The following is a 57,671-nucleotide window of genomic DNA, read 5'->3' as shown; positions in this document are numbered from 1 at the left end:
TGGGTTAATTTGGCAAAAAGGAAAGATAGTGATTAACTTTAGAATCACGGAAGGACGATTTGTTAATTTGACCGAAAGACAAGAAAGGCATGAAGGTATTGTTTATAGGGGGCACGGGAAACATAAGTGCGGCCTCCAGCCGTTTGGCGGTGAAGCGGGGAATGGAGCTGTACCTGTTGAACCGGGGAAAGAGCCCTGCAAAGGTTCCCGGGGCCAAATCCATTGTGGGAGACATTACCCAAGCCCATACCCTTGCCGAGCTCAAACGGCACCATTGGGACGCCGTGGTAAATTGGATCGCTTTTGAACCGAAGGACATTGAGCGCGATATTGCCCTTTTTGGGGGAAAGACCAAGCAGTACCTCTTCATCAGTTCGGCCTCTTGCTACCAAACGCCCTTGCGCCATCCAGTGATCACGGAATCTACCCCGGTGCACAATACCTTATGGGACTATTCGCACAACAAAATATTGTGCGAGCAGCGTTTGCAGCGGGCCTACGCGGAAACGGCCTTCCCCATGACCATTGTGCGGCCTTCCCTGACCTACGAAACGGTGATCCCGGTGGCCATTGGGGGTTTTGACAAGTACAATGTGGTACATCGTATAAAGAACGATAAGCCCATTATTGTGCACGGCGATGGCACCTCGCTCTGGACGGTGACCCATTCCGAGGATTTTGCCAAGGGGCTGGTGGGGCTCTTGGGACTGGAAACGGCCATTGGCCACCCTTTTCACATCACTTCGGATGAGGTGCTCTCCTGGAACATGCTCTATACCATTTTGGGCGAGGCCCTGGGAAAAAGGCCCCATATGGTGCACATAGCGTCCGATTTTATCTGTGCCCTGGAACCTTCCTTTACCGGCACCCTACTGGCGGACAAGGCGGAAAGTGTCCTCTTTGACAATACCAAGATCAAGACCTTCGTGCCCGGTTTCCAGGCCACCATCCCTTTTTCCACCGGCATACGGCGCACCTTGAAGTGGTTGGAGGACCACCCGGAAAGACAAGTTGTGGATGCGGAAACGGAGGCCAAAATTGAACGTATCCTCAAAACTTACCGTAGCCTGGGCCATTAGCGCCTTTTCATTGGCACCGCCAAAGGGTTTGATGCTCCAAGGCTCGCCTCGAAATTAAAATTCAGCTTCTTATTAATGCATCGTGGGCCTGCACCGAGGTAGTATGCTTCCTGACCTTTTGTGTACTTCCCGGAATGACCATGGGACAAGGAGCTTGTGCTTTGTTTTTTTGGGGCGTTGTTGTACAAACCGGGCCTCAACGCAGGGCCTCCAGCTTCAACCCATAATCGTACTGAAGGTCTTCGTGCAACAGCCCCATTTTCTTTTCTATGAAGTCCAACTGCCTTTGGTACAGGTTCTGTAGGGTGGTGTTGCGGGCAATGCTGGGCCGCAGTGCCCTCAGCTCTTGGCAAAAGTGGAGCAGGAGCTCCACCTCGGTCTCCTTCTTACTGGAATAGCGAATGTGCTTTTTGGCGTTCCGGAGTATTTTGCGCACACTTTTCTTCATGTAGAAGTAGCTGTCCGTGTTCATCGTGGCAAAGGCTTCCGAGATATCGTCCTTCACCGCGGTAACATAGCCCTCTTCATCATCTGCCTGGAACAGCAGGTAGGTGAGCAGTTCCTTGTTCTCTTTTTTAAACTTGGAAAGCCGCAGGCACAGTTGCATCAGGGTATTGGCATCTCGGTGCTGCAGTTCTTTTTTTATCTCAAAAACGGTGGCGGTCTTCATGCCCCCAAATGTAACAAAATGATGCGCGTGCTGGGCAAGGAACCGGCTTTTTAGGGGGAGTGCAGGGCCGGTCCAGGGCCGTGAAGGGCCGCCCGCACAAAAAAAACACTCCGCAAACCATTTGCGGAGTGTTTCGCCAAAAGCAATGGGGAGGGGGCCAGGCCATGCTCCTTTTGGGGAGCACGGCGCAAGGCCCTCTACAGGGTTACTCTTTGGGTTGAATGAGCAATGGGGTCTTGCCGTCCGTGATGATGACTTTGTTGTTGGGCGATTTAGAAAGCTCGCGAAAGGCTTCGATGCTCTTTATCTGGATGATTTCATCGGTAAGGCCATCGGCAAGAATCAATTGCGCATCACGTTCGGCCTCGGCCTCAATGATTTTTCTCTCGGCTTCCAGTTTGGCCTGCTCAAGGACAAAAACCAGGCGCATGGCATCCTGCTCTGCCTGTAATTTCTGCTCTATGGAATTGGCCAGGCCGCTCGGGAGGCGTATGCGCTTCATCAGTACGGCAATGAGCTCGATCCCATCGGCCTGCTTGGAAAGCAGATCGTCCATTTTCACTTTTATCTCATCCTCAATGACCGCCCGCATACCAGAGTGCATGTCCTTGGCAAAAAACTTGGCACAGACGTCCGAGGAGGCGGAACGGAACACACTGGTGATGACCGATTCATATTCCTGGCCCAAATTCTCCAGTACGGAGGGGAGCTTGTTTCGGTCCAAGCGGTACAAAATTGAAATCTCCGAATCCACGCTCAGGCCCTCCTTGCTGGGCAAGCTGAGGACCAGTTTTATGTTGTTGGTCTGGGTGGATTCCTTGATCACTTTGCTCACCAAGGGGTTGTACACCACCGTACCTTGGGTGATGACCTTGTCCGAGAATTTTCCCAGGGTCTGCTTTACGCCGGCTTCTCCCGGACGGATCACTGCGCAGCTGCCCAAAAGGGCGGCAGAAAAAACAAATGCCAATATCTTTTTCATGGTATGGAATTTTTTAGTGTGAATGGTTTGCCGGGCATGCCTTGGGTATGTCTTTGGTACGCCCAGGTTTTGTTGTGTTCTTGTAGTGGCGAGGAAATCAAGCCACTTTTCCCTCCTGCTTGCCCCACAAGGGTTCAATGCCTGCTAAAAACGGCAAAATGATACTGTTTTTGTGTTGTCTTTTCCATAGATCGGAAAATGAAACGGGCCAAAAGGGGAGGGAAGGATTTTAGCGGATGAAGGGGTCGTTGAATTCGTGGCACCTCAATTCATCGAGCAGCCTTTGCTGGGTGTTGATCTGAAATCGGAAAAACACGGGAAATGCACCGATGCAAAGCGGGGCCACACCGCGTCCCAAGGGGGAAAGCGCTTTCTTTACACAAAGGCCAAACTTACGTGTTAGCTGGGATTCTTTTGGCATAGCATACCTTTTTTACCCATAAAGATACGCCCCGAACCCCGATGTTGCCATTTGGCTTTTGCCAATTTTTTGTTATAAATATTGAGGTAAGGCCCACATAACGGTCGTTTCCGCGCTTTTCCTTTAGGGATACAAGGGGTGTGCGATAGGGATGGGGGCGCAACCGGTGCATCCATTGTTTTGGAAAAAGTCTTGAATGGCAGCCATCGATGCACTGCCTAGCTGCGCAAATAACTGGCCCCGTTCACATCTATGATGGTTCCGGAACTGTAGGCCGCCTTGTCCGAAGCCAGGAACAAAATGGCGTGGGCCACTTCTTCGGGTGCCGCCATGCGCCCAAACGGCGTTTCCCGGATAACCTCCTGGCGCTCTTTGCGGTCCAGTACGGCCCTGGCCATCTCCGTATCCGTAAAGCCCGGGGCCACGGTGCCCACATAGATCTTGTGGGGCGCCAATTTCTTGGCCAGCGATTGTCCCAGGGCGTTCAGGGCGGCCTTGCTGGCCCCATAGGCAGGATGGTCCGGTTCGCCCCTAAAGGCACCCCTGGAGGAGACATTCACCATACGGCCGCCGCCGGACGCCATCATGGCCCTTGCGGCCAGATACGAGAGGTTTGCCGCGGCAAAGAGGTTGGTGGCCATAGTGGCCTCCCAGGCCGCTTGCCAGTCTTTAAAATCCACTTGCTCCACATCATGGGCAATGGAAATACCGGCATTGTTCACCAAGATGTCCAACCGGCCGTAATGGGCAAGAAATTCCGCCATAAGTGCCTGGCACTGTTCCTTTAGGCCAATGTCCCTGCAAAACAGCCGGTGTCCTTGGCCCTCCATTTGTCGCAGTACCGCTTCGGCCGCCTTGGTGTCGCTCTTGTAATTGAGGCCCACTTGGGCCCCTTGCTTAGCAAAGGCCAGGGCCGTGGCCTTGCCAATGCCCCGGGAAGCTCCGGTGATGAGCACTTTTTTGTCTCTGAATTCCATTTGGCTCGTTATTGGGTAAGGGTCAATCTTGGTCTTTTTTCTGTACCCGAACGGGGTAGGCGGGACGTTTCATTTCTTTGGGCGGATGGTCCCTGAGCTGCCGCTGTACGATCTCAATGGCCTTTTCCAGTTGCGGATCGCGACCGGACACCACCAGCTCTGGCCATTGTTCCACCTCCACATCGGGGGCCACCCCCTCATTTTCCACCCTAAAGCCATCTTCGGTGTAAAAGGCCACGTTGGGCGCGGTGACCACGCCGCCGTCAATGAACTCCGGATAACCCAGAACGCCCACCAGGCCGCCCCAGGTGGTTTTGCCCACTAGGGTGCCCATCTTGAACTTGCGAAACATCCAGGGCAGGTAGTCGCCACCGGAACCGGCCGTTTCGTCTATGATCATGACCCGTGGCCCCTGTATGGAGGCGCTGGGCGATTTTAAATCCTTGCCGTACCTAAAGTTCCAGTACGCCTGTTCCGGACGCTTTAAAATATCTATGTAATAATCTGCCAAGGAGCCCCCGCCGTTATAGCGCTCGTCCACGATGATGGCCTTTTTGTTGGCCTGCGGATAAAAATAGCGCTTAAAATACTCAAACCCGTCCACCGTGGTGTTGGGCACATAGACATAGGCCACTTGGCCATTGGTGGCCTCGTGCACTTTTTTCATGTTGCCCTCTACCCAATCGCGGTTCCTCAGGGCCCACTCGGTCTCCAAAGGGGTCACTTCATAGGTGCGCGCATTGCTGCCATCGGCATTGGCGCTCACGGTCAGGGCCACCAAGGTGTTCGCCGTGTTTTCAAAGAATTGGTACAGGTTGTCCTTGGCAAACACGGGTTTGCCGTTCACGGCAATGATAAAGTCGTTTTCCACTACGTCCACGCCAGGTTCCGTAAGGGGAGACCTCAGGTCCGGGGTCCAGTTGAGCCCGCCGTAGATTTTGCTTATTTTATATCGGTCCTTGTCCGTCTCATAATCGGCACCCAGCAGTCCCCCGGGAATGTCTTCGGGGCTGTGCAAACGGTCTCCCGTGCTTCCAAAGCGGTGATGGCCCACGGCCAGTTCGCTGAACATCCATTGCATGACGCGGTACAGATCGTCCTTGGTGGGGGCATGGGCAATGAGGGGGGCGTACTTGGTTTTCATCGCTTCCCAATCCACGCCGTGCATTCCCGGGTCATAGAAATAATCCCGGTTTACGCGCCAAGCTTCGTGGAAGATGTTCTGCCACTCTTCCCTGGGGTTTGTTTTTACGGAGATGGCCCCCAGGTCCAGGGGCGCCTCTTCGGATTCTTTTCCAAGATCGGAAATGAACCAATCGCCCCCGCTGTTGTAGAGCATTTTTTCACCGCCGGAAGCCAGTTCGTAGGCCTCCACGGGCATCAGTTCTTCGGCCGTTCTGTCTTCAAAGGTGAACAGGTTCAGGTGGGATTCCGGACCGTGGTGGGAGGTGGACAGGTAGTACAGTTCCCCTTCTTTTACGGAGGCCAGTTCGCTGTAAAGGCCGGGCAGCACCGGCAGGGCCACCATTCTGTTCTGTATGCCGCGCCAATCGATGCCCAGTGTGCCCTTGCGCTGTGCGGAGTAGCCTTTTGGGTGGGCCGCGCCCGTGGGGCCATCGTCTTCCAAGGGCCCCGTTTCCCTGTCATTTTCTTTTTTTAGGGGCGAAACCACGTTTTTCTGAAGGGTGATGGCGTAAATGGAATAACTGAGCTCCTTGTCCAGGTTGGATTGATCGAACCAGTTCACCAAGGGGCCGGCATCCGTGGAAGCGAGCAAGTAAAGGTATTTGCCACTGGGGTCAAAAACCGGTTCGGTAACATGGGCGAGCCCGTCCGTGAGCGGGTAGGAGGCATTCTCGGTCAGGGAGTACAAAAATGCCTTCTCAAAATTGGTGTCCGTGACCTTGGTGTAGGCGATCCAGTTGGAGTCGTGGCTCCAGTCGCTGAACAGGTCGCGCATATCACCGGGAACAAAGCGATCGTCCTGATTGATCTTTGTGGTGTTGCCCGATGCAATGTCCGTTACGTAAAGGTTTCGGCCATTGTCCACGTAGGCCACTTTTTCGCTATCTGGAGACCAATGAAGGTGACCGTAAAAACCCGTGCCAGAAAGTGGTATCGCCTTGAGGTCATCATCTTCCGTGCTCCTTATGTGCAGGGCGTATTCACCGGAAGCATCGGAGAAAAAGGCAATGGCCCTACCGTCCGGGGACCACGCGGGAAATTTCTCGTGCACGCCCGGACTTTGGGTCAAGTTCTCGGGGTCGCCCTTTTCGGCGGGCAGGGTGACCACCTCGCCCCTAAAATCGACCACCACCCGTTTTCCGGACGGCGAAATGCGGGCGGAGCGCACGTGCTCCCCGCCAGACACGTAGCGCTCCCGCAATTCCAGTAGATCCGTATGGATCAGAAGCCTCAGTCTTCCATCGGTGCCCGTGCCAAGGTCATGGACGTGCAAGCTGCCCGCCCGCTCATAGATGACCTGGTTGTTGCGCACCTTGGGGTTGATGACTGGAAAGTCGTCATGATCGGTGTGCTTGGTGATCTCTTTGGATTCCGTGTCGTAGCTGAACAGGTTGAACTCACCATCCCGGTCGCTTCTGAAGACCACGCGCTTTCCCTGCCATTGGGGCTGGGTGTCGTTGCTGCCACCTGCGGGCTTTGGGATCTCGGTAACCTTGTGGGTGTTCACATCATAGATCCAGATGCGGGACGCCCTCCCGCCACGGTAGTGTTTCCATTGGGTGAAGGCATCAAAAATTGGGGTGTAGGCAATGTGGTTGCCGTCTTCGGAATAACTGGCCCAAAAGGCATTGGGTACATTGAGCTGTTGCACAGTGCCACCGGACACGGGAACAGTGAACAACTGAAAATAACGATTGGTATGGGAATTGCGCCGGGAAGCGAACAACACGCTGCCCCCATCTGGGGAAAAATCGCGCACCAGATCGTCATAGGGGTGCCAGGTTAGCCGTTTTGGAATACCGCCCCTGGCCGGTACAATGAAGACATCCACATTGCCATCGTACGCTGCATTGAAGGCGATCATGGATCCGTCCGGGGAAAAGATGGGGTTGGATTCCACGCCGGCATCCACGGTGAGCCGCTTGGGGTTGTTGCCGTTGCGATCGGCCACCCAAAGGTCGTTCGCATAGACAAAGGCCACCTGCGTATCGCTTAAGGCCGGTTGGTGCATCAGTTTTGTTTCCGTGGGGTTACCCAGGCCAATTTGGGCGCTGGCCTTAAACCCTATGAAACACAAACAAGCTACGGTTAGCAAGGGTACCTGGAACTTTTTGATAAAGATTCTCATCTTGGGTTTTTAAAGTTTTATTTTAACGACCAAAAGATACGGCTTTGGTGGGTTTTTCCAAGAATGTTTTAAGGGTGTCGATTTTAAACATTGTAAATGGAAAGGCTCTGGTTAAAAACAACGTAGATTTAGTTGATCTGCACAGGGACCGTTTAAAAGAGGTTTCACTATTGTCCAAGTCCCAAGGGCTGTGGGCCGCCCACTTATTTTTTTGAACAGCTGCTGGCTTTGTTTGCCCAAACTGTTACCATCATGGGTCTCCTCCTAACACGCATAGGGAAAGGAACATCGGCCGAAAATGGGAGTGCCTAGCAAGAATTTCAAAAGATTTGATGGTTTGGTCAGCGCGGCATGTAGAGGTCAATTAAAACTAATGAACCCTCTATCTAAACTCCACTCCGCTACAATCAATAAATGATATTGTCCAAAATACGGTCCAAATTCCGTTCTAGCATAACATAATTGTCATCGGCAAAGTAAATGGTATCCATCTCCTTTCGGAGATCAATAAGTTCCATATGACTGTAGTTGAACCGCTGTACGGTCCTATTGATTTTTTCCAAGCGTTCCTCCTCGCTATCTGCACTAAACTCAGCATAGATTTTGCTAAAGGTAATGGCATCTGCCTTGCTTTTTATTAGGTTGAGTTCCTCTTCGCCTTCCACATCATCTGCATTTGCGCAGAGCAGCAAGATATAGGTGTGCAGTTCTTTTTTCTTCCAAGTAGTTTTTTTAGTTGCCATAGGTGTTTTTTTAAGATCGATTTAAATAACTACCAGCGCCGTATAATAGATGACAATTATTAACAGCGTTAAAAGTCCCAAGGCCAAAAAGCGTAAGGATAGGTTCACATATTTGAATTTCTTGGCGGCAATTTTAGAGATGATAAATATCTGCTGTCCCAATTGATCAAACAATTCTTCCTCTTTCAGACTGATGTTATAAAAGGTTTTGGAAAACTCTTTGATGTTGCCGAATTTTGAAATCACGTCACCGAAAAAGAAAATATTCTTATCGTACTTTCCTTCTATACGCGGCATAAAACAGCGAACACTAAAATAGATGGAGGTAACGATGCATATAAACCAAATGCCCAAAAGGACGTAGAGCAATAAATGGCCTGATCCGATCAGGAGCAAGGATTCAATTTGAGGCAAAATGAAATTTAATAGAATACCAAAAAAGGAAAGGATAAGTCCGGCTTTTACCTCGGAAGCCCGTATAAGACCCAATACATAGTTGATGCTGCCCCAATAATGGTCCACCAGTTCTTCTGCATGCCCTTTGGATTCCAATTGTGCAATAAGCTTTTCCTGTAAGCTTACAATGGTTTCATTTTCTGGTTTTTCCATAATGTGTGGATATTGTGATTCCTATTGTACGTGGGGTTTTATTAGATAATGGAGCTGTTAAGGCTATTGGGCTTGTCTCAAGGCATTTGATGTACCTAGGACATCTTAGCTACAATGATCTTATTCAACTACATTATAAATGGTAACCTCATGTTCTTTATTTTTCATTGCTACACTGCCCAAGCCCTTGCATTTGAAAGCTTCTTTTACTTTTTCATAACATCCTTCACAGATTATGATCTGGTTTTCTTTGGCAACATCCTGTAATCTAGCGGCTGTATTTACGGTATCGCCAATAACGGTATAGTCCAGTCTTCGCAAGGTGGCCGAGCCAATGTTACCCGAAATCATTTCTCCACTTTTTATACCTATGGATACTTTTGGTTTAAAACCTTCTTCACCCCTTACTTCTGGAAAGTGGTTCACTTGATAACGGATGGCCAAAGCGGCATCTATGGCACGATCTAGGTGGTATTCTCCCCTAAAAACGGCCATAACGGCATCACCGATGAATTTATCTATGATACCATCCTGCTCCATAATTTCTTTTACCATGGCATCGAAATAAGTATTTAGCATGCCCACAACCATATCCGGTGCCGTGGTTTCGCTTATTCTGGTAAAGCCACAGACATCTACGAACATGACCGTACCTTCTATGATTTCATTGGCCATGATCTTGGATTCGTATTCCTGCCCGCCCATAAAATTGAGAACGTTCTCATCCACGTACATTTTTAGGATATTGTTCTCTTTAATAGCTTTGAGCGTTCTTCTGATCTCGGAGGCATATTTCAAGGTTTTCTCCATGGTAATGGTCAGGTCCTCAAAATTTATCGGTTTGGTTATAAAATCGAAGGCACCACGGTTCATGGCTACGCGAATATTGTCCATATCACCGTAAGCGGAAACAATGACCGATTTAATCAGGGGTTTGGACTCATGAAGCCTGGAGAGCAGGGTAAGTCCGTCCATCTCCGGCATGTTGATGTCGCTAAGTACGATATCTACTTCAGGGTTGGCATCTAGCTTGTCCAGGGCATCTTGCCCGTTAATGGCGAACAAGAACTCATATTCGTTTTGCCGAATCTGTTTTCTGAATTTTTGTTTGATGAGCATTTCCAAATCCGTCTCATCATCCACTACCATTATTTTTGCCATTAGGTTAAGTCTTTAAGTTTGTTCTTAAGTTCGTTAAAATCCAAGGGTTTCGTCAAAAAATCATCGGCGCCCAATTGCTTGGAGGTATTCCTGTTTTCTTCGTCCCCATAAGCGGTAACCATCATCACAACGGGTGGAGGTGCCACATAGTTCTCTTTAATGTTCTTTAAAAGTTCCAGTCCGCTCATACCGGGCATGTTGATATCCGAGAGGATAAGCACGGCCTCTTGTTCCATATTTGCCATTTTCTGTAAGGCTTCCTCGCCGGAAAAGGCAAAGACAAAATCCAGTTCCTTTTTTCTGATTTCCCTTCTAAAGCGTTGCTGAAATAACACCTTTACATCTTGCTCGTCATCTACTACTAGTATTTTCATCTGTTGGTATTTTTCTATTTTTATATCACTTTTTTCTTTGGACTACCCACTCTACCCCTGTCATTGCGAGGCACGAAGCAATCTGTTAATCTTTCCTAGCAATTTCAACAGATTGCCACGTCGCAACAGCATTTTTTCTAACATCTAACATCTAACATCAAACTCAATACACTTCCGGTAAGGAAATGGTAAACGTAGTGCCCTCGCCTTGCTTGGTATCCAAGCGCAACCCGCCCCCGTGGGCCTTTATGATATCATAGCTCAGGGATAGCCCCAGTCCAGTACCTTCGCCCGATGGTTTAGTGGTAAAGAAAGGTTGGAATATTTTATCCCTCACCCGGTCCGGTACCCCATTTCCGTTATCTTGGATTGCCACTTCGACCGTATTTCCTATTCTTTTGGTACTTACCCTCACCGTGGGTTTGTACTCCGTATTTCCTTTGCCCTTCTCCTCTTTATCACGTTCCATACAGGCATGAAAAGCATTGGTGATCAGGTTTAGGATTACCCTACCTATGTCCTGCGGAACTATATTGATTTTACCAATGGTTTTGTCAAAGTCTGTTTTTAAGGTAGCGTTGAACGATTTGTCCTTTGCACGTAGACCGTGATAGGATAGGCGTAAATACTCATCTGCAATGGCGTTAATGTTGCTCGGTTCTTTTTCGCTACTGCTGGTTCTGCTGTGCTGTAACATTCCTTTTACAATGGCATCCGCACGCCTGCCATGGTGGTTTATTTTTTTCTGATTTTCCTTGATATCCTTAGAGATGGCCAAGACTTCCTTAAAGTCGCCCTTTTTTATTTCTTCCTCCATCTCATCGATTAGCTCGGTGTTTACCTCAGAAAAATTATTGACAAAGTTCAACGGGTTTTGAATCTCGTGGGCAATGCCAGCGGTGAGTTCTCCGAGTGATGCCATTTTTTCGGATTGAATCAATTGGGACTGGGTGGCCTTTAACTCATCTATTTTACTTTTTAACTGGGACGTTCTGTGGGTTACCCGCTCTTCCAGCAAGCGGTTTTCCTTTTGAAGCCAACGCGATCGGTAGGCTACAAAGGACCAAACGGCACCACCAAAAATAAAGGCGAATAGGAGGTAGGCCCACCAGGTTTGCCACCATGGCGGATTTATTGTAAAGTCGAAACTCGCTGGAATAGACCACTCCTTGTTAAACCCTCTTGCAGCTACCTTAAAGGTGTATTCACCCGGTTTTAGGTTGTAGTAATTTTTGGTTTTGGTATTGCTGCCGGCAAAGGTCCAATCTTCATCTTCCCCATCAAGAATAAAGCGATAGCTCAATTGATTTCTATTGAATAGGTCTCCACTGGCATAGCTAAAACTTAAACTGTTCTGGTCAAACGGGAGTACAAGCCCCTCCGCAAGACCGTAGGTTTGGGTTATGGAGTCCCATTGTATATTTTTTGTTTTGGCATAGGACGCAACATTGGCTTTTAAAGAATCCGAACTGCTAATTGAGCTAAAACCAGGATCTTCATCCATGACAAACATATTGGTAATAAAAACAGAACTTGTTAGGCTATCTGGTTTTGGAGCAGCATCTAGTACCATTAATCTGAATTCATTGGAAGGGCTTCCAACACCAGCCCAAAATTGCCCGTTCTTAAGAAATCTGGCGGAACCTTCGAGATAGTCCGTAGACTTAAACCCTAAACCTCCGTTAAAATTCAGGTATCCCTTCTTCGAGGTTTTGGCCGTTTTTCGTTCTATGGGTATCAAACCGTCAACACTGGCCGCATACATTAAAGTGTCTAACTCTATAAGGTCATAGGTTTCCGCAGGTATCAAACCATTTTCTTCCTTTATGTTGGTAAGTGTGTTCTCCTCCAGATTTAGAATTGCAATCCCGTTCAGGGTAGCTAACCATAACTCGCCCTCTTCGGAAAATGCGATTACGTTTGTACCGTTATCGCAGAGACCTTGTTCCTCCCTTAAATAACTAAGGGTATTGGTCTTCAAATTAATTTTAGCCAAACCATTTATTGTTGGTAACCATAGGATTTCCTTTTGGTCATAGTACATGATCGACTGATTTCCGCTCTTCAGGATTTCCGGATCGGTTTTTGTCGTAATTTTCTTTAGGTCGTTATTTTCGATATCATATATGAAAACACCTTTATCCGAACTTAGTATAAAAGTATGGTCGTTCATAAATTCTACATCCCATACTCTTATACCAGTAGCCTTATTGCTGGCATATTTTGTTAAAGTATTATTTTGCCGATCGAGTATGGAAAAGCCCCGAACCGCGTCAATAAAGAAGACATCCTCTTTAATTTCTTCTATCTGGAGAACGGTATTCTCAAAGGTACTGTGCAGCAGTTTGTGGTCTAAAGCCTTTATGGTGTTGTTCTTAGGGTTTACAATATTGATACCACCTATGGTACCCAGCCAAAGATTTCCTTTGGAGTCCTCTTCTGTTTCCCAGACCTGGTCATTGATCAAGCCTCGGGAAGTATCAAAATATTCCGTTTTTAGGGTAAAATCATTTGCGATCACAACGCCTTTGTCTATAGTGGCGATCCATAGCGATCCATCTTTTCGTTTTAAGGGTCTGGGTATTTTAAGGGAAGCTTGTAATGTGCTATTCAAGGGGATTGTTTTGTGCCTGATCCGGTTTTCACTCAAAATAAAGGCTTCTTTAGCTCCAAAAATCCATAGCTTGCCTTGGTTGTCTTCTACTATTTCTGTACCCAAACTAGTATAGCCGTTTTCGGCATTTAATACTTTTACGGTAGCCTCTTTTAAGGAGAGTCTCAACAGGGAAGATGAAGTTATATTGTTCTTTTGAGAAGGATCGGGTAAACTCAACCAGATAGCACCCGATTCAACTTCCGTAATATCGGTAACAACGGAATTCATTTCAATACCTGCTATCCGTGAAAGTGTTTTGAGTTCCCTTCTTTCTTTGTCCAGTACCTTGATACCATCTACAAAACCCAACCATAGGTTGTCATTGTTATCCTCCAAGAGCCGCCAAGGTTTATTACTACCTTCATTTGCTATTCTTTGGAGACTTTTCATTTCCGGGTCCATAGCGTAGAACCCTTCGTTAAGGGAAGCCATATAGAGTATGCCCGTATGGTCGCAAAGAATGTCGAAGGGTATAAAACTGTCGGTTTTGGTAATCGTATATGCTATATCGTTTTTAAAATCCAATACGGTTAAAACACGGGTTGCCGGACTTACCAACCAAAGCTTGCCTTGTTTGTCAAAGGTCATTTTATAGACGCCAGGATAGTCGTAAACAAAGGCGTTCTCACCATCATAATAGGTTAGGGGTGTGGTACTGTTGGCAGCCCCGATATAAACACCACCATCTTCCGTTTCTAAAAAAGAGGTAACGTCATTCGTTGGCAAGCCCTCATTTGTGGAGAGTTGCAAGAGGTTTACATCGGTACCGTCCATGATTCCCGGTGGCTTCATTTTGGTAATGGTTGGCTTCTTAATCGTGCTTTTAGTAATCGTAAAGGGAACCGAATCAAATTTTAAAGCCTCGGAAGGATAACTGTCCCACTCCAGATCGTACTCCTTCATGGGAGCCTTAAGCGGTTTAAAGGTGTTCAGCTCAAAGCGTTTGCTAGGCAGGGCATCCACATCTAGCGCATGGGTTACCGGTGTTGTCAAGCTATCCGAGGTAATGGTTTCCCACTCAAAGGGCTCTGGTTCCGTAAATACCAGGGGTATGGTCTCGGGCACCTTATAGTCGCCCACCGTGGTCTCTGTCTCGGATGTACTTGTTGTATGGCAAGCAAAAAGTAGTAGGCCGCTTATACAGGACCCGAGAATACGATAGGTCGTTGATCTTGATGTCTTCATTTTTACTCAGTTGGTGTTGGTGTCATTTGGTAATAGAATAATAAAGGTGGTGCCTTCATTTTCTTTGGTATCCACGGACAATTTCCCTTTGTGCCCCTTAGTGATAATGTCATAGCTCATACTCAGTCCCAAGCCGGTACCTTGCCCTGTGGGTTTGGTGGTAAAAAAGGGTTGGAATATTTTATCCAAAATTTGCTTGGGAATGCCCTTTCCGTTGTCTGCTATGGAAATTTGAATACCGGTTTTTGTTTTTTTGGTACTGACGGTAACTTTTGGCTTAAACGCCTTATCCATAGCGGCTTGCTTTCGTTCTTTACTGGCATAAAAAGCATTGGTGATCAGGTTTAAAATTACCCTGCCCAGATCTTGGGGAATCACTTTTACCCGGCCGATGGATGCATCAAAATCCGTTACCAGTTCCGCATTAAAGGATTTGTCCTTGGCACGCAGGCCGTGATAGGCCAAACGCAGGTATTCATCTGCCAAGGCATTGATATCGGTAGGTTCCTTTACGCCAGAACTACTTCTGGAATGCTGTAACATTCCCTTTACGATATTGTCGGCACGTTTACCGTGGTGGTTTATTTTTTCTAGGTTTTGTTTAATGTCCTTGGCTATGGCTTTGGCCTCTTCAATATCGCCCTTTTCCAATTCTTCGTTCATTTCATCAACAAGTTCGTTGCTCACCTCACTAAAGTTGTTGACAAAGTTCAACGGGTTTTGGATTTCGTGGGCAATGCCAGCGGTCAATTCCCCTAGGGATGCCATTTTCTCGGATTGTATGAGCTGGGATTGAGTGGCTTTAAGATTTTCATAGGCCTTTTCAATTTCTTTGGCCTGTGCCAATTCCTTCTCTTGGTTCCTGGCTTTTTCCTTGGCAAGTACACTTTTTGTCTGCATCTTAACCAAGCCATAAACTATGAAGCCTAAACCTAACAAATATAAAAGATAGGCCCACCACGTGGCATACCATGGTGGTAGTACCTCAAAAGCGTAAGCGATTTCTTCAGAGAGGATGCCGAAGGTGTTTTTGGCCTTGACCCGGAAGGTATAGGTACCAAAGGGAAGACTGGTGAATTCGCGGGAGGTTTTGCTGCCCCACTCGCCCCAATCTTCATCAAGCCCTTCTAAAAAGGTCTGGTACTGTATCCTATTTTCCTTGACGAAAAATGGCGATACGTAATTGAAGCTTATGTTATTATTGCTGTACAAAAGCTCTGGAGTAGCATCTCCATGGTATTGCGGCAAGGTCAGTAGGCTGTCAGCCGATTTCACGACGCGGAAATATAGGGTGTTAACATGATCGGTCTTGTATTCCATGTTCGGGTCCAATCGCAGCAACCCCTCATCGGTACCAAACCAAAAAACACCACTGGGTTCCGTATAGCCTGCACCCGTAAAGTTGGCAGTAATTAAATTAAAGGGATATTCCGATATGATATAGCTGCCGTCCGGTTGTAGTTTGGCCAATCGTTTTTCCCCTTTAAAAAGGAGCGTAACATCTCCAAATTGATTACCAATAAGCCCATTGAGGTCTAAATTGATATCGGCAATTTCGTCCGAAAAGCTGAAGATGGTATCCTTTTCAAAGGATTCTAATGCGTTATCAAAGTAAAAAAAGCCTTCAATGCCAGAAGTATATACTTGTCCTCTAATTATTCTCGCAGTTCCAGATAGCCCTTCAATACCATCTGCATCGGTGTATCCTTTAACTATGGCATTGGAAATATCTAGATTGCCGGAAGCCGTTTTTGGGATTTGAACCCTATACAAAACACCCGACTGCGTGCCTGCCCAGATTTCACCTGAACTGTTTTCAACCACCGAATAGACACTACGGGTTACCCCCGAAATAGGTCCGATAGATTGGTATGCATACGAACCAAACTGGTTGGGGGAACGTTTTAACACATGTAGGCCAGAGGCTCCACCTAAAAAAACATAGCCTGGATACTTTTTAGAGATGAGAAGGGCAACTGTTTGAAACGATTCCGTACCTTGAATGACACTGGCTTTATTTCCTTGAATTTTATAAAGTCCGGGCCCAGAGGATATGAGCTGATCAACATCCGCTTCCAAATCAAAAACTTGGGTGTTGGGAAGGTCCTGGACCTTTTTGATGATGCCATCCGCATGGTCTATGTAAAGTATGGAGGTAGAAGTGCCAATATACAGATCATCTCCATAGGCATTTAGAGAAAGTACGTTCCCAACTTCATATTCCTCGGAATCAAATCTAGTGACCGGGGAAAAAAGCTCAATTTTAGAAAGTCCGGCATTGGTGCCTACCCAAAGATTCTGCGTACGGTCTAGATAAAAAGCATAAACGCTTTGGTCCGGAATGGAGTTTTTGGTAGTAAATTGGGATAATGCCTTACCCTTTTGATCAATGATAAAAAAGCCACTTCCCAATACACTGATCGCATACGTATTGTCGGGTAAAGCCAGAGCTTTGTATAGACTTCTAGTTTGCATTAGGGAGTCAATTTCGGTTCTGAACGGTTTAAAGTCAGTTCCGTTAAAATGAAAAAGACCGCCCGCAATGGCCCCTACAAGAAACTCCCCGGGATTTTTATAGGGCAGGAGTACTTGTACCCGATCGTTTCCAAGAAACTTACTGCCGGGAATCAATTCCAAATGTTCATTTTTCTCCCAAAATAAACCAAGTTCGCTTTGGTGGGCATAAAAGGTATCGTTCAGGGAGAAGGAATACATAAATTTGGTGTCCGGTTTCCAGATACGAATTGATTTCTGTTTATCTTGCGCATCCGGGGAATAAATGAAAATCGCGTCTCGGGATTGGAAGTAGATTTTTCCCTTCACTTCCCTAATGGACCAGATATCATTAAATGGAATTTCTTCTGGTAAAAATTCAATTAAAGATGTAAGCAAAGAAGTACCTGAGGAATCCTTGGTAACGATTCCAAAATCGTTGATCGATCCGTAATAATACGTACCATTGGTAGCGAGGTAGGTTGCTCTAACATTGGTATTGTAATCCTGTTCCGGATTGGTAAGAATTTCCCAGTTAACCCCGTCAAACTTCTGTAAGCCGCTCGTGGTTCCTACGTAAATAAATCCCTCCCTGTCCTGGCCAACATTCCAAACTTGCTGGCCCGCGGGGTTGTCATCACCTATGACATAGTTCGTAAAGCTGGGAACGCCTTTACTTGCGTTGATTTGGGCGTTGGCGGCCGTACTAAAATGTAGTATTGAAAGCACGAAAATAAACATCCCCATTACGTTTAAGTTTACTTGGGAATTCGTATGCATGGCCATTTTTTGGTCTTTGGTGGTCAATGGATGTAATGATTTCATGTCTGAGGTGGCTTTATCGCGACAGCGTTAACGTTGTTCTGTATGGGTAGGTAAATGATAAATGCAGTACCTACCGCTTGGTTGGTCTCTACTTTTAGCTCCCCACAATGGCCCTTGGTCACAATATCATAACTCATACTCAGTCCTAAGCCGGTACCTTGCCCGGTGGGTTTGGTGGTAAAAAAGGGTTGGAAAATTTTGTCCACGATGGCCGCAGGAATCCCCTTCCCGTTATCTTTTACGCAGATTTCTATTTTGTCTTTTTGTTTTTTAGTGCTAACGGATACGGTAGGTTCAAAGGCCTTATCCTTAGATGCTTGCTTCCGTTCGTTACTAGCATAAAAGGCATTGGAAATCAAGTTTAGAATGACCCTGCCCATATCCTGGGGTATTACGTTTATCTTGCCAATGGTCTCATCATAATCAGTGACCAGAACTGCATTAAAGGATTTGTCCTTGGCACGCAGACCGTGATAGGCCAATCGTAAGTATTCATCCGCCAAGGCATTGATATCCGTGGGTTCTTTGGCGCCACTGCTAGTGCGGCTGTGTTGCAACATTCCTTTTACAATACCATCTGCACGCTTGCCGTGGTGGTTTATTTTTTCCAGGTTTTGGGAAATATCGGTTGCTATGGCCTTTACCTCTTCCAACTCGCCATTGGCCATTTCTTCCAGCATTTCCTCTAACAGCTCTTTACTGACTTCAGAGAAATTATTGACAAAGTTCAATGGGTTTTGGATTTCGTGGGCTATACCTGCCGTCAATTCTCCAAGAGAAGCCATTTTTTCCGATTGGATGAGCTGTTTTTGTGTTTGTTGCAGTTCGGACAGTGCTTCCTCTGCCCGCTGTTTTTGGGTTTTTAGCTTAATTAGATTTTGCTCGGCCAAAAGGGTCTGTTCCTCTGCTTTTTTAAGGTCTAAGAAACGGATGTAGGCTTGTTCAAAAACTTTAGCAAAACGGATCAGTATCTTGGCATCGCTTTCAGAAGGAACGGTGCCATTGAGCGAAGGAATAATAATGGCTGAATTTTTAGACCAAGCGGCAGATAGGTTATGACTGTCCGCTTGTAGTACAAACTGCTTATAATCTTCTGGCATCTGCCTATAATCACTATGGGCAAAGGCAAGTGCAAAAAATTCATTTTTGGCCGCTACGGGAAACGATTTTGAAAAATAAGCATCGCCCCTCATCTTGGAATCCCAGGCGTCGTTAAAAATGGGGGTATCAAAATAAGGTACACAATACCTTCCCGACGTTGAAAAATCATCAACCGAAATCCAATGCACAACATCTTTGTTATCTGGAAAATAGGTGCACAGAATTACACCACCTGCATTGAAAATTACCCCCAGTTCCTTTAAAGTTTTGGCCACCACGGCAACCACTTCTTGCAGTTCTTCGGGGTTGTGCATGGCCAAGGACCGTGAACGCACTTTTTCCAAGGCAGCTTCTATTTGCGCTTCCCTGGCTTGTGCTTCGGCTTTTTGTAAATCGAGAAAACGTGTATACGTTTGTTCGAAGACTTTGGCAAAGCGTTTAAAAATATCGTGCGCCTCTGGAACCGGGTTCAACGTAATAAATAACAAGTACCCTTGTTTAAAATAGGCAACATGGTCTATTTGATACTTCGGAAAGGAACCGCCTGCCTTTTTAATGGCCCGTAACGCCTCGCCGGCCTCTGGGAGTGTACATAAATAGTCATAATGTTCAATGCATTTTTTTCCTTTAAACTCTTCAATATGTAAAGTATTCTCCTCTTGTCCTAGGTTATAATATGTTAAGAAAATATTTTCCCTAGGTGTTTTATAAGGTGGTATAATACCTGCTTGCGAGCTAAACCATTCCGAAGAATCATTTTCACCATAGATGTTAAATGCACATCCCCAGGTTTCAATGCCCAAAGCCCTAACTTGGGCGTCCAGTAGTGCTGATGTTTCTTGCAATTCTGCACTATGTTGCATGGCCATAGTACGGCTTCGAATTCTTTCAATGGCCAATTCTATTTCAACTTCCCGTGACTGTTTTTCTACTTTTTGTAAATCTAAAAAACGTCTGTGCGCCAAGTCAAAGACGCTGGCAAAACGTTCTAAAATATGCAAGTCTTCAGTAGGCGGGTGGTACACCACGCCAGGCAAACTATAACCAATTTCACCATGACTTGTGCGAGCCATTATAAAAGTAAGGCCACCAATTTCCTCAATATCTTTTTGGGTTGGCGCATGTGGGTCGGCTTGCTGATAGTGCCCATACGTATTCATTTGCTCTAAATAGTCCCAAGCTTCTTTGGCATTTAGAGCCAATACAAATGTAGGGGCCCTACTTTTTTCCCAATTGGCCAAGGGGATAATCGTATCATGAACAAACTTTGGAACGGTAATTACCATGCCCACACGACTCCCATCATGAGAGGTCATGGACATGTTGTAGGATTCTTTTTCCCAGCTCATGTGCCAAAAATAATCTGCTTGATGTCCTAGGGATAAGAACTCTTTTCGCATTAGGACTACCACATCGAACAGGTTGGAAGATTTCTTCATAGCCGTTGCTTCTGTACGAATACGCTCTAATGCTCCTTCAACTTCCAGTTCACGATTCTTGGCTTCCAGTTCAAACGTTGTCCGTTTTATGGCCTTGCGTAGTTTTTGGTTTTCTAGGTGTACCTTGTCTAAACCAATGGTTTCTTCGGTATTCGAATTACCTGTTGTGGAAAAATGTTGATGGATAAAACACCAACCGGCTTTTTTTTCTTGTAATACGGATTTAAATCGAAACCTACGGAAATAGGTCCACGCGCTGCCCTGTAAGAACCAAGCATCAAAAACATGGGTGATAAGAACAAGATTGCCGAAAGCTTCTACGGTTTTTTTTTCATTTTTCAGCTGGTACTTTCCCGCAAACTGGCCTGCCGTGGCTTCCAAAAGGTTGGTGACTGCTTTTCTATCAAGAAATTCGTTGTTGTCGTAATCGCCTTTGAAGTGCTGGGCATCATTAAAACAGTGATGATCGGTGGCCACATCACCGCTGAAGTAGCTTGCGAGCCAAGAAGTGTAGGTGTCTAGGACTTTAGCCCTTTTGTTGTCTGTTAGTTCCATCCGTTATACCGTACAGCTTAGTACAAGCTGCTTGGCCCACCGCATTGCAAATAATGTATGGGTCGCTTATTGTTTAAATTAGTATAATGGGGAACAACGCTCAATAAGATGCGGCTTTGTTGCCATAAAACAAAGAGGCAATGCTCCATTTACACCGGGTTTTCGCGATTAATTTTAAAAGGGTCAGGTTTCTTGGTCCCAAAACGGTACAAAATAGTGCATTGCCACTAGGCAGGCGCCAATATGGTTCCCTTGCCATCTGGCCCATACTGTTAAATGGCCCACAAGGGGATAAAATTTGTGCAATGGTCACCGTTCATTCCATTTGTGTGTATACCAAAAAGGGTTGTAGGGCATTGTTTTTGTTCACTCAGTTTTTTCCCAGATCACTTTTTCTTGGGGCTTTGCGCTATAAGGTGTCATGTATCAATATCTCCTTGTAGGGTTCAGCTTTCTTTATGGTATACATTTTATAGGAAACACTGTCTTTTATGGTGCAACGGCGCCCTCAATGAACCGATGACCAAAAAAGCTGTATTGAAATGCAAGCTCAAAGCCCAGTGCAATTTTCCGTAAATGGGGCTTGCCCCTCCTTTTTTTTTAAAATCATTTTGGCCTTTGGTGCCTTGCTGCAAATGATAATTGCAAAACCTGAAAAGGAACCTTCAGGCTTTGCAATAAGCTGCACATAGCGGTTGGCTGTAATTGGTTCACTGGCGGTCCGTGGCCTTCACCAAGGCGCTGGTGCCGCTCAGGTCTTTTCTGAGTTCGCGCAGTTCCATTCTGTCGGAATTGGTTGTGGCCTCCATATCGTCCAACAGCATGGCATAGCTCCCATCCCCGTGCACCTCTTCAAACTCTCTTTTGAACGTGGGTTCCTTGCCCATCCAGGCCATGGAGTCAAAGAAACTTACAAAGGCAAAGTCCATATCGTCCGTATCGCTGACATCATTGGTGTAGATGCCATAAATCTCATCAGGTCTTTTTTCTTTGTAAACCTTTACCACTTTTTTCACCACCTTTTCCAAAAAGTCTGCCCGCTTGAACCGTTTTATGTTGAACAGGTACACGGCCAATTTGGAAATTTCAAAGTCCCTCGGGAAATGGGACAGTTCCGGATGGAATTTCATATAGTTAAGGTCCACTTCTGTTTCCAGATATGCGTTCACGTTCTGTTGGTTGTCATCGGTGTGCGCTTTGGAATTGGGCCTTCCGTCCAGGTCGCCCCAAGACAGGCTTCCCATGATCAGGGCGTACTTCCCCGTATTCTTCCCACTGATAATGCTGTACACCCGGGCCCCATAGGGACCCTCCGTATGGAATTTTTTATTGTGGGCCGCAATGGCCTTTTCAAATTCAATGATTTTGTTGGGCTGCACGGTAAGAAGAACGCTTTCAAAGATAAGGTCTTCTTGCGCCAGGATGGACAAGGTCCCTGCGGACAGCATGAAGCAGATAATCAGTGTTTTTTTCATTTTGTGATGTTTTTTTGGTTCATTTGGTTTTTTATAAAAAGGGTAGGCCGGCCATGACAAAATGGATTGGTTCCTTAAAAAAGAAGCTAATTCAAAAACCTTCTCGGTGTCATGAGTTCCCCCGAACGTGCACGGACCTACCCATCTTTTCTTTCTTGTGTTTTTTGCTATTGGCGATCGTTGCTGGTTGTGGTCGCTTGGTTATTTCGTGGGTTCCTGTATGGAATAACCCTGTGAGGTCATGATGTTCATCGTGTCATAATAGAAGTTTAAGCGCGCTATTTTGCCCTGATCTACCAGTGCGGCCAGGTGAAAGGGCACAGCCACTTCCTTCCCCGTCTCCTTGTTTCTAAGGGTGTTTACTCCCCAGGCCAACATCCATTCCCCCGCGTTCCAATTGTTGGTCACTTTTACGGGCAAATACAGCATGTTCCCCATGGTGTGGTCATAACTGCTGGTGCTATTGGTAAAATATTCGCGGTGTTGTCCCAAATTCAGGGAATCGGTGACGCTGCCGCCACCAAGGCCAAAAACAATGACATCATTCGTCAATTGCGCTCCCATCGCATTCACGTCCCCGTCGTGCAGGGCTTTTACGTATTGTTGCATGGTCTGCATCGCGGTTTTAGAATTGTTGAATTCCAAGGTCACCTCTGGTTCCTGTGCCCCGACCAGTGTGGGAAGCAGAAGAAGGACGGTTACGGAAAAAATGGTTTGTCTTATTGTTTTCATTTTGTTCTGTTTTTGGTTTTTTTAGATTAAGGGTATGCCCCATAAGGTTTGGAAAGCTTTCTGTTCTATAAAGGACGTGATTAGGTGGGGCATTTTTGGTCTGTTTTGGACGAAGGGGGTGTTTTTATGTCCCAAGCGGGGATATGGTTGATCGAGCGTTGTCCAAGGGCATGCAGGTGGACTGCGCGCTACCATTTGGCCGGTATGGTTTTGGTTGGGGGTACCTGTTTATGGAGCGGGGGAATGGTTTAAAGATATTCCAAAAAATTCAAGGGCCCTTTTGGGCCATTGTAGGCTGGCCAAAAATTTCTGAAATCACGGTTGGGTTCCACTGGGTTTGGTACGGGCCACAGCCGTTTAGAGGACCTGGGGAGCTGGTTCAGACCAGGATCCGATTGGGAATTCTGTCTTCCCGTACTTGGCCCTCTTTGAGGAACACATGATAGGCATGGCTTTCCTGGTCCAAGGCCAGGGAAGTGTGCACCATTCCGTTTATGAAATGGATGGCGCAATTATCGTCACAGGCATAACCATCAGTGAGTTTGCCCGTGCGGATGTTCTGGTGATAAAGGGGTCTTCTGGAAGGCTCCGAGTTGTAATGGGGGCAATGGCTCTTGTTCACAAAGGCCAATCCCTTGACAATGCTCAGCGCTCCGGGACGTGAGTCTGTGGTGCCCCCATTGAACCAGCAGAGCGATCCCGCACTCCCGCCGCCCATCACTACGCCATTTTCATAGGCCTTTTTCAGGGCGCTATCAATCCCATGGGCCTCCCAAATGGCCAGCATGTTCAGGGTGTTTCCGCCACCCACCACAATGGCATCCATCTGGCTTATGCGGTCCTCAAAACTTGTGGGGTGTTCATAGGAGTTGACCCAGACCCCAATAACGTGCGGCATCACGTCCAGGTGCTTGCAGGTCTCGTAAAATCTTATGATGTACCCTTTGTCGTCCCCACTGGCCGTGGGCAAAAAGCCAAGGTTGGGGCGCGGTTTTCCGGTGGCTTCGGCCATATACTTTAGAAAGGGTACCGTGTGCCTGCCGCTTCCGTAAATGAAAAGTTGTTGTTTCATCATCTAAAAATACGCCAATACAATGATCCTTGAAAATAGAAGCCTTTTGGTATTGTTCTGAAGGCGGGGTATCGGTTCCCCATACCGCTAACTTTCCCATCGTTAAGGGGCAAAAAAAGTGCAAGGCCATGCCGCCTTGGGGGTTTCTTGGGCCATAGCTTGGCTTGCCCTGAGCCAACCTCAAAAACCATCTTAGAGCCCCAAGCAGGCAAGCGGGGAGTACCAGGTTCTCCCGAGTCCGCCGAATTTTGCCCTCAGGCCACGGTATTTGTAGCTTTTGCCAAAAAGACGCCATAATGTTGTATCTTACCCATATAACTCATTTTCCCCCGGTGAGGAACAACCAAAAAAATGAGTATAACTGCGCCCAAGACTTTATGTCTTTGTCTTTTTGTTACCTTGTACCCGTCCATTTGTTTCACGCAAATTGTGGATTGGAACAGCCAGAACCCCTACAAAAAAGTCTTTGTTGACACGGATGACTTTGATGCTTCCTATTTGGATGAACTGGAAAAAAACCTGGAATGGATAAACGTGGATACCACCCGCTTCTCCATGCTCAATGACCTTGCCTATTACTGGCATACCCGAAATCTTACCAAGGCCATGCAGTTTACCGAGAAGGGCTTGCGGCTGGCCCTGAAAAAAAAGAACAGCCTTTGGGAGGGCAGGTTCCAGATCACCCAAGGGGCCGTTTTGCTCCGAATGGAAGCATTGGACAGTGCCCAGACCGTGCTGGCATTGGCCCAGGGAAAAGTACAGCCATCCGATCTTCCCTTATTATACACCCAAATGGGATACGTTTACGAACGTAGGGGACAGTTGGGCAAAGCGGCCGATTATGCGCTCAAGGCCCTGGAACTGGGCAAAGAGATGGATGATCTCAAGGCGATGGCCGTTGCCTACAGCGATTTGGCCAACCTCTTTTGGAAACAGTCCAAGTTTAAGGCCGGTCTGGAGTACGGCCTACGTTCCCTTGAACTTTTTGAACGGAGGGGCATTACCGATTTGGACCATGATTTTACCCTCTACGTGGTGGGGAACAACTACTTGGCCCTACGGCGTTATGAAGAGGCGCGGAGCTATTACGAACAAGCCGTGACCATTGGCGAACGTTACGGGTTTTACAACAACCTGAGCGACATTTACATCTCGCTGGTGGAGCTCCATGCCTTTTTGGGCGAATACGGGGAAGCTTCCCGCGCCGGTAAGAAGGCCGTTGCCTACGCCGAGCTTCTAGACAACGCCTTCATGCTCATGCGCTCCTTTTTGGCCGTGGGTAAAATGCACAACGCCCAAGAAAACTCCACCGAGGCCATAAAAAGTCTTGAAAAATGCATTGCAGTGGCCACGGAAAACTTTGGTGATGCCTACTTCTTGAGCGAAGCGTACAGGGAACTGGCAGAGGCCCATGCCCGTGCCCAGGCCTATGGGAAAGCCTATGTGGCCTTTTCCGAGTACGATACGTTAAAGCGCCAAGTCTTTACCGCAGAGGCCGATCAGCGCATCTCCAAATTGCGTACGGAATATGATCTGGTAAAAAAGGAAGGCACCATTCTTTTACAGGAAACCCAGATAAAAAAGCAACGGGCCCTGCAAAATTTGGGCACCGCCGTTACCGTACTGCTGTTGTTGCTCCTGGCCCTGGCCTACAAGGCCATTACCAACAACAAAAAGAAAAACAGGCTCTTGGAGAAGCAAAATGACGAAAAGGAATTTCTGCTCAAGGAAATACACCACCGGGTAAAGAACAACCTGGAAATTGTTTCCAGCCTGCTCTCCCTGCAAACGGCACAAATGGACGATCCCAATGTCTTGAACGCGATGGCACAGAGCCAGCACCGTGTTCAGAGCATGGGAATGATCCATCAAAAACTCTATATGGGCAAGAATCTGGCGGCCGTGGAAATGAAGGATTATTTTGAGGGTCTCTTGGAATACATTCTGCACTCCTTTGGAAAGCAGGAGCGTATTGGCGTGGACCTCCGCATGAAAGAGTTGGAACTGGATGTGGATAAGGCCATTCCCATTGGGCTCATTGTAAATGAACTGGTCACAAACTCCATGAAGTATGCCTTTCCCAATGATCGGCGGGGGGTTATTTTTTTGGCCCTGGAAAGGAAGGCAGACCTTCTGGTGCTCACGGTCAAGGACAATGGGGTGGGCATGGCGGGGACAGGTACGCTGCCCAGTACCGGTTTTGGCACCCGGCTGGTACGCTTGTTGGTGCGCCAATTGGATGGTAAACTGGAGTTGCGTTCCGATAGGGGCATGGCCTTTCATATTAAATTTCAATTATCAAAAGCGGCGTAATGGAGAAAGTGAGCATTCTCATTGTGGAAGACGATATGATCATAGGCGCAAACCTTTCCCTGCAGCTTACCCAGTTGGGCTATGAAGTAAAAGGCGTTGTGCCCAGGGGAGAGGAGGCCATAGTCCACGCCAAGGAAGATCCTCCCAACATGGTGCTTATGGATATTCAGCTTAAGGGAAACCTCAGTGGCGTGGAAACCGCACGGGCCATACAACAGCACGCCGATATCCCCATTGTGTACCTAACGGCAAACAGCGATGATGCCACTTTTGAGAAGGCGCGGGCCACCCGCCCCAAAGCGTTTTTGTCCAAGCCTTTTCACAAACTGGATCTGCAGCGTACCCTGGCCCTGGTGGTGGAAGGGCTAAACCAGGACGGTTCCCTGCAAAAATCCCCAGATGTTACCTTCTTGCCAGACCGCATATTCATTAGGTGCCACGGGAGAATGGTAAAGTTGATGCTGGACGATATCTTGTACCTGGAGGCAGACCGGAACTATTGCAAAGTGGTCTGTACGCAAAAGGAGTACCTTATGAGCAGTAGCCTAAAAACGATCGGCGAAAAACTGTCCAGCTCAAAATTTCTAAGGGTGCACCGGAGTTTTATGGTGAACATTTCCCGGTTGGATGCCGTGGCCGAAGACCATCTTGAGATAAACAGAAAGTGCATTCCCTTGAGCAAACCCAACAAGGAGCTGTTGATGCGGCATTTGCGAACCCTTTGATCTGCTGCCATTTGTTCCCTGAGCACGTCCGTTTTCGCTCCATTGCCCAAAGCGGCACCTGGTGGCGGGAAACCTTTCAGGCTCAACGGTCCGTTCGCGGGGACCTTCCGGCACTGTTTCTGCCCCTGGACTTGTTTCGGTTGTTCTGCCCACGGTAGTTGGCCTGGCCGCTCCTGTTTTTGTTACGGTTCCTGTTCCTGTTGGGATTGGCCCTGTTGCCCTGTTGCGGTCTTTGCGGTTCGGGGTCTTCACCATCATCGTCCCCATCCACGAACTGGTGCTCCGGCAAACGGGGCACGGCCTGCTTAATGAGTTTTTCAATGTCCCTGAGGTAGGGCCTCTCATCCTTGTCACAGAAAGAAATGGCAATGCCGCTGGCACTGGCCCTTCCTGTGCGCCCTATGCGGTGCACATAGGTCTCGGAGACATTGGGAAGGTCGTAGTTCACCACAAGGGAGAGCTCTTCCACGTCAATGCCGCGGGCCGCAATGTCCGTGGCGATCAGTACCCGAAGTTTGCCGTCCTTGAAATCGCCCAGGGCTTTTTGGCGTGCCGCCTGTGATTTATTGCCGTGTATGGCCGCGGAACCAATGCCGGCCTGGGCCAATTTTTTCACGATCTTGTTGGCCCCGTGCTTGGTGCGCGAGAACACCAGAACGGAATCATTGGGCCGCTCCTGCAAGAGGTGCGCCAAGAGTTTGGGCTTGTTCTTTTTGCTCACAAAATAAACGCCCTGTTCCACCTTTTCTGCCGTGGCCTGTTCCGGTTTTATGGTCACGCGCTCAAAATCGCCCAGCATTTTTCTGGAGAGGTCCACAATGTCCTTGGGCATGGTGGCCGAGAAGAAGAGCGATTGCCGTTTTGGCGGTAGCTTGGCAATGATTTTCTTTATGTCGTGTATAAAGCCCATGTCCAGCATCTGGTCGGCCTCGTCCAGCACCACGTATTCCAGGTCCCTAAAGGTAATGTAGCCCTGTCCCATCAGATCCAACAGCCGCCCGGGGGTGGCAATGAGGATATCCACGCCCCGTTCCAGGGCCTGGGTCTGCTTTCCTTGTTTCACCCCACCAAAAATAACCGTGTTCTTGAGGCCGGTATGCCTACCATAGGCCGTAAAGCTCACCCCGATCTGTATGGCCAGTTCCCGGGTGGGGGTCACCACCAAGGCCTTGATTTTGCGTTGTTTTTGGCGCAAGGAGATGCTCTCGTACAAATGGTGCAAAATTGGAATGCCAAAGGCCGCTGTTTTGCCCGTGCCCGTTTGGGCCACGCCCAAGAGGTCCTTGCCCCCCAACAAAATGGGAATGGCCTGTTCTTGAATGGGGGTGGGACGCGTATAGCCTTCTGTTTCCAAGGCCTTTAAAATGGGTTCGGCCAGGCCGAGTTCTTTGAATGTCATAGTATAAAATAAGCGGCGAAGGTACGGTTTATATAGTTATGGGCAATGTGTGGCGGCCCTTGCCTTTTCGATCGCTCTGGACCATGGCCAACACCCAAAAGGTTCTTTACCATATAAATAAGGTCTTACACAACATATTTCTGCACACCTTGGGATGGAGTGCTATTTTTGGGGCCGGACGAGGAAGGGCCATCGGCGCAATACAGTCATGCTGTGGTTATGGAGGATTTTTTAAATTGAACATTGCGGCAAGAGGTAGCCCTTCTTTTGTTTTTATGATTTTACCACAAATGTTGTGGAAACGGAAATTGTATTGGCCAGACTTAGGACTGGAAGAAGTAAGACGCAGGATTATATTTGTGGTGCTACGAATTACGGGAACTTACTTACTGGGTGTTTGTAATCGGACATATTTTTAGTCTTACGTCCTAGGGTTCTGAGCGAAATGGGGAATCAAGAGTTTTTGCCCATAAAAAATGGCAGAACCGTTTTTGTGGAAACGGGTCCAACATGTATTCCAGGATGATGAATTCTAAGCCAATAGCCTTAAAAATCAAGTGGAAAGGCACTTTTGCGGCTCTTTTGCTCTTTTTGTCGGTGCCCTTGCCCACCCTGGCACAGACCACCATCTGGAGCGAGGATTTTTCTTTATATCCCAACGGGACGCTCACGGGCACGGGCACGGGCACTTCTTCCGCAGGATGGACATCCCAAACCGGCGCTGCGGTGTTGGCGGGGCAGTTATGGGCCCGCGATACCAGAAACGCGGTGTCATCCTCATTGGCCAACCCTGTTGTATGGGCCACCGGAGCCATTGACATCAGTACTTATACCAATGTTTCCCTTTCCTTGGACACTGGTGCCATATCCTCTGGTTCTTTGGATGATTCAGGTGGGGCCCAGGACAATTTCACCCTGCAGTACCGGATAAATACAGGAGCTTGGACCCAGGTCTTTAGCCGGTCCGGTTCCTTTTCCCAGCCCATAGCCCCATCGTATTCCGTAAATGGACTTTCCGGTAATTCATTGGAATTAAGGGCCTTATTCCACAATACCGCGAACAATGAAATTTATACCTTGGACAATGTGCTGGTCACTGGCGTTCCCGCGCCAGCAAATCAGCCTCCGGTGCTCACGGCCACGGGGAGTCAGACCTATTGCCCCGGTACCTCCTTGCCCATAGCGCAGAGCATTGTCATTGCCGATCCGGATGACACCGGCACCAACGCCGTTTATATCCAGATTTCCTCCGGGTATGTAAACGGGGAAGACCTCTTGTCCCTCACGGGGAGCCATCCCAATATCTCGGCCTCTTGGGATGCCGCCCAGGGCAAGCTCACCCTTACGGGCCCGGCATCCTACACCGAGTTCGAAGCGGCTGTCATGGCAACGCAGTTTTCCAGCAGTGCCCCCAATCCCTCGGGTACAAGACAGTTTTCGATCACCGTGGGGGAGCCCAATTATCTTCCATCAACACAGCATTATTATGAATTTGTTCCGGATGCGGGCATCACGTGGTCAGACGCCCTAACGGCGGCCGCCAACAGAACCTATTTTGGCCTGCAGGGCTATTTGGTGACCTTGACCTCCCAGGAAGAGGCCGATTTTGCTGGCGCCCAGGCCAGTGGCTTTGGTTGGATCGGGGCCACGGACGAGGTGGTGGAAGGTCAATGGAGATGGGCTTCCGGACCGGAGCAGGGCACCTTGTTCTGGACCGGTCTGGCCAACGGTACCGAGATCACCTATGCCAATTGGAACGGTGGGGAACCCAATAATGTGGGCAGTAACGGTGAGGATTATGCCCATATTGCCGCTGCCTCCGTGATTCGCGGTGGGGCCCCCATAGGGGCTTGGAACGACCTGCCCAATAGGGGCGGGGGCGGGGCCTATGCTTCCCAGGGCTATGTGGTGGAGTATGGCGGGATGCCGGGCGATCCGGTCTTGAACATCACGGCCACCACCTCCATCACGATGGACAATCTTCCCCCCACCTGGGTAACGCTTCCCGGTGCCCTGGATGAAAACTATCAGTGTGCCTCGGAGGTGCCCGCACTGGCACCCTGTACCGGACTCAACACCACCTTTTTCAATGAAAACCAGTTTTCCTGGGGCTTTGGCCTGCAGAACACCACCGGCAGCAGCATTCCAAACTGGGAGGTGCGCATCTCCAACGCCAATTATCAACTGGTTCCCTCACAACTCAGTAACCCATCGGCCTTTACCTATTCTGAAATTGACAATGGAGATGGTACCTATGACCTCATTCTCTCCGGAACCGGGCCCATAGCCCCGTGGAGCGGCATACCGGGAGGGAACATCGCCTGGCCCGGGGTCAATTTTGGCTTTAACCCCACATCGGGCGGTATTGCCGTTCTTTGCGGCAGTGTGCCCTTTGTGCCACCGGTGGCCACGGACAATTGTACCGGGGTCACTGTGTCCCAGATCGGTGATGTGGTTACCGTTAACAACTCGCCAAACGATCTTGTGCGCATCATTACCTACCAGGCCCAAGATGCCAGCGGAAACACTTCTGCACCTTTTGTAAAGACCATCACGGTTAACGATACCACCGCGCCCACGGCCTCCGATTTACCCGCTGTGAACGTGTTCTGCACAGCAGATGTCCCGGCCCCGGATGTCTTGGCAGTGAACGATGAGGCCGATAACTGTGCCGGCCCCTTGACCGTGACCCATTTGGGGGACAGTAGTGACGGACAGAGCAATCCCGAGACCATAACCCGGACCTATAGGGTAGCCGATGGGGCCAGCAATGTCATTGACGTGACCCAGACCATAACGGTTTCCGGTACCATAATTACAGTACAGCCGCCTACCCCTGTTTCCGGTTATAGCGGTAATGTGCTGTCCTTTGGCGTTACCGCCGTCAATGCAGACACCTACCAATGGCAGGTGAGCAGCGATGGCGGCACCTCCTTTGTAAACCTGGCGGACGGAACCGATTATACGGGTACACAGGGCCCGGCCCTCACCATTACGGCCGCTGGGGCCACTACAGCTAAAAATGGATATATCTACAGGGTGTTGGTCTCCAACTCGGCCGCCAGCTGCCCGCCCATTGTCTCCGAGGAAACGCTGCTAGGCATCACCCCACCAACAGTGATCAGCAATAGGCGCATTACCCATAGGGTTAGACCGGACTGACCTTCTTATGCAGGGACCGCTCCCCAAAATTTCTTCAATATCCCCTAAAGCGCGCCCATTTGGTTCCCTTGACCTTCACATTTCGGTCTGCCAAACATACAGTTCAGCGGTTCTTATTTTTTAATATGACCCATAAGAACGAATATTGAGGCCATAATTGCCTATCTTTTGGGGTGATTTGTTCTGTCTGGCAAATAAAGGGGTCTCCCATGATACAGTACGCGGCTTTAAACCATCTCGTTTTTATGTTTATGGCAGAAATAGGGTCGGCCCCGTCCCTTAAGGGCGCTAAGATGCCCTTTGATGCAAACGTTTTCCAGGAGCTGTAAATCATACATTACATTTATGCAATCTTTAAAAACCATTCTCAAAGTAAGCCTTTACATTGTGTTGGGCGTTTCCTTGGTCAATGTACTGCTGTCCTTGCACGAGGGAGTGCATTTGGCAGACCAATTGGAGCACGCGGCCATCACCTTTCTATATGCCCTGGTCATCACGGCCACCAATATTTACTACAATGATTACCTTGGCCAGAAATTCAGTTGGGAGACCCAGACCCAAAAACGACTGTGGTACGGTGCAGTGGGATCCATTCTCCTCACTGTCCTTGCTTTTGGCCTTACCCGCCTGCTGATCGGCATCGTTTTTTATGGCCAATCGGTCGATGCTTTTTTTCAGGGCGAAAATTTGGACAACTATCTTTTTACCCTTTTCATTGCCATTTTGGTATCGGCCATCTTGCATGCCTTTTATTTTTACAAGGCCCTGCAGGACACCAAGGTCAAGGAGCAGCGCATCATTGCCGGTACCACGGCGGCCCAGTTTGATGCGTTGAAGAATCAATTGGATCCGCATTTTCTCTTCAACAGTCTCAATGTGCTCACCAGTTTGATCGAGGAAGATCCCGGGCAGGCCCAAAAGTTTACCACCTCACTTTCAAAAGTTTATAGGTACGTTCTTGAACAAAAAAATAAGGACTTGGTATCGGTCGATGAAGAGCTGGCCTTTGCCCGCACCTACGTGAAATTGTTAAAAATGCGGTTCGAGGACAGCATTGTGCTCAACATTCCGGAGACGAGTGAGAACCCAGAAGCCAAAATTGTACCGCTCTCCTTGCAACTGCTCTTGGAAAATGCGGTAAAGCACAATGTCATTACGGCCACCAAGCCCCTGCACATCCATGTGCGCGAAGAGGGGGGTGCCTTGGTGGTCTCAAATAACCTGCAGCAGAAAAAAGTGGTAAAAAAGGGCAGTGGTGTGGGCTTGCAGAACATCCAACAGCGCTACGCCCTGCTCAGTGGCAGACAAATGGAGATTGCCCAGGACCATACTGCTTTTACGGTTCGCCTTCCCATGCTCACCCAACAGCTGCATCGGATGGAGACATCCAAGGCGTATATTGAAGACAAGCGTTATGAAAAGGCCAAGGAACGGGTGGCCAAGATCAAGGGTTTTTATGGCAATGTCCTTTCCTATGTGGTTGTCATCACCGGTTTGGCCTTTTTAAATTACCACACCACGGGATTTGGCTTCCCGTGGGTGTTTTTTCCGGCGGTGGGCTGGGGATTTGGCTTGCTGGCCCACGGAATGGAGGCCTTTGGTTACCATCCCCTATGGGGCAAAAAATGGGAAGAGAAAAAGCTGCGGGAGTTAATGGAGAAGGACGATTTTTAACCCACTGTGAGTCAATCGCATGCTGTTTTAAGGGATGTGTGCAGATGTCCCCCCCCCTGTGGGGGCATTGCAGGTTGGCGGCCTCATTTTACGGCCCACCGTTTTGTTCATGTTTGGGTTAAAAACGCCGTTTACGGTACGCTCCCAAAAATTGACAGTTGGGTAACCCTTTTTATAAAATCGATGGCATCCTTTGCATCTTTGTGGGGAACAATAACCGAGCGGGCCGTTGTGCGAAGCTCAATAAAAAACAATCATTATGGAAAACAGGAACGACGTTGCCTACAAAAACGCCCAAGAGCGTGTAGGGGAGTTAAAGGGGTTTTATTCGCACCTTATGGTGTATGTGCTGGTCATTGGTGTCTTGGCGGTTTTTAATTTTTATACCGTGAATTTCCCTTGGGTCATTTTCCCCGCCGTGGGCTGGGGCATTGGCCTGGCCGGACACGGTTTGGGCGTCTTTGGCCAAAACCTCCTGTTTGGCAAAAAATGGGAGGAGCGCAAGATCAGGGAAATCATTTCGCGCAATGAAAGCTAGAATGGGTTACCTTACGGAACAAAAGAAGTTGCACGTAAAAATAACATCAAAATGAAAGGGGAGGACAAGGAGTTCAAATATATTAAAGCAAAAGAACGGGTAGAGGACCTTAAATCATTTTATAACAGCGTGTTGTCCTATTTGGTTTTTATAGTGTTTCTTGCGGTGCTCAACTATTGGGCAAACCAATGGAGCTATCCCTGGTTTCTTTGGGTGGTGTTTGGTTGGGGCCTTAGCTTGGTCTATCAGGCGTCCAAATTGTACCATTTCAATCCGTTCTTTGGCAAGGACTGGGAGGAGCGCAAAATAAGGGAGCTTATGGAGCGGGAAGAAAGAAAGAACCGATGGAGCTAGATACGGATGCCGCCCGCCTTAAAAAGGCAAAAGCACAGTTGGGAAAGATCAAGTCCTTTTATGCCCACGCCTTGGTATATGCGGTGGTGAGCCTCACCATTACCATTTCTGCCATCACCACTAAGATGCAACAGGGCAATACCTTTATGGAGGCGCTGGATTGGGGGAGTTTCATGGTTTGGTTCTTGTGGGGCACAGGGCTGTTCTTTCACGGCCTTAACGCCCACGGCAAGCGCTTGTTTTTTTCCGCCAAATGGGAAGAGCGGCAGATCAGGAAATATATGGAACAAGAGGAGCGGGAAGCCCAAAAATATAAATAAGAGATGAAAAACGATGCAATGGAGGCCAAGTTAAAAAGAGCCAAGGCACAAGTGCTTCGGTTAAAGAAGTTTTACCGGCACCTACGGGCGTATTTGGTGGTGAACATCATCCTATTGACCATAAAATGGCAATTCTTCGATTTTGTTGCCTTTAAGGCGGGTGGGGAACACGATTTGGGGAGCTGGTTCGGCTGGAACCTCTTGGCCACCCCGGTCCTGTGGGGCGTGGGCCTGGGGGTGCACGCGGTCTATGTCTTTATCTACAAAGCCAAGCCAGAGGGGTGTTTTAAACCCGCTTTTGTTAAGGAGTGGGAAGAGCGAAAGCTCAAGGAACTTATGGATCGGGAGTAGTGGAGCAAATGGTACGTTTATTGATCATTCTTCACGCTGTTTTGGGCGGAACGGCCCTTTTGGCCGGTACTTTGGCCATAGTGGCCACAAAAGGGGGCGTACTGCACAAGGGCAGTGGCAAAGTGTTCTATTGGTCCATGCTTCTTTCGGCATTGTCCTCGCTGGTCATAGCCCTGATGCCGGGCCACGAAAATGCTTTTTTGTTCTGCATAGGGCTGTTCACCATATATCTGATCCTTTCAGGTTACCGGGCGCTCCGCTTTAAAAAGCCCGGGTTACAACTTACTGCGGACAAGGCCATTAGTGCGGGCATGTTGGTCACCGGACTGGTCATGGTGCTGTACCCCTTGTTGCTTACGGGTGCGCCCAATATTGTACTAACGGTTTTTGGGGCGGCCGGCATGGTGTTTGGTGCCAAGGACCTTCGCGATTTTTCGCACCCAAAAAAGTTGCGCAAGGTATGGCTCCGGGTGCATTTGGGGAAAATGACCGGTGCCTTTATTGCTTCGGTATCCGCCTTTTTGGTCGTAAATCAAACCTTGCCCCCGCTATGGAGCTGGTTCCTGCCCACGGTGCTGGGAAGTTTCTACATTGCCTATTGGTTGCGTAAAGTACGACTGAAATCACTAAAAAAGAACAGGATATGAAAGCCATCATTGTTGAAGATGAAAAGCCCGCCGCCAGAAGGTTGGGCAGGTTATTGGAAGGGCTGGGCGTGGAAGTGACCACCCTCTTGCATTCCGTGGAAACGTCCATTGCCTGGTTCAAGGGGCACCCGCACCCCGACCTTATTTTCCTGGACATACAGCTGTCCGATGGGCTGTCTTTCGAGATTTTTGATGCCGTGGCAGTGGAAAGCGCCATTATCTTCACCACGGCCTATGACGAGTACGCCCTGCAGGCCTTTAAGCTGAACAGTGTGGACTACCTGCTGAAGCCCATTGATGACGAGGAGCTGCAGGCGGCCGTGGACAAGTTCAGGTCCCGGGAGCTCAGGGCAAAACCCTTGGCAGTGGATTTTGAGGATATTAAAAAATTGCTGGTGAACCCCTTGGAGCGCGATTTCAAGAAACGCTTTACCGCCAAGGTGGGGCAGCACCTAAAGATCATCAACGCAGATGATGTGGTCTGTTTCTTCAGTGAGAACAAGGGCACCTATGCGGCCACCGCAGACGGGCGCAACTACCTTTTGGACACCACCCTGGAGCAGCTGGAGACCGAGTTGCAGCCGCAGATGTTCTTCCGGGTGAGCCGTAAGTTCTACGTGAACATCAACCATATTGCAGATATCATCGCCTACACCAATTCCCGCCTACAGGTGAAGCTGAAAGGCTTCCGGGAGCACCAGGTGATCGTGAGTCGTGAGCGCGTAAAAGACTTCAAGCTTTGGTTAGAGTGATCTATATCAAAACACTGAAATAAAATAGGTTATAAATAAGTGTAGATTTTTCCTATGATGGGTGTTCAGGGCCTTTTTCCGGTTTTTCCACTCTGTTTTCATCAAAGGAAGAGGGCAGTAGCTTGGGCACCAGTTTTATGAACAGGGGCAGTAGGATGGCGCCTCCGGGCAAGAGAAAAATGGCCAGGGAGGGAATGCTCTTGAAGATGTCCAACAACTGGTCCTGCACCTTTCGCTTCTCCGTGGGGGTCAGGTCCCTCACGGTGCTCTTGGAAAGCAGGGCCACCAGTTCCGCGCTCTCGGACAGTTCTTTTTGCAGGCGTTTGCTGTTCCTTAAAATGAGCTTGTTCACCAATTTGCCCATGCCGTCATAGAATTGTACGGCCAGGTTGTTGTGCTGTAAAAAGGGAACGTTTTCCGCATTGTCAATAAAAAATGCGGTCACTTCCTTTAGGGCGTTTCCTATGTGGACCCTTTCAAAGCCCATGTCCCTGCCCAGGGCAAAGATGAATTCAGATTCCTGGTATTCCAGGGACTTGTCTTCCCAAACGGTAAGGCAGGCAATGTCCAAGATGTACTGGTTTTCGGAGACCGATTTGTTTTGGAGCAGTTTTTCCCGGAAGGCCCCATTAAAAGTATGGGCATCACGGTCTATATAGGTCAGGGAGGCCTGGAGCAATTCTGCCAAACGGTCGTCCCTGGCGCTTTTTTCGCGTGAGCTCAGGGCGCTGTGGGCCACGTTTATGGTGAGGAACTCCAATTGTTGGGCGTGCTTTTTTATGTCCGGGGTGCCGTTCAAATAGGATTTGAACAGCAGAACATCCACAAACAACAGGGAGTTGGTGATGAAACTGTTAAAGGTCTTGCCCAAGAGGGTATCTTCCAGATAAATGCGTGAGGCGATCAATTTCTCCAGTTTGCTGCTGGTCTTTTTCCCCAGGAACAGCTTGCCCATAAAGGAGACCCGATCCAGTTCCAAGGCCTGGTAAAAAAGGAACACTTTTTCAAGGAACTTGTAAAACCCATGCTCCCCAAACCGGAGTTTATAGGTAAAGTACAAGGCTGACAAGAGGTTTATCTTTGCCTTTTCGTCTTCGGAAAAGGGATGTTCCTGTACAATGAAGGTGGGAACGGCATTGTTTATCCCGTACACAAAGCCTTTGGCTTTTAGGTCCGTGTAAAGGGCCTCAAAACTGCTGTAAGGTGGTTGTTGGCCTTGGACCAAGGAGCCAAATTTCTCTATCCAGCCGGAAGATGATGGGTTCATGTACGCTGCTGCATTTTGGCCGTAAAGGTAGTTATTTTGGGGGTGGTGCCTTTTGTTTTTGTTCTTGGTGTCATTTTTGCCAACTGCCTTTACCACTTGAACGGTATAAAGCACTTTGTAAGATTGGGGTAGGGTCCTGTGGATGCCGTGTGGTGTTCATTCCTATCGGGGGGATAGGGACCGCTTGTAGGGCCAGACCCCTTTGCCGGGCGAAATTAATATGGCCAATCACTCTTTTGGACTTCATACCTCCTATCCGTGCAATGGTCTCTTTCGTTATGGAACTCCCGCACGGGTTTCATAAACTTTTCCAGAATTTTGACGGAACCTACATTGGCCAAATTTACATCTGCTGTAACCTTGCTCACCTTCATTTGGCTAAAATAGTAATCCAGCATGCCTTTAGTCGTTTCCGTTCCGTAACCTTTTCCCCAATGCGCCTTTCCAAAGCGGTACCCCAATTCTTTCTCCCCTTTTTCATTGAGCAGGAACAGGGCAAGTCCAATCATTTCGGCATGGCCTTTTACAAATAGGCCAAAATCACATTTCCGATAACTTAAATCAATCTTCGTTAGGGTCAGATTTGGTGTAAACCTGTTCCTTATCTCATTCTCTGTCAATGGCTTTTGGGGAACGAGATGTAACACTTTTGGGTCGGTAAAAAGTTCAGCGTAACACTTCCTGTCCGCCATTTCCAATCTTTTAACAAGCAATCTTTCGGTTTCAAATAATGTCATTTTCCCAAGATGATTGGTGTTGATTGGCGACCACACCGCCAATATAAAAATGGACGCTGATCGGGTTCCATTCTGGTGTTTTGTCCGTTCTTTTCCGAAAATCGTTCAACCTATCGCAATCAAATCTGTCCGCATGCATCATTCCTTTTTTTTCAGGTTGGTGCTCAGTGCATCCGAACGCTCCCATTTCATGGTGCTTTAAGGACTTGCCCATTCCCATGGCGCCATGTTCGGAATGTCTCAAAAGGAAGCAAAATTATCCAGGGCCAGGGTCCAGTCGTAGTCCTCGTACCGTAAGGAAACTTCTTGGTTTTCCGGGATGATGCCCTCTTTTTCAAGAATTTCCAGTGTGCCCTTTTTGCCCCCAAAATCGCCCCGGAACCAACTAAACAGCGCTGTGACCGCCACCTCTTTCTTATGGGCATCATAGGTGCTGCTTTGCCTTAAAAATTGGCTTGTGGCCTTGGAAAACTGTTCGTTAAGCCGGTTGTGGTGGTACACGGCCACGGGCGGGCAGTCCTTGGCGCCGCAGTTCAGTGCAAAATGGATGCGGTAGTCGGGTTCCCGTACCCGGAGCCGGCGCTCAAATTCCCCGGGGAAAGGCTTGCCCACGAGCCCCAGGCCATATTCCCATTGCGACTTTCTGATGATGCCGTGCTCTATTTTGGAGAAAGACACCATCTTCCCCGCAATGGGCAGCTGGTCTTCCTTAAAAAAACGGTCCCGATCGCCATAGGCCTCGGGGTCTTGCCGCAGTATGTGCTGTATGTAGGCATTGTACACATTTACCCAAAAGGCCAATTGCTTTTCATTGGTGTCCAGGGCCCGCTCCAACTGGGTTACGCCTGCCTGGGCCAAGGTCTCCCGGATGGCTTTGGTGTCCTGACCCTCCGAGGCCCGGGCCACGAAGCGCTCGGCCAGGGCATTGAAATCATCCACGGCGGGGATGGGGCGCTGTACGCTGGCACTGGGCTTGCAGCTGGTGAGCAGTAGAAGGAATAAAATGGGGCGCCAAGCCCCCCTAAGGATGGCTATGGCGCGTAAAAGGGCTTTTGGCATCGGTGTTGGGGTTGCGGGGCAAGGGCTGTGGGGCGCTCTTCCTCCGTTTTGTCCCCATCAAAGTTAGGGCTTGCCCGCCAATAAAAAAAGGCCGCCCTTGCGGACGGCCTTGTTGCTTTTGTGCGGCAGGGACTATTCTATGATGCCCGTGCAGCTCACCCTGGCCCCTGCGGCACCACTGGGCTGGGAGGTAAAATCGTCCACGCCCTGGTGCACGATCACGGCCTTGCCCAAAATGTCCTTGTTTTCGTCCTCACAGCCAATGCACCATTGGTCCGTGGAGAATTCCACTGTTCCGGTGCCGTCTGCGCTGGCCATAAAATTGCCAATATCGCCCTTGTGGTATCCTGTGGCATCGCCCCATTTTCCGTGTGGTTCGTTGGTGGGGTTCCAGTGGCCTCCGGTAGAGGTGCCGTCGGCCGAGGAGCAGTCTGCCGTCTCGTGCAGGTGAATGGCGTGCTCACCCTCCGTAAGACCGCTAAAGGTGCCCACCATACTAACGGTGCCATTTTCTTCCGTAAAGGTAACGTTGCCCTGTACGTCGCTGTCGCTTTTGGGCTCCATTTTAAAGCTGATGGTCTTCACCTCTGCCACCTCGGTAACGGCCTCCACGGCCTCTTCCATTTCCGTTGCGGCCTCCGTGGCCCCCTTTTTGGCTTCCTTGCAACCTATGACCGTAACCATTAGGGCAAGGGCCAAGGCGCCTTTTACTACTGCATTTTTCATATTGTGCTTGTTTTGTGTTAGAAGCGCTAAAATTACTAAAATATACGGGTTGGGCGAATGCATGCGCACATCATTTTGATGGTATCCCTTTAAACATCCCTTAAAAGGGGTGCCGGCCGGGCCAAGGTGGCCCAAAAGTTGCCCACCTCGACCGGGGTTGCTTCTTCAGTGCATTTGCAGGGTTTTGTCTATGACCAGTGCAATGGCCTTGGCCATCAGGGGCGGCACGGCATTGCCGATCTGCACCATCTGTTTGGCCTTGGAGCCCTTGAAGATAAAATGGTCCGGGAAGGACTGCAAACGCGCCATTTCCCGCACCGTGATCACCCTGGGCACCACCGGATGGATGTTAACGCCGCCGTGGTTTTCCTTTATGGTACAGCTGGCCTCGTTCCAGGGACATTTTTTCCAGGAGTCCGAATAGTTGTCGTACAGGCTCTTGCCCTCGGGTACCGCGGCCAGGCGCTGTTTCATCTCTTCCCGGTGCCGGGTGCGCACGTGGTTGAATTCCTTGTTGTCTTCCAAATCCATAAGGTCTTCAATGGCCTCCCTAGTGGTCACGTACGAGCCCTCTTCCAAGAGGGGGGCGGGATGATGGTTGAGCCGGTTGACCCTGTTGGCTATGAAAATGACACGCTCCCGCTTTTGGGGAACATAATAGTCGGCCGAATTCAATACGGTAACGTTCACCTCATAGCCCAGCTCCTCCATATCTTCCTTGATCTTGTCCTCCACCCTTCCCTTGAGCATGGAGCGCAGGCCCTTGACGTTCTCGCCCACAATGAATTTTGGGTTCAGTTCTGCAATGATCTCCAACATATCTTGGTAAAGGGAGTTCCTGGGGTCTTCCACGATTCGGCTCCCGGACATGCTGAAACCTTGGCAGGGAAAACCACCGGAGAGCACGGTAAGCTCCCTGCCCCGTAACTGTTGCCGTACCGTGGCAATGAACTGTGCCTTGGTCTGCTTGCTGGTAATGTCGCCCTCCACGTGCGGATGTTTAAAATTGTGGCGGTAGGTCATCCCCGCTTCCTTGAACCAGTCCAATGCGCCCACGGGTTCAAAACCGGCCATTTCAAAGCCCATGGCCATGCCCCCGGCACCGCAGAACAGATCGGCCGATGTGTGGCCGTTTGCCTTGGCGTGGTCCCAGAGGTCGGACACGTCCATCCAGTTCACGGCATCGGTCTTGGTGCTCTTGCGCTTGGGGGCGCCCTTGCTGCCGCCGGATTTTGGGGTTTGGTGCGCACCACGGTTAAGAAATTCGCGCAGGGCCTGATCGCCGATACGGTGCACGCCCCCGATTTTGTTTGATTTCAGTTGACCGGCATGAATGTAGCGCCTCACGGATTTTTGCGAAACGTTCAACAGGGTGGCCACATCTTCTATGCGCATCATTTGGGTCTTGGTGTCCATCGTTGTCCAGTTTTGTCCAAAACTAAGCAAATAAAAAAAATTTGGGAAACCTTTTCCGCCCTGGGGGCAGGGCCTTGTTGTTTTTTTTCTTTTGGATGCCCCGCTGTGCGGCGCCCTAGGGCCTATGACTTGTATCCATGGGGATGCGCAGCGCTTGGTCGGTGGGGCCGCCCAAGGTCCATTTTCCGTCCAATGCCCATCTGACCCCTCCCGGTCCTTTTGGATCAGTTGATTTTGTACAGGCATTTCCCGGCCTTGGTCTCCACAATGAAAATGCACTTGGCCAAGGCCCCAAGATGCGTTATGGGGGCCGTCCTGGATTTCGCCAGCCGATGGCCAAAGGTTTTGTAGGCCTGCTCCTTCAATGTCCAATGGCAGCGCAGAAAAATGGAGCGCTCTGGTTTGGAAAAGGAATGGTGCACCAGAAAGAGCCTGTTTTGCAGATGGTGCCTAACGCCCTTGCTCTGGTGGCGGTAATAAAATTCAATGAGCTTTTTTTCCTGATCGGTATGGAAACGGTCCCGGAACTGCTTGGGCACTACGGTGCCCTTGACATCAAACCTCAAAGATCCGTTGAACTCCAGGTCCCATGCATGGTCCTTGGGATTGGGGTTTTTTCTGATGTTCGCCTGCCTGTAAAAGAGGTATTCGTCCACCTGGGAACATTTCCACAGGAACCATCTTCTCCTAAAGTAGTGCTGGTCTTCCTCGGAAAAGGGGGCTATCTCGGTTTCCAATTGCTGTAGGTTGCCACAGCGGAACAGGTTTATTTTACGGTCGGTGCCATCGTTTTGCACCGCTCCCCACCGCAAAGGTATGCTGGTGCAAAGCTGTTGCAGTTCCTTTCCCAGTATGTTAAATTCCGCCGCTGTCATCATTTTTGTTCCAAGGTCGCCCGGGGCCATCGTATGGCCCGTACGGGCCGCAACCCGCCATTTTCCCCGTAGGGCCTTGCGGGGCGCCACCCTTTAGGCCATGGAACGGGCCGGGCCTATTCCCATTCCGTATGGAAAATGCCTTCCCGATCCAACCGTTCATAGGTATGGGATCCAAAAAAGTCGCGCTGCGCCTGGATCAGGTTCAGGGGCAGGCGGGCAGAGGTGTAGGCATCAAAATAGGTCAGGGAATTGGAGAGGCCGGGCAGGGGAATGCCGTTCAGGGCACCGTAGGCCACCAGCTCCCGGGCCGAGGTCACCGTGCCCTGTACCTTTTCCATAAAGGTTGGGGACAATAACAGGTTTTCCAAGGTTGGTTTTTCTGAAAAGGCCTCGGCAATATCGGCCAGGAGCCCCGCACGGATTATGCAGCCGGCGCGCCATATCTTGGCAATGGTGGCCAGATCCAGTTCGTAACCGTATTCCTTGCTGGCATCGGCCAATTGGTGCAGGCCCTGGGCATAGGTGATGATGAAGGAAAAATAAAGGGCCTCCTCCGCCATCTTTTCCAATTGGGTCGCTTCCATGGGTGATACCTTGGGGCGGTCGTACGCTGCATCTGCTTGAATGCGCTCGTCTTTTAGGGCGCTTATTTGCCGCATGCTCACTGCAATGTCTATGGAGGGCACGGGGATGCCCAGGTCCATGGCGTTTTGACTGGTCCATTTTCCGGTGCCCTTCTGCTTGGCCTTGTCCAGGATGGCATCGACCAGATGGCCATCGGAAAGGGCGTCTTTCCGGGCAAATATGGCTGCGGTGATCTCTACCAAAAAGGATTGCAGGCGGCCTTGGTTCCAGCGGGCATAGGTCTGTTGCAAGGCCCCATTGGAAAAGTTGCCGCCCTTTTGCAAAAGGTCGTAGATCTCGGAGGTGAGCTGCATCAACCCATATTCAATGCCATTGTGCACCATTTTTACGTAATTCCCGGCAGATTTTGGTCCCAGATAGGCCACACAGGGCGCTCCCTCAAATTTGGCGGCGACCGCCTCAAAGATGGGCCTTACGTGCTGGTAGGCCTCCCGATCGCCGCCCGGCATGATGCTGGGGCCAAGGCGGGCCCCCTTGGCGCCACCGGAGACCCCGGCGCCAAAAAAATGGATGCCCTTGTCCTTTAGGTAGCGCTCCCGGCGGTCGGTATCCGTATAAAAGGAGTTGCCCCCGTCAATGATCAGGTCCCCCTGGTCCAAATGGGGCAATAGACTCTCGATCACCACATCCACCACCTTGCCCGCGGGTACCAGTAGCATGATCTTCCGGGGCCGGGACAGGGCCGCCGTGAAGACCGTGACCTCCGTGCTGGCGTTGATGCTTTCTGTGTTGCCGCCCTCGGCGATCAGCGCCGCCACCTTTTCTTTGTCCAGATCGTTGCCGTAGGCGGTAAAGCCATGGTCTGCCACGTTCAGGATAAAATTCCGGCCCATGACCCCAAGGCCCACCAGGCCAAAATCGTATGTTTGCTTCATATGGTTTCATCTGGGCAGCTCTTTTCCCTTGTCTGTGGGCTTCCCTGCCTCGTTTTTGTCAAAAATAATGGAAAATGTCCACATCAGGGGGTCATATCCGGGGAAACGCGTTGCACCTGCCTGATCTTTTCGATACTTTTACGCCCAATCGATTCCCAGCCTATGAAGAAGACCGAAAATCAGATGCTCGTCATTTTTGGCGCCTCTGGAGACCTCACGGCACGCAAATTGGTGCCCGCCCTCTTTAATTTGTTCATGGCCAAACAACTGCCCGGGAACTTTGTGGTGCTGGGCTGCAGCCGAAGCAATATGGACGATGCCGCATTTCGGGATCGGGTGGTGCTGCAAAGCCCCTATTTGGCAAAAAAGACAAAGGAGGTGCCCTCCGAGGCGATCAAGGCCTTTGCCCAACTCTTTTTTTACCAGGACCTTGGCGGCAGTTATGACACGGACTACACTGCCCTGCGCACCCGCGTGGAGGCGTTGAACCATGGGCACCATACCGAGGGCAACATCATGTACTACCTGAGCACCCCGCCCACCTTGTACGAGACCATTGCCAAAAACCTGGATGCCGCCCAATTGAGCACCCAAAACAACGGTTGGAAACGCTTGATCGTTGAAAAACCCTTTGGTTACGACCTAAAAACGGCCAAAGCCCTCAATACGGCCCTGCAGCGCTATTTCCAAGAGCAACAGATCTATAGGATCGATCACTATTTGGGCAAGGAAACGGTGCAGAACCTTTTGGTGACCCGCTTTGCCAATACCATCTTTGAACCGCTATGGAACCGGAACTACATCCATCACATTGAAATTACCAATGCAGAGCACGTGGGGGTGGAGAAGCGGGGCGGATATTACGATCGTTCCGGTGCGCTGCGCGATATGTTCCAGAACCACTTGCTGCAGATCGTGAGCCTGATCGTTATGGAGCCCCCCATTGGCCAAGAGCCGGAAGAGATACGCAATGAGAAGGTAAAGGCCCTGAAATCGCTCAGGGTCATGACCGATCCGGATATCTTGCGGGACCATACCATACGGGCCCAGTACATGAAGGCGAACTTGGACGGCGATTGGGTAAAGGGATACCGGGAAGAGGATGGGGTTGCCCCCGATTCCTTGACGGAGACCTACGCGGCCATTAAGTTCTATGTGGACAACTGGCGGTGGAAAGACGTTCCTTTCTATGTGCGCACGGCCAAGCGCATGCCCACCAAGGTCACGGAGGTGGTGATCCACTTTAAAACCCCGCACCACCATATTTTTAGCGGCACGGACATGCACAGCCAAGACAACAAACTGGTGATCCGCATACAACCGGACGAGGGCATTCTCATTAAATTTGGGGTCAAGGTGCCTGGCCAGGGCTTCCATGTGGAACGGGCCAATTTGGACTTCTATTATTCCAGCTTGGCGGAGACGCACGTGATGGAGGCCTATGAACGTTTGTTGCTGGACGCCATGCAGGGCGATGCTACCCTCTACGCCCGCGCCGATGAGGTGGAGGCTGCCTGGACCTTTGTGGATCCCATATTGGAGTATTGGAAAAATGGCGAAGATGTGCGCATGTACGGCTATGCCGCCGGCGTCTGGGGCCCGGAAAATGCGGACGACCTGATCGAAGGCATTGGGTTATGGCGCAATCCCGGCCCCAACCTAACCGACGATCCCGGATTTTGCGTGCTTTGCTGAGGTGGAAAGAAAAAGAACGACCCCTATTTTTCAAATTGGGGGAAGGGTATCCTATTAGACGTTCTTTTTAGTGCGAATGAAAAGCATCGCAACGGCTGTGGTGACAATGCCCATCACCAAAGCGGCAATAGTACTCTGAACCATATAATTTTTGAGATTAAAATACGCCTGGGCCGCTTCAACGGATGCGTGGTAGCCCGTTTTAACGGAATGGGCAATGACGTTCGGAAAAAATTCCGGTGTAATGATGGTGGAGGTAATCCATTGGGTCAAGGGGCTCAATAGCGCAATGAACAAGGACAACAGTATGCCCGAGATCAAGCCTTGTTTGTAGTTCATTTGTCCTGAATAGTAATTTTTCTTTTTGTCTTTAAGTGCCAAGACCATAACGATAATGGCAGGGATTGCAAAAAGGTTGGTGAGATACATGTGTTTGTCAATGTGCGTCCCGTGCAGGCCAAACAGTTTCTCAAGAAGCATCCACAATAAACCCATTATGGAAAAGATGATGGCCCATTTTACTTCAATTTTTAGGTTTTTCATAATCATTGCCTGTTAAGTTTTACGCTGGCGTTCGTGTTCTTTTTAGTGTACGTTTCTGCTTGTGCCTTGCTCCTCAAGGCTTGGGTTCTTGAGGTTTGGTTGGGGTACGTTCCATTGGTGTTGTGCCCTTTGGGCAGGGAACGTGGTTTGGATCGAGCTAGGGCGATACAGGCTTAGGGTCTTTTAAAAATACACAAAATGCCGGAAACTATTCGGGTGAGGGGTACATTTTGAAAGAGCGATCTCATCCCAAATTAAATGCCCCTTTGGTTATGTCCTTGTTTGAATTTTTTTTGAGCCCCGTGATGGGCATCAGAGCTGCATATAGGTTCCCCCACACCTTATGAGCCCATCGGCCCCGGTTCCAGCTCCCATATCGGGCAGGAAATCAGGGGAGCGTTTTGCCACGGTAAAACGTTCCCAACAGGCCGGGTTTTTCACTTCTTGGGTTGGCCTAAACGGTACTCGCATCCGATTTTGCCCGGGACAGTGCGTATAAAAGCTCGGTGGCTATGAGCGCACTACAGGCTTGGTAGGCTACCGCTTGTTCCGGGGTACCGTCAGACCCTTTTGGATCGGTGTAGGTAATGGCCGCCCTGCTTTGGGCACCGGCCACCACGGGGCAGCTTTCATTGGCCGAAGCGCAGGTCATGATGGCCATGAATTGGGATTTGGGGTTGCCCGGGGCGTCCCATTTTTTGGAAAATCCCTTTACGGCCGGCACCTCCCGGGCAAACTGAATGTGGTACACGGGGTTCTTGCCCTGGGAATCCCGATCAATGCAAAAGCCCGTGGCGCGCAGTACCCGCACAATTTCAGGGTAAAGGGCGGTGGCCTCGGTGCCCCCGGAATAACAATGCACTTTAGAGAGGTGAAGATGGTGGGCCAGGGTCTGCGCCCAAACCTGGGCCAAATGGCTCCGGCGGGAATTATGGGTGCAGATAAAATTGAGGTGCACGTCCTTACCTTCCCTTATCCTGGAAACCAGAAAATCGATCAGCGGTTGTAGGGCCTTCTTGCGGTCTTCCGGAATGGCGGTAACATCTAGCCCGCTTACAAAGGTTCCCAATTTCTTGTACAGGGCCATGGTCTTAGCAGCAGCCGGAATTGGGGGCGCAGCTTCCACTGGAATCCGCATGGAGGAGGGTAATTTTTTTTGGGTCACTGGCTCCGCCCGGTTTCTCCGCATAGACGGTAATGCTGAAAATGCCCGTTTGTCCCTGATTGAATTCCCGGACTTCTTCCGCACCCAGGTAATTGCCCAAAATATCTTCCGGAATGTGTATGGGCTTTTCTTTCTGTAGGGCAATATTGGTAAAGCCCGCCGCCGCTATGGCAGCCAAGTAGGCTTCTTTTTGTACGGCCCCGGCCACGCAGCCGGCATACATTTCCGCGTCTTGCTTCAAGGCTTCGGGCAGGGTTCCCACTAGGACAATGTCAGAGATGCTAAAGTGTCCTCCCGGTTTCAGTACCCTGAAAATTTCGCGGATCACCTTGGGTTTGTTGGGCACCAAGTTCAGCACACAATTGCTCACCACCACATCGGCCACGGCATCGCCCACGGGCATATCATCAATGTCTCCCTCCCGGAACTCCACGTTGTTGTATCCCATTTTCTCGGCATTTCTCCGGGCCTTCTCGATCATTTTTGGGGTAAAATCGATCCCGATCACTTTGCCTTCGGCCCCCGATTCGTGTCGCGCCACAAAGCAATCGTTCCCCGCCCCGGAGCCCAGGTCGATCACCGTGTCTCCGGTCCGTATTTGGGCAAATTCCGTGGGCAGTCCACAGCCCAGGCCCAGATCGGCATCTTCCACATAGCCTTGGGTATCGGAGTAGTCGTCCATCATCACGTTGTACACCTTATTGGTAGGGGTGGTGGCCCCACAGCATGAGGCGGCGTTGGCCGCTTTGCCCTGTTCCGCAATTTGGGCATAGCGGGTCTTCACTATGTCCTTCAATCTTTCTTCCTTGTTCATTTTGTTGTTATTTAGCAGCACTGGGGTGCTGTTTGTTTGTCCCTGTTTAAAAACGGAAGTACCACAGCCTTCATTTTCAGCCAGTTTTCCCGGTGAATGCAGTAGCACACCCGGGTGCCTTCCACCTCGCCCCGGATAAGTCCCAACAATTTCAATTCCCTTAAGTGCTGGGAGATGGTGGGCTGCGCCAATCCAATTTCAAGGACCAGGTCGCCGCAGATGCAGGTGTCGATCTCAAAGAGGTGCTGTAATATGGCCACCCTGGCCGGATGGCCAAATACCTTCCCGTATTGCGCAATGCTGTTCTGTTCTTCCGTAAAGATTTCGGTTTTGGCGAGGCCCATTATTCATTTGTTTATTGCAATATTACGATTAATATTTAAAATGTGGGTGCCATCGCCAAAAAAAATGTGTTGCGCCAATTTTATAAATCCATGTTCATTGCTTTTTTAGGTTGAAAGTTTTTTGGGTTGAAGGTTTTTTGGGTTGAAGGTTTGATTTCGATATCCGTTGCATTCCCGGTATTGGTTGGTGGCCTCTAGGGCATTATGATATATGGGATGCCCGTTGCTGAATTGTTTTTTTGATGTTTGGTGGGAGCCCGGGCCGTGGGCTTTTGCTTTTACGGCCTTCTTTTGTAACGATCAATTCCACAGCTGTGCTTATCTTTGGGTCCAAGTGACGTTTTGGAACTTCGTCATGACGTTTCGAGATGCCTTGGATGCTGGGGTTGCATCCCTTTCAAGATGCGCTGCCACGGGGACTTCGCAGAAGAATGGCGCTGTGCTGGTATTTGGGGCGGCCGGAGCCCAAATGGTATTTCCAATGCATCTTTTGGGGGCAAAGGAAATGGTGTGGCCCTTGTTTTCAAATGGGGATGGGGCGCAGGGTTCCTTTGGCATCATAAACTTCTTAATTTTTAAAAGAACAACGATGGAAACAAGGATCTACGAGAACAAACAGGCTGTGGCAGCCGCTTTTGCGGCCTATTTTGCCCATTTGGTAAAGGACCGTGGTCCGTTTCACCTGGCCCTCTCCGGGGGCAGTACGCCAAAATTGATTTTTGATGTGCTCGCGGCAGATTACGGCACCAGCATAGATTGGTCCCAAGTCCATTTTTATTGGGGAGATGAGCGTTGTGTGCCGCCCACGGACCCCCAGAGCAATTTTAGGATGACAAAGGAGCATTTGTTCTCCAAAATCCAGGTGCCCAAGGAGAACATTAACCGTATTTTGGGCGAGAACCAACCCGCGGGCGAGGCCATGCGCTACGCCAATCTGTTGGAGATCAACTTGGACCGGGTGGAAGAGGTGCCGCAGTTTGATCTCGTTCTCTTGGGCATGGGAGATGATGGCCACACGGCCTCCATCTTTCCGCACCAAATGGAACTTTGGAACGCGTCCGATCATTGTGCCGTGGCCACCCACCCGGATACCGGTCAGCAACGGGTCACCATCAACGGAAAGGTGATCAACCGTGCCAAGGAGGTCATCTTCTTGGTCACCGGTAGCTCAAAGGCGGAAAAGATAAAGGAAATAAGTGCCAAGGAAGCGGGCCACGAAAGCTATCCCGCCTCCCTGGTGGCCCCGGAGTCTGGCAAGCTCACTTGGTTTTTGGACCAGGATGCGGCGTCCTTGCTGCCATCTGCCACCTGATCAGGGTTCCGGGTAAACCCTGCTACTGCCGTCCTGGTTTTGGAAGGCCTCAAGATCCTGGGCAATGAGCTGCCCCAACAGCATTATGTTATTGGCCACAATGGGATCTACCGTGTTGGGTACTTCATAATCTGCGGGCACATTGGTGGCGTACATGGCCATATAGGTAATGAGCCCCGCCATAAAATACAGGGTGGGCCGGCCGTGGGGCGCATCGTCTTCGTACAAGGTGGTGGTGGCAATGGCATTGAACGGTTCCTGGGTCAGGATCTTGGCCATGATGGGGCCAACGGGAATCATTTTTATCTGCATTTCCGGTCTTGCGGCCATCAGCGCATCGTGGTAGTCCAACCACCATGCATGAAATTCGTTTTGGGTATGGGCGTGGTAAGAGGCCAGCTGCTGGGCCGTGGGCGGGAAACTGCCATTGTCCAGAAAAGGGGCCATGTCCGGCCAGTTTTCATAAATGTAGAGGGCCATGTCCGGCTGCTGTTCGCGTGCCCAGTCAAAAATGGACAAGGTGGCCTGTATGGGGGAAATGGCTTCGTTATAGTAGTTTTCGGTGGCGGGCTGGTATTGTATGAAGTTGGCCGCTGTGAGCAGTACGGAGTTAAAATTGGCCTCGGCAAAGGTTTCCCTGTCCGATTCCCAAGCCGGGGCGGCCAGATCAAAGCCCCATTGGGATATGGGCGGTAGATTGTCATGCTGAGGTAAAAAGCCATACTGGCCGGCCACTTCAAATTCCAAGTCGGCAGCTTGGGCCAAGCTCGCCATCCAATGGGGCACGGTGGTCTCATTGCTTGGGGTGGGAATGGCCGGTGGATCGTGAACCACCAGGCTATGGCCAAAAATATAGGTGCGCAGGGCGCTCAGTGCCGTTCCCGAGGGCGTGGTGGGCGGTGCCGTGGGCGGATCTGGATTTTCCCTGGGCGGATCGCTGGGTCCCGGATCCGCATTCTCCGTGGTTTCACCATTGTCTTCTAGGTCCGGTTCCACCGCGTCCGGGCTGCATCCCAAAATACAAATGAACAGCAGGAAGGTGAGTACGGTCTTCATCGTTGGTATAGGGAAATGGTTTACCAATGGAACATCCATAACGGTAAAAACCCTACCTAAAGTATGCTCATTTGAGCTTTAACTGCACATTTTCGTTTTTTGCCAAGGAAATGTAATTGGCCACTTTGAACTTCTTTTCGTCAAATTTGGAATCGCGCTGAAACGCGGCCTGCTTGCGCTCCACACTGCGGGCAAATCTTCGCAATCCCTGTTTATCGGTCACAATAAGGCCGGGAACGGGAATGTTGCGGCCGTTCTTGTCCTTGGCCACCATGGTAAAATAGCTGGAGTTGCAGTGTTTTTTCTTTCCCGTGATGATGTCCTCTGCTTCCACGCGCACGCCCACCACCATACTGGTGCGGCCGGTATAGTTGATGGAGGCCTTAAGGGTGAGCAGGTTGCCCACTTCCACCGGATTTAAAAAATCTACCCGGTTCACGGAGGCGGTTACGCAATAGGATTGGGAATGCTTACAGGCACAGGCAAAGGCGATCTGGTCCATGAGGTTCAGGATGTAGCCGCCGTGCACCTTGCCCCCAAAATTGCTGTGGGAGGGCTGCATGAGCTCTGTGATGGATACCCTGGACTCCTTACTGCTCTTGAATTTTTCCATCAGTCTCTAAAATGGGGTGAATTTTCGCGTTTAACATCGGTCACAAAATACTTGGTGTCTCCCAACCACATAAAGGTGGCATAGCGTTCGGTATAGCTTACCTTCACGTACTGGCCTTGGTACTCCTGCAGTTTCTGGATCACCTCCTTGTCCTTGTCCAGCACCGAAAAGGGAAAGATCTGGGCCCCGGATATGCCCTGGCTGATCTCGCCCTCCCATGTTTTTATGAGCACGCCCTTGTGACTGATCTTTATGAGCTCCCCGGAGCGGACGCCCTCACTGTAGGGCACGTAATAGATAAAGGCGTAATAGAGGGCACCCACCAACAAGATGCCGCCAATAAAGAATAAGAGTATTTTTTTCATACTATCCGGTGCTATGGGGTTAAAGGCCGGTTACGGCGCTTAGGCCCCAAAAATACGCATCAAAAAGGAAAATGTGGCACATTGCCCTGCAAAGGTGGCCACGGCACGCCCATACTGCTCCCAAGGCTTCCCGGTTTTGGCGGCCCCATTGCCCCTTGTGCCAAAAAGGCCGGATCAAGGCTGGGGTGGGGGCCGATCGGGGTCATTCCTCGGCGTCGGCCTCCCGGGTAAGCTGTTCGGGGAGCGACTTTTTGGTCTTGGCGCCCATTTTTTTGAGTCGTTCCGCCCTGGAGATGAGATTTCCCTTGCCCTCGGTGAGCTTGTTCATGGCACCTTGGTACTCGCTCTTGGCCTCATCCAGTTTTTTGCCCACCCTGTCCATATCGGTCACAAATCCGTGAAACTTGTCGTAAAGGGCGCCAGCTTGGCGGGCGATCTCCACGGCGTTGCGGCGCTGTCTCTCATTGGTCCACATACTGTCTATGGTGCGCAGGGTGGCCAATAGCGTGGTTGGGGTAACAATGACAATGTTCTGTTCAAAGGCCTTGTTGTACAGGCTGGGGTCTTGTTGTGTGGCCAGGGCAAAGGCAGGTTCCATGGGCACGAACAACAGCACAAAATCCGGACTTTCCATGGCGTAAAGGTCCTCGTATTTTTTGGCAGATAGCTGTGAGACGTGCCGTTGCAATGAGGCAATATGGTTTTTTAAGTGTTGGGGGCGCTGCGCTTCCTCGGCGTTTATGTAGCGCTCATAGTCGGTGAGGGAGACCTTGGCGTCCACCACCATTTTTTTGCCGTTGGGGAGGTTAATGACCACATCTGGCAGTACCCGGCTGCCATCGCCCCGCACCACGTGCTGCTGCACGCTGTATTCCCTATCCTTGACCAAGCCAGATTTCTCCAGCACGCGCTCCAGTACCAGTTCTCCCCAATTGCCCTGCATCTTGCTGTCTCCCTTGAGGGCCTTGGTAAGGTTCTCTGCCTCCTGGGTGATCTTCAGGTTTTGGTGCTGCAACTGCGCCAGCTGTTCCTTTAGTGCCGCGTGCAGGCCAATGTTCTCTTTCTGGGAATCGGCCACTTTTTTCTCAAAAACCTGTATTTTCTCCTGCAGGGGATGCAGCAACCGTTGCATGTTCTGATGATTCTGTTCGGTGAACTTGGCACTGTTGCGGTCCAATATCTTGTGGGCCAGGTTCTCAAATTCCTTGGTAAAGGTTTGCTGCAGCTTTGTGGTCTCTTCCCGCTGCTCCCGGTTTCTGCGGTCCAGGTTTTCGTTGATGCCCTCAAGACGCACTATTTTCTGGCCCAGCAGTTCTTTTTCCAATTGCAGTTGCCGACGCTCTTCCAAAAGCATGTTTTTTTCCTTTTCCTCCCTTTGTAATTGCTGTTGCCAGTGGTTTTCGAGTTCTTCCGCAAGGGCTTTTTGGGCCCCCAGTTTTGTCTTTTGGAGGTAGTTGCCCAGTAGAAAGCCCAAAAAAAGCCCCAAGGGCAAGAGTAGCAGATAAACGTAAGTGGTTTCCATATGGCATTTTGGCCCCGTAAAGATAGGGGTTTGTCTGCTTTGTGCTTTGCGCATCCCCGTATAAATAAGGAATGGCGGTCCGTAAGGCTCCGCTCTAATTGCCCTTGGGGCCACTGGGTGTATTATTCTTCCATAAAACGAATGGCGGTGACCTCAAAGAAGTTGGCACATTGATCGCCATCGTTTATGCCCTGGTAGATATGACCGCTGAACACTACCTGGGCATTGGGCACTTGAAAAGCCGGATCCAGGTTACAGGGAAAAAAATCCAGAAGTACCGTATTCCTTACCCGTTCATCTGGCCGTAAGAGGAAGGCCCCACATCCTTCGTTTCCGGGTACTATGGTACCCACAATGTCCGTGATGGTATCTACAATGGGAGCGTCTCCAAAGGTAGTGCATCCGGGCACCGGATCATTGTTTGAGCAGGACCATGGTGCCAAAATCAATCCAATGATATAAAAAAGGTGCAGAGGGCCAAGGCATGGTTTCATTTTTAACTTGAATGTGAAGCAAATAGTAGTCACCTAAAATACGAAATTATGGTCCATTGGGCGCATGCTATTTTTTTATCTTAAAACTGCCCGATCGGGCATCAAAGGCAATGCTGTCCTGGGGAAACAAGCGATCAAAGGCTTTTTCTGAAATGAGTTCACAGGGCTGTCCAAAGGGATTCTTGGCCCCATCCAACACTAAGATGCGGTCGCACAGCTGTATGGCCAGGTCGATCTCGTGGGTGGTGAAGACAATGGTTTTTGACTGCTGGTGGGCCAGGTGTTTTAACAGTTTTAAGATCTGTACCTTGTGGTGAAGGTCCAAATGGGTGGTGGGCTCATCCAATAAGATCAGGGGCGTGTTCTGTGCCATGGCCCTGGCAATATGGACGCGCTGCAATTGCCCGTCGCTCAGCTCGTGGCATTTTTTGTGCCTTAAGTCCCCCAATTCCGTTTGCGCCACACAATGGTCAATGGCCTCCCGGTCTTGCTTACTGAGCCGGCCCAACCAATTGGTGTAGGGAAACCGGCCCAGCGCAATGAGTTCCATCACCGTCATGTTCTTGGATGCCAAGGGCTCGGTGAGCACCATTCCCAATTTTGCCGCCAATTCTTCGGGCCCATAGGTGTGCAGTTCCCTGCCATCAATGCAAATGCTCCCGGAAAGTGGTGGCTGCAAATTTCCCAGGGTGCGCAACAAGGTGGATTTTCCAATCCCGTTTACGCCCACTATGGCGCACAATTGGCCCGCTGGCAGGGCAAAGGAAATATCCTGGGACACCACGGAGGTGGCTCCCTTGCTGCCGTAGCCAATGGCAAGTTCTAAAACGCGAAGGGTGGGGTGTTCTTTTTTTTCGATGGTAACGTAGTTTTTGCGGAAGCCCTTTGTTACGGGCAGGTTCCTTTTTCTTGCAAGGTAACAAAGGATGTGCATCCCGTGCAATGTTAACCCAGATTATGTATTGGAAGGCCGTTGTGAAGCTTCCGCCAAAAGCACATACCGGGGTTGGCTCGATAGAAGTAAAGCACGGCCAAGGCCACATCGCAAAACAAAGGGCGCAGCGAGCGTATTTGCAGTAGCTCCGGGCCGTAACAACCTGAGTTCGATTTATGGCTAACGGATAAAAAGGTGCTTTATCAGTGATTGGCAGCTCGAGCGCCCGCCTGAATTGTGGTCTGGGCAGGCAGTTGGGACCTACTTTTGTTAGACAATCTGTACCGAATGACCTTTCTACTGCGCTCAAGGTGACACCTTGTTTTGCACAAAGCACTGATAGAGATAAACTATGCTCAACCTATACAATTGAACTCAGATCAATGGCATTTCCAATGCCTATTTTGGGTTTAGCGGTCGTATTCGGAGACATCAACTTTGGGACAAGGCCTCTTTGAGGGTTTTGCAGCGGAATTGACCCTTATTGGCCATCAACAGAAAACCACAAAAAGCCGTTCGGTAGGGAATCTTCCTCCTTTATGAAGGTGTTAAAATTTACCACCTCGGTTTAACCCAGATTATGCACTAGTCCCCTGATGAATGGCTTCATAATTTTTCAAAGGATAACTTGGTTGCTTGAGTGTTATATAGTAGACTTTCGTCATGAGGATGTAAAGCCCAATAAAATCAAGATTTTTGCGAATGAGGTGTAGCCATCGCTACGGTGAATGAGCAAAAGTCAGTGCAACGATTGATTTTGCGGGGATTTGCAGCCGTAATAGAATTTCTAATGCTTAATCTGGGTTTAAAATATCATCTTTTTCTTCCGTACCAACAGCCAAATGACCACGGGCGCACCAATGATGGAGGTGATGGCGTTTATGGGGAGCACCTTGGCCGAGCTGGGCCATTGTGCCACGGTATCGCACAGCAACATTAAAATGGCCCCATAGAGAAAGACGGCCGGGAGCAGCAAACGGTGTTCCGTGGTCTTGAACAACTGTTTGGTAAGGTGCGGCACGGCAAGACCCACAAAGGCAATGGGCCCCGCAAAGGCCGTTATGCCGCCCGCCAAAAGCCCCGTGGACAGTATGATCATGAAACGGGAGGTTTTGAGGCCCACCCCAAGGGTTTTGGCATAGTGTTCGCCCAAGAGAAAGGCGTTGAGGTTCTTTAGGGTAAAAAGGGCCGCCAACAGCCCTAGGCACACCACGGTGGCCAGCACGCCCACCTGGTTCCAGGAGAGGCTGCCCACGGCCCCATAGGACCAAAAAATAAACCGCTGAAGTTGATCTGCCTGGCTAAAGTAGGCCAAGACACTGACCACGGCAGCGGTAATGCTGCCAAACATAAGGCCAATGATCAAAAGCGCCATGGTGTCCCGTACACGGTTGGCCACCATCATGACAATGGCAAGCACCAAAAAACTGCCCAAACTGGCCGCAACGGCCAAGGAAACATCGTTGCCCCAACCAAAGGTGGCAAACCCTGACAGCAGGGAGGTGCCCATGAGCAAGAGGGCCGCGCCCAGGCTGGCTCCACTGCTTATGCCCAGGACAAAGGGCCCGGCCAGGGGATTTCTAAAGAGGGTCTGCATCAACAACCCGCTCACGGCGAGACCGCCACCCACCAGAATGGCGGTCAGGGCCTTGGGCAAACGGTAATGGCGCACAATGTAGGTCCATGAGGGCGTATCGGTCTCGCCCCCAAACAGGCTGGTTAGGGTGGCCGAGATGGGAATCTGGACACTGCCGGAGGCCATATTGAGAAAGGCGGCCAGCAAGAGCGCAACCAGCAGTGCCAGCAGCCAAAGTCTATAGGTTGTTCCTTGCCCCATTATTGCAAGGGTTTAAAAAAGAAGGGTTGGTAGTCCGGTAACAGCTCCGGATGGAAAATATGCACAAGGTCCTTTAGGATCATGTCCGGCCGCTGCGGCCCCAGTTCATAGAACAACAAGCCGCCGGTGGGCCCTACCGTGGCCGAAAAGGTATGGATGTTCTTGCTGTGGAATGCCCCGAACTGTTGGTAGTGCTCATTGGCTTCGGCCATCCCGGCATAGCTTTTGAACTGGGAGGGCGAAATCCAGAATTCCGCTTCCCGCCCTTTTTCCAAAACCGATTCCAGACTTAGGGAAAGGCTGCCGGTGCCCTGGGTATCTTCCCAGAGATACCGTGCATTGGCGTCCCGGATAAATTGGGCGGCCCAGCTCTCGCCCGCCGGAAGGTACCAAACATCCTTGTAGAGGGCGCCACTGAGCACGGTGGGCATCCCTTTTGCTTCTTTGGCCAGCTCCTTGATGTGCCGGTAATTTGCCGAGATGTCCTTAAAAATGCGATCGGCCTGGTCTTCTTTGCCCAACAGCACCCCAAAAAACTTGATCCATTCCGCCTTGCCAAGTGGGGTCTGCTCGGTCCAATCGCCATTATAGAGCACCGGGATGCCGGCCTTGGACAAGAGTTCATAGGAAGCGTTGTTGGCATCCATGGCAAAGCCCACCACCGCATCTGGCCGCAGCTCCAGGACCATTTCCACATTAAGGCGTTCGTTCTGCCCCAATTCCTTTATGTCGCCCTTGGCGATCAGCTCCCTGGCCGGCATGGAAGATATGTACTTGGTGTCCGGGAATCCCTTTAAACGGGTAAGTCCGCCAAGTGCCTCCAATGCCGGGATGTGTGTGGTGGAGGTCACCACCAGGTTTTCCACCGGGGTGCCCACAACGGCATCATACTGTGCAGCGGCATGGTCATGGCCGGCCATGCTGTCCTTGGGAATGAAGGCGTAGCGAAAGGTCTTTTTGGCATTGGGCCAAGGGCGGGTCACCGCGAGCACGGGATAGGGCCCACTATTGTCCAATTGAAAGCCAAGGGCATGGGCCATTGGGCCGGGCGTGCCCTCTTGGGCACCATTCTTTGGTGCCGCCTCCCGGCAAGAGGCCATGCTGAAAAGGAGCGCCAAGCAGCTTATAAAGGGAACAGATCTCACGGTACGTTGTTTAATTCATCTTAAAAATCCACCTGCTTTGCAGGTGGTCATGTTCTGAGGGCTATGCCTATTTTTGTTGTATGGGTAAATATAGGAAACTCAGCCATGTTGTCTACAAATGTGATTATCACA

The 57,671-nt window shown here is 49.9% G+C and carries 48 protein-coding genes; 13 read left to right on the top strand and 35 right to left on the bottom strand.

The window, feature by feature from the left end; translation table 11 throughout:
- Nucleotides 1–89: 89 nt before the first annotated feature.
- The gene (locus tag ACKWCC_RS10410) at nucleotides 90–1,079 is read left to right on the top strand and encodes an NAD-dependent epimerase/dehydratase family protein (RefSeq protein WP_413995870.1); all 990 of its coding nucleotides are present in this window, start codon (nucleotides 90–92) and stop codon (nucleotides 1,077–1,079) included.
- Nucleotides 1,080–1,275: 196 nt separating this feature from the next.
- On the opposite strand, the gene ACKWCC_RS10405 is transcribed toward ACKWCC_RS10410, so the two are convergent.
- The 14 genes from ACKWCC_RS10405 to ACKWCC_RS10340 form a co-directional block, all read right to left on the bottom strand.
- Nucleotides 1,276–1,749 (bottom strand): hypothetical protein, encoded by a 474-nt coding sequence (locus ACKWCC_RS10405; protein WP_413995869.1) that lies wholly within the window; start codon nucleotides 1,747–1,749, stop codon nucleotides 1,276–1,278.
- 205 nt (nucleotides 1,750–1,954) lie between these two features.
- A complete protein-coding gene (locus ACKWCC_RS10400; protein ID WP_413995868.1) occupies nucleotides 1,955–2,731 on the bottom strand; it encodes a prohibitin family protein in 777 nt (258 codons plus the stop codon).
- A 639-nt stretch (nucleotides 2,732–3,370) separates the two neighbouring features.
- On the bottom strand, nucleotides 3,371–4,129 hold the full coding sequence (locus ACKWCC_RS10395) for an SDR family NAD(P)-dependent oxidoreductase (protein ID WP_413995867.1): 759 nt from the start codon (nucleotides 4,127–4,129) through the stop codon (nucleotides 3,371–3,373).
- 22 nt (nucleotides 4,130–4,151) lie between these two features.
- Nucleotides 4,152–7,442 (bottom strand): S41 family peptidase, encoded by a 3,291-nt coding sequence (locus ACKWCC_RS10390; protein ID WP_413995866.1) that lies wholly within the window; start codon nucleotides 7,440–7,442, stop codon nucleotides 4,152–4,154.
- 407 nt (nucleotides 7,443–7,849) lie between these two features.
- Nucleotides 7,850–8,185, bottom strand: coding sequence for a hypothetical protein (locus ACKWCC_RS10385; protein ID WP_413995865.1), 336 nt, complete (start codon nucleotides 8,183–8,185; stop codon nucleotides 7,850–7,852).
- 21 nt (nucleotides 8,186–8,206) lie between these two features.
- Nucleotides 8,207–8,794 (bottom strand): Pycsar system effector family protein, encoded by a 588-nt coding sequence (locus tag ACKWCC_RS10380; protein WP_413995864.1) that lies wholly within the window; start codon nucleotides 8,792–8,794, stop codon nucleotides 8,207–8,209.
- 120 nt (nucleotides 8,795–8,914) lie between these two features.
- Nucleotides 8,915–9,955 (bottom strand): response regulator, encoded by a 1,041-nt coding sequence (locus ACKWCC_RS10375; protein ID WP_413995863.1) that lies wholly within the window; start codon nucleotides 9,953–9,955, stop codon nucleotides 8,915–8,917.
- Nucleotides 9,955–10,329 (bottom strand): response regulator, encoded by a 375-nt coding sequence (locus ACKWCC_RS10370; RefSeq protein ID WP_413995862.1) that lies wholly within the window; start codon nucleotides 10,327–10,329, stop codon nucleotides 9,955–9,957. The genes ACKWCC_RS10375 and ACKWCC_RS10370 overlap by 1 nt, the downstream gene beginning before the upstream one ends.
- 163 nt (nucleotides 10,330–10,492) lie before the next feature.
- Complete coding sequence (locus ACKWCC_RS10365; RefSeq protein ID WP_413995861.1) at nucleotides 10,493–13,978, bottom strand: ATP-binding protein; 3,486 nt, start codon at nucleotides 13,976–13,978, stop codon at nucleotides 10,493–10,495.
- Nucleotides 13,979–14,176: 198 nt separating this feature from the next.
- Entirely contained in the window at nucleotides 14,177–17,488 is a 3,312-nt protein-coding gene (locus ACKWCC_RS10360) for an ATP-binding protein (protein WP_413995860.1), read from the bottom strand.
- Entirely contained in the window at nucleotides 17,485–20,583 is a 3,099-nt protein-coding gene (locus tag ACKWCC_RS10355; RefSeq protein WP_413995859.1) for an ATP-binding protein, read from the bottom strand. Before ACKWCC_RS10355 ends, ACKWCC_RS10360 begins: the two co-directional genes overlap by 4 nt.
- 710 nt (nucleotides 20,584–21,293) lie before the next feature.
- Nucleotides 21,294–22,058, bottom strand: a complete 765-nt coding sequence (locus ACKWCC_RS10350; RefSeq protein WP_413995858.1) for a hypothetical protein — start codon at nucleotides 22,056–22,058, stop codon at nucleotides 21,294–21,296.
- Between the two features lie 201 nt (nucleotides 22,059–22,259).
- Nucleotides 22,260–22,790, bottom strand: a complete 531-nt coding sequence (locus ACKWCC_RS10345) for a nuclear transport factor 2 family protein (RefSeq protein ID WP_413995857.1) — start codon at nucleotides 22,788–22,790, stop codon at nucleotides 22,260–22,262.
- 379 nt (nucleotides 22,791–23,169) lie between these two features.
- On the bottom strand, nucleotides 23,170–23,862 hold the full coding sequence (locus ACKWCC_RS10340) for a Type 1 glutamine amidotransferase-like domain-containing protein (protein ID WP_413995856.1): 693 nt from the start codon (nucleotides 23,860–23,862) through the stop codon (nucleotides 23,170–23,172).
- Nucleotides 23,863–24,291: 429 nt separating this feature from the next.
- Between ACKWCC_RS10340 and ACKWCC_RS10335 the strand changes: the two genes are divergently transcribed.
- Both ACKWCC_RS10335 and ACKWCC_RS10330 read left to right on the top strand, forming a co-directional pair.
- Entirely contained in the window at nucleotides 24,292–26,175 is a 1,884-nt protein-coding gene (locus tag ACKWCC_RS10335; protein WP_413995855.1) for a sensor histidine kinase, read from the top strand.
- Complete coding sequence (locus ACKWCC_RS10330) at nucleotides 26,175–26,900, top strand: LytR/AlgR family response regulator transcription factor (protein WP_413995854.1); 726 nt, start codon at nucleotides 26,175–26,177, stop codon at nucleotides 26,898–26,900. The genes ACKWCC_RS10335 and ACKWCC_RS10330 overlap by 1 nt, the downstream gene beginning before the upstream one ends.
- 82 nt (nucleotides 26,901–26,982) lie before the next feature.
- Here the strand turns inward: ACKWCC_RS10330 and ACKWCC_RS10325 are convergent, their stop codons facing one another.
- Nucleotides 26,983–28,299, bottom strand: a complete 1,317-nt coding sequence (locus tag ACKWCC_RS10325; RefSeq protein ID WP_413995853.1) for a DEAD/DEAH box helicase — start codon at nucleotides 28,297–28,299, stop codon at nucleotides 26,983–26,985.
- Between the two features lie 522 nt (nucleotides 28,300–28,821).
- On the opposite strand from ACKWCC_RS10325, the gene ACKWCC_RS10320 reads away from it, so the two are divergent.
- The 8 genes from ACKWCC_RS10320 (at nucleotide 28,822) to ACKWCC_RS10285 (ending at nucleotide 36,097) form a co-directional block, all read left to right on the top strand.
- Entirely contained in the window at nucleotides 28,822–31,461 is a 2,640-nt protein-coding gene (locus tag ACKWCC_RS10320; RefSeq protein WP_413995852.1) for a C-type lectin domain-containing protein, read from the top strand.
- A 345-nt stretch (nucleotides 31,462–31,806) separates the two neighbouring features.
- Nucleotides 31,807–33,135, top strand: coding sequence for a 2TM domain-containing protein (locus tag ACKWCC_RS10315; protein ID WP_413995851.1), 1,329 nt, complete (start codon nucleotides 31,807–31,809; stop codon nucleotides 33,133–33,135).
- A 259-nt stretch (nucleotides 33,136–33,394) separates the two neighbouring features.
- Complete coding sequence (locus ACKWCC_RS10310; RefSeq protein WP_413995850.1) at nucleotides 33,395–33,673, top strand: 2TM domain-containing protein; 279 nt, start codon at nucleotides 33,395–33,397, stop codon at nucleotides 33,671–33,673.
- 51 nt (nucleotides 33,674–33,724) lie between these two features.
- Nucleotides 33,725–34,027: a 2TM domain-containing protein gene (locus tag ACKWCC_RS10305; RefSeq protein ID WP_413995849.1), complete on the top strand. Its 303-nt coding sequence runs from the start codon at nucleotides 33,725–33,727 to the stop codon at nucleotides 34,025–34,027.
- Nucleotides 34,018–34,347, top strand: coding sequence for a 2TM domain-containing protein (locus ACKWCC_RS10300; protein WP_413995848.1), 330 nt, complete (start codon nucleotides 34,018–34,020; stop codon nucleotides 34,345–34,347). The genes ACKWCC_RS10305 and ACKWCC_RS10300 overlap by 10 nt, the downstream gene beginning before the upstream one ends.
- Before the next feature lie 3 nt (nucleotides 34,348–34,350).
- Nucleotides 34,351–34,698 carry a 2TM domain-containing protein gene (locus tag ACKWCC_RS10295; RefSeq protein WP_413995847.1) on the top strand — a complete coding sequence of 116 codons (348 nt, stop codon included), beginning with the start codon at nucleotides 34,351–34,353 and terminating at the stop codon, nucleotides 34,696–34,698.
- A gap of 20 nt (nucleotides 34,699–34,718) precedes the next feature.
- The gene (locus tag ACKWCC_RS10290; protein WP_413995846.1) at nucleotides 34,719–35,345 is read left to right on the top strand and encodes a DUF2306 domain-containing protein; all 627 of its coding nucleotides are present in this window, start codon (nucleotides 34,719–34,721) and stop codon (nucleotides 35,343–35,345) included.
- Entirely contained in the window at nucleotides 35,342–36,097 is a 756-nt protein-coding gene (locus ACKWCC_RS10285; RefSeq protein ID WP_413995845.1) for a LytR/AlgR family response regulator transcription factor, read from the top strand. The genes ACKWCC_RS10290 and ACKWCC_RS10285 overlap by 4 nt, the downstream gene beginning before the upstream one ends.
- A gap of 52 nt (nucleotides 36,098–36,149) precedes the next feature.
- On the opposite strand, the gene ACKWCC_RS10280 is transcribed toward ACKWCC_RS10285, so the two are convergent.
- The 8 genes from ACKWCC_RS10280 to gndA form a co-directional block, all read right to left on the bottom strand.
- On the bottom strand, nucleotides 36,150–37,364 hold the full coding sequence (locus ACKWCC_RS10280) for an LETM1-related biofilm-associated protein (protein ID WP_413995844.1): 1,215 nt from the start codon (nucleotides 37,362–37,364) through the stop codon (nucleotides 36,150–36,152).
- A gap of 215 nt (nucleotides 37,365–37,579) precedes the next feature.
- Nucleotides 37,580–38,101, bottom strand: coding sequence for a GNAT family N-acetyltransferase (locus ACKWCC_RS10275; protein ID WP_413995843.1), 522 nt, complete (start codon nucleotides 38,099–38,101; stop codon nucleotides 37,580–37,582).
- A complete protein-coding gene (locus ACKWCC_RS10270; RefSeq protein WP_413995842.1) occupies nucleotides 38,088–38,321 on the bottom strand; it encodes a hypothetical protein in 234 nt (77 codons plus the stop codon). Before ACKWCC_RS10270 ends, ACKWCC_RS10275 begins: the two co-directional genes overlap by 14 nt.
- Before the next feature lie 20 nt (nucleotides 38,322–38,341).
- The gene (locus ACKWCC_RS10265; protein WP_413995841.1) at nucleotides 38,342–39,160 is read right to left on the bottom strand and encodes a DUF547 domain-containing protein; all 819 of its coding nucleotides are present in this window, start codon (nucleotides 39,158–39,160) and stop codon (nucleotides 38,342–38,344) included.
- Between the two features lie 132 nt (nucleotides 39,161–39,292).
- Complete coding sequence (locus tag ACKWCC_RS10260; protein WP_413995840.1) at nucleotides 39,293–39,886, bottom strand: superoxide dismutase family protein; 594 nt, start codon at nucleotides 39,884–39,886, stop codon at nucleotides 39,293–39,295.
- A 165-nt stretch (nucleotides 39,887–40,051) separates the two neighbouring features.
- A complete protein-coding gene (locus ACKWCC_RS10255; protein ID WP_413995839.1) occupies nucleotides 40,052–41,302 on the bottom strand; it encodes a DNA cytosine methyltransferase in 1,251 nt (416 codons plus the stop codon).
- 224 nt (nucleotides 41,303–41,526) lie between these two features.
- Nucleotides 41,527–42,177, bottom strand: a complete 651-nt coding sequence (locus tag ACKWCC_RS10250; protein WP_413995838.1) for a hypothetical protein — start codon at nucleotides 42,175–42,177, stop codon at nucleotides 41,527–41,529.
- Between the two features lie 116 nt (nucleotides 42,178–42,293).
- Nucleotides 42,294–43,700, bottom strand: a complete 1,407-nt coding sequence (gene gndA, locus ACKWCC_RS10245; protein WP_413995837.1) for an NADP-dependent phosphogluconate dehydrogenase — start codon at nucleotides 43,698–43,700, stop codon at nucleotides 42,294–42,296.
- 162 nt (nucleotides 43,701–43,862) lie between these two features.
- On the opposite strand from gndA, the gene zwf reads away from it, so the two are divergent.
- The gene (zwf, locus tag ACKWCC_RS10240) at nucleotides 43,863–45,395 is read left to right on the top strand and encodes a glucose-6-phosphate dehydrogenase (protein WP_413995836.1); all 1,533 of its coding nucleotides are present in this window, start codon (nucleotides 43,863–43,865) and stop codon (nucleotides 45,393–45,395) included.
- Nucleotides 45,396–45,449: 54 nt separating this feature from the next.
- Here the strand turns inward: zwf and ACKWCC_RS10235 are convergent, their stop codons facing one another.
- From ACKWCC_RS10235 to ACKWCC_RS10220, 4 genes are all read right to left on the bottom strand, one after another.
- Nucleotides 45,450–45,938, bottom strand: a complete 489-nt coding sequence (locus tag ACKWCC_RS10235; protein WP_413995835.1) for a DUF4199 domain-containing protein — start codon at nucleotides 45,936–45,938, stop codon at nucleotides 45,450–45,452.
- Between the two features lie 454 nt (nucleotides 45,939–46,392).
- On the bottom strand, nucleotides 46,393–47,076 hold the full coding sequence (locus tag ACKWCC_RS10230) for a low molecular weight phosphatase family protein (protein ID WP_413995834.1): 684 nt from the start codon (nucleotides 47,074–47,076) through the stop codon (nucleotides 46,393–46,395).
- The gene (locus ACKWCC_RS10225) at nucleotides 47,030–47,917 is read right to left on the bottom strand and encodes an arsenite methyltransferase (RefSeq protein WP_413995833.1); all 888 of its coding nucleotides are present in this window, start codon (nucleotides 47,915–47,917) and stop codon (nucleotides 47,030–47,032) included. Before ACKWCC_RS10225 ends, ACKWCC_RS10230 begins: the two co-directional genes overlap by 47 nt.
- 11 nt (nucleotides 47,918–47,928) lie before the next feature.
- Nucleotides 47,929–48,261 (bottom strand): ArsR/SmtB family transcription factor, encoded by a 333-nt coding sequence (locus ACKWCC_RS10220; RefSeq protein WP_413995832.1) that lies wholly within the window; start codon nucleotides 48,259–48,261, stop codon nucleotides 47,929–47,931.
- Between the two features lie 589 nt (nucleotides 48,262–48,850).
- On the opposite strand from ACKWCC_RS10220, the gene pgl reads away from it, so the two are divergent.
- Nucleotides 48,851–49,573, top strand: coding sequence for a 6-phosphogluconolactonase (pgl, locus tag ACKWCC_RS10215; protein ID WP_413995831.1), 723 nt, complete (start codon nucleotides 48,851–48,853; stop codon nucleotides 49,571–49,573).
- On the opposite strand, the gene ACKWCC_RS10210 is transcribed toward pgl, so the two are convergent.
- The 8 genes from ACKWCC_RS10210 to ACKWCC_RS10175 form a co-directional block, all read right to left on the bottom strand.
- Entirely contained in the window at nucleotides 49,574–50,629 is a 1,056-nt protein-coding gene (locus ACKWCC_RS10210; protein ID WP_413995830.1) for a hypothetical protein, read from the bottom strand. It abuts the gene before it with no gap.
- A gap of 67 nt (nucleotides 50,630–50,696) precedes the next feature.
- Nucleotides 50,697–51,242: an acyl-CoA thioesterase gene (locus tag ACKWCC_RS10205; RefSeq protein WP_413995829.1), complete on the bottom strand. Its 546-nt coding sequence runs from the start codon at nucleotides 51,240–51,242 to the stop codon at nucleotides 50,697–50,699.
- Nucleotides 51,242–51,607, bottom strand: a complete 366-nt coding sequence (locus ACKWCC_RS10200; RefSeq protein WP_413995828.1) for a 6-phosphogluconate dehydrogenase — start codon at nucleotides 51,605–51,607, stop codon at nucleotides 51,242–51,244. Before ACKWCC_RS10200 ends, ACKWCC_RS10205 begins: the two co-directional genes overlap by 1 nt.
- 202 nt (nucleotides 51,608–51,809) lie before the next feature.
- Nucleotides 51,810–53,129 (bottom strand): DNA recombination protein RmuC, encoded by a 1,320-nt coding sequence (locus tag ACKWCC_RS10195; protein ID WP_413995827.1) that lies wholly within the window; start codon nucleotides 53,127–53,129, stop codon nucleotides 51,810–51,812.
- Between the two features lie 122 nt (nucleotides 53,130–53,251).
- The gene (locus tag ACKWCC_RS10190) at nucleotides 53,252–53,539 is read right to left on the bottom strand and encodes a hypothetical protein (RefSeq protein WP_413995826.1); all 288 of its coding nucleotides are present in this window, start codon (nucleotides 53,537–53,539) and stop codon (nucleotides 53,252–53,254) included.
- 151 nt (nucleotides 53,540–53,690) lie between these two features.
- Nucleotides 53,691–54,557 carry an ABC transporter ATP-binding protein gene (locus ACKWCC_RS10185; protein ID WP_413995825.1) on the bottom strand — a complete coding sequence of 289 codons (867 nt, stop codon included), beginning with the start codon at nucleotides 54,555–54,557 and terminating at the stop codon, nucleotides 53,691–53,693.
- A gap of 805 nt (nucleotides 54,558–55,362) precedes the next feature.
- On the bottom strand, nucleotides 55,363–56,394 hold the full coding sequence (locus tag ACKWCC_RS10180) for a FecCD family ABC transporter permease (RefSeq protein WP_413995824.1): 1,032 nt from the start codon (nucleotides 56,392–56,394) through the stop codon (nucleotides 55,363–55,365).
- Nucleotides 56,394–57,539: an ABC transporter substrate-binding protein gene (locus ACKWCC_RS10175; protein WP_413995823.1), complete on the bottom strand. Its 1,146-nt coding sequence runs from the start codon at nucleotides 57,537–57,539 to the stop codon at nucleotides 56,394–56,396. Before ACKWCC_RS10175 ends, ACKWCC_RS10180 begins: the two co-directional genes overlap by 1 nt.
- Nucleotides 57,540–57,671 lie beyond the last annotated feature (132 nt).

The sequence above is a fragment of the Maribacter aquimarinus genome (assembly GCF_047345505.1).
In the GTDB taxonomy this organism is placed as follows: Bacteria; Bacteroidota; Bacteroidia; order Flavobacteriales; family Flavobacteriaceae; genus Maribacter.
This window is presented reverse-complemented; position numbering and strand designations above follow the sequence as displayed.

Coding starts and splice junctions, on each gene's coding strand:
- ACKWCC_RS10385 (WP_413995865.1), bottom strand. CDS start 8,185: ATGGCAACTAAAAAAACTACTTGGAAGAAAAAAGAACTGCACACCTAT.
- ACKWCC_RS10265 (WP_413995841.1), bottom strand. CDS start 39,160: ATGCCAAAAGCCCTTTTACGCGCCATAGCCATCCTTAGGGGGGCTTGG.
- ACKWCC_RS10360 (WP_413995860.1), bottom strand. CDS start 17,488: ATGAAATCATTACATCCATTGACCACCAAAGACCAAAAAATGGCCATG.
- ACKWCC_RS10300 (WP_413995848.1), top strand. CDS start 34,018: ATGGAGCTAGATACGGATGCCGCCCGCCTTAAAAAGGCAAAAGCACAG.
- ACKWCC_RS10285 (WP_413995845.1), top strand. CDS start 35,342: ATGAAAGCCATCATTGTTGAAGATGAAAAGCCCGCCGCCAGAAGGTTG.
- ACKWCC_RS10395 (WP_413995867.1), bottom strand. CDS start 4,129: ATGGAATTCAGAGACAAAAAAGTGCTCATCACCGGAGCTTCCCGGGGC.
- ACKWCC_RS10270 (WP_413995842.1), bottom strand. CDS start 38,321: ATGGGAATGGGCAAGTCCTTAAAGCACCATGAAATGGGAGCGTTCGGA.
- pgl (WP_413995831.1), top strand. CDS start 48,851: ATGGAAACAAGGATCTACGAGAACAAACAGGCTGTGGCAGCCGCTTTT.
- gndA (WP_413995837.1), bottom strand. CDS start 43,700: ATGAAGCAAACATACGATTTTGGCCTGGTGGGCCTTGGGGTCATGGGC.
- ACKWCC_RS10260 (WP_413995840.1), bottom strand. CDS start 39,886: ATGAAAAATGCAGTAGTAAAAGGCGCCTTGGCCCTTGCCCTAATGGTT.
- ACKWCC_RS10340 (WP_413995856.1), bottom strand. CDS start 23,862: ATGAAACAACAACTTTTCATTTACGGAAGCGGCAGGCACACGGTACCC.
- ACKWCC_RS10210 (WP_413995830.1), bottom strand. CDS start 50,629: ATGAAGACCGTACTCACCTTCCTGCTGTTCATTTGTATTTTGGGATGC.
- zwf (WP_413995836.1), top strand. CDS start 43,863: ATGAAGAAGACCGAAAATCAGATGCTCGTCATTTTTGGCGCCTCTGGA.
- ACKWCC_RS10230 (WP_413995834.1), bottom strand. CDS start 47,076: ATGCGGATTCCAGTGGAAGCTGCGCCCCCAATTCCGGCTGCTGCTAAG.
- ACKWCC_RS10185 (WP_413995825.1), bottom strand. CDS start 54,557: ATGCACATCCTTTGTTACCTTGCAAGAAAAAGGAACCTGCCCGTAACA.
- ACKWCC_RS10200 (WP_413995828.1), bottom strand. CDS start 51,607: ATGAAAAAAATACTCTTATTCTTTATTGGCGGCATCTTGTTGGTGGGT.
- ACKWCC_RS10400 (WP_413995868.1), bottom strand. CDS start 2,731: ATGAAAAAGATATTGGCATTTGTTTTTTCTGCCGCCCTTTTGGGCAGC.
- ACKWCC_RS10250 (WP_413995838.1), bottom strand. CDS start 42,177: ATGACAGCGGCGGAATTTAACATACTGGGAAAGGAACTGCAACAGCTT.
- ACKWCC_RS10295 (WP_413995847.1), top strand. CDS start 34,351: ATGAAAAACGATGCAATGGAGGCCAAGTTAAAAAGAGCCAAGGCACAA.
- ACKWCC_RS10350 (WP_413995858.1), bottom strand. CDS start 22,058: ATGAAAAAAACACTGATTATCTGCTTCATGCTGTCCGCAGGGACCTTG.
- ACKWCC_RS10305 (WP_413995849.1), top strand. CDS start 33,725: ATGAAAGGGGAGGACAAGGAGTTCAAATATATTAAAGCAAAAGAACGG.
- ACKWCC_RS10320 (WP_413995852.1), top strand. CDS start 28,822: ATGATGAATTCTAAGCCAATAGCCTTAAAAATCAAGTGGAAAGGCACT.
- ACKWCC_RS10195 (WP_413995827.1), bottom strand. CDS start 53,129: ATGGAAACCACTTACGTTTATCTGCTACTCTTGCCCTTGGGGCTTTTT.
- ACKWCC_RS10280 (WP_413995844.1), bottom strand. CDS start 37,364: ATGAACCCATCATCTTCCGGCTGGATAGAGAAATTTGGCTCCTTGGTC.
- ACKWCC_RS10355 (WP_413995859.1), bottom strand. CDS start 20,583: ATGGAACTAACAGACAACAAAAGGGCTAAAGTCCTAGACACCTACACT.
- ACKWCC_RS10235 (WP_413995835.1), bottom strand. CDS start 45,938: ATGAAAAACCTAAAAATTGAAGTAAAATGGGCCATCATCTTTTCCATA.
- ACKWCC_RS10380 (WP_413995864.1), bottom strand. CDS start 8,794: ATGGAAAAACCAGAAAATGAAACCATTGTAAGCTTACAGGAAAAGCTT.
- ACKWCC_RS10405 (WP_413995869.1), bottom strand. CDS start 1,749: ATGAAGACCGCCACCGTTTTTGAGATAAAAAAAGAACTGCAGCACCGA.
- ACKWCC_RS10390 (WP_413995866.1), bottom strand. CDS start 7,442: ATGAGAATCTTTATCAAAAAGTTCCAGGTACCCTTGCTAACCGTAGCT.
- ACKWCC_RS10330 (WP_413995854.1), top strand. CDS start 26,175: ATGGAGAAAGTGAGCATTCTCATTGTGGAAGACGATATGATCATAGGC.
- ACKWCC_RS10180 (WP_413995824.1), bottom strand. CDS start 56,394: ATGGGGCAAGGAACAACCTATAGACTTTGGCTGCTGGCACTGCTGGTT.
- ACKWCC_RS10225 (WP_413995833.1), bottom strand. CDS start 47,917: ATGAACAAGGAAGAAAGATTGAAGGACATAGTGAAGACCCGCTATGCC.
- ACKWCC_RS10315 (WP_413995851.1), top strand. CDS start 31,807: ATGCAATCTTTAAAAACCATTCTCAAAGTAAGCCTTTACATTGTGTTG.
- ACKWCC_RS10205 (WP_413995829.1), bottom strand. CDS start 51,242: ATGGAAAAATTCAAGAGCAGTAAGGAGTCCAGGGTATCCATCACAGAG.
- ACKWCC_RS10345 (WP_413995857.1), bottom strand. CDS start 22,790: ATGAAAACAATAAGACAAACCATTTTTTCCGTAACCGTCCTTCTTCTG.
- ACKWCC_RS10325 (WP_413995853.1), bottom strand. CDS start 28,299: ATGACATTCAAAGAACTCGGCCTGGCCGAACCCATTTTAAAGGCCTTG.
- ACKWCC_RS10275 (WP_413995843.1), bottom strand. CDS start 38,101: ATGACATTATTTGAAACCGAAAGATTGCTTGTTAAAAGATTGGAAATG.
- ACKWCC_RS10370 (WP_413995862.1), bottom strand. CDS start 10,329: ATGAAAATACTAGTAGTAGATGACGAGCAAGATGTAAAGGTGTTATTT.
- ACKWCC_RS10255 (WP_413995839.1), bottom strand. CDS start 41,302: ATGGACACCAAGACCCAAATGATGCGCATAGAAGATGTGGCCACCCTG.
- ACKWCC_RS10375 (WP_413995863.1), bottom strand. CDS start 9,955: ATGGCAAAAATAATGGTAGTGGATGATGAGACGGATTTGGAAATGCTC.
- ACKWCC_RS10220 (WP_413995832.1), bottom strand. CDS start 48,261: ATGGGCCTCGCCAAAACCGAAATCTTTACGGAAGAACAGAACAGCATT.
- ACKWCC_RS10310 (WP_413995850.1), top strand. CDS start 33,395: ATGGAAAACAGGAACGACGTTGCCTACAAAAACGCCCAAGAGCGTGTA.
- ACKWCC_RS10410 (WP_413995870.1), top strand. CDS start 90: ATGAAGGTATTGTTTATAGGGGGCACGGGAAACATAAGTGCGGCCTCC.